The sequence below is a fragment of the Nostoc sp. DSM 114159 genome (assembly GCF_053470285.1).
Genome location: NZ_JBPFEH010000001.1, coordinates 6,172,435 through 6,230,105, shown reverse-complemented (window position 1 = coordinate 6,230,105; position 57,671 = coordinate 6,172,435). Strand labels below are relative to the sequence as shown.

Below are 57,671 nucleotides of genomic sequence, written 5' to 3'. Positions count from 1 at the left end.
CGAGTCCGCCAGCATGTTAATCCACTTGGTAAAAAGTATCAAACACCAGCAAGTCACCAAGACTGGGAAAAAATTTATGCCAAGCCAAATCAACAATTACATTTAGATATTGGCTGCGCTAAGGGACTGTTTTTGTTGAATATGGCCAAGATAGAACCTAACTGGAATTTTCTCGGCTTGGAAATTCGAGAACCGCTGGTGGTGGAGGCAAATAAGTTACGTTCTGAGTTAGGTTTAACAAACCTACACTATTTATTTTGCAATGTGAATAACTCACTGCGATCGCTTTTATCTTCCTTCCCTCCAGGAAGTTTACAATGCGTTACAATTCAATTCCCCGATCCTTGGTTTAAAACCCGCCATGCTAAACGTCGTGTAGTCCAACCAGAACTAGTGGCAGACTTAGCTAAGTATCTTGCGATTGGGGGGTTGGTATTTTTACAATCAGATATGGAATTTGTGGCTGTGGAAATGCGCGATCGCTTTGCAGCTAATTCAGCTTTTCAGAAAGTTGGTACAGAAGAATGGTTGGCTGAAAACCCCTTACCAGTCTCCACAGAAAGGGAAATAGGCACGCAAAAAAAAGGTGAACCTATTTATCGGGCTTTGTTTGAAAGAGTGAAAACTACAGAATAGAGATATTTGTAATATCAACTCTGTTCCCAAATTTTGAATTTGAAGTTTTATTGAGCAGACTTATAAATATTTGTTAATATTACTTAAGTCTTGCTTATTATCTTTTCATTAAATATTGCCCAAGCTTGGAAAATTGTTTGGGACATAAATGTTTTATTAAAGGTCAAAAGTTTAATTAAATATTCTTTGATAATTAGTAACAAGCTCTGCTGCTGAAGTGATTAAGAGAGATATAAATTTTCTTAATAAATAGTTATTCACAAAAAACTTCAAATTATTATTTAGTGACATAAAAGGTTTATTTATGTCTAATTATAATTTTCAAAATATAGTTAAATATATTATTACCATGCTTAAAATATATACAATACAGGCTATGGTAATTACAGTACTTAATTATTAAGCCTATATCTAGTTATATCTTCAGAGGAAAAGCACAATGGAAAGGAATAAAAAAAATTCAGATTTTCAATTAGACATTAGTAATCTGATTGATAATGCTGTTAACAATGCAATAGCACGACGGAACCCCAATCAGGATTTAGAAGATGCTTTGCTAACTCTGTCTGATGAAGAAATGGCAAACGTTGCAGGTGGTTTTGTAACGGTTGCAAAATTCGATCCAATTATTGCAGGTGGTATTACAGGTGGTACTGGTGCGATCAAACCAATTAATGATACTCCAGTGATAAAACCAATTATTTGTGGACTAATTGCAGAGCAGAACTTGAGTTGAAAGTACAAGTCTTTGAAGTTACCAGTCAGTATTAAACTCTTGGACATTTAATTTGCTTATTTAGGTTGATGGAGAGCAGTCCAATTCAAAACTATCTGTCAATCTCCATCAGCTTAAAAATACAATTCATTATAGGTTCAATTTATGGAAGACATCGCTACTGAAAAGACTACACTTTGCCCTAGTGCAAGACCAGAATGGCAAGACAGTGTTGTTTTCGGCGTCGTTGGTGGTACAGTCACAGAACCCCGCGTAGCTTATCTTAAGCACCCCCAACCTGTCACAGATGAACTGATAGCAAAAGCTAGTCCAGTAACACCCACTGAAATTTTTCGGACGGCTGCACCCTGTGCAACTAAGGGTTGTCAACATTTTGATGGTAAAGATTGTCGTCTAGCAATGCGAGTTGTAGAAAACTTGCCAAAGGTAGTAGAGGAACTACCACCTTGTTCTATACGCCGAGATTGCCGATGGTGGCAGCAGGAAGGTAAGGCCGCTTGTATGCGTTGTCCACAAGTTATAACAGATAACTACAATCGCTCTGAATTACTACTTAAAGTGGCGACACCAACTGTTAGTTAAGCAAAGCTATGTCTGTAGTTAAATAATTTCAGGAAAAAATTATGTACCTAGAAAATGTTTAAGCCTGCGAATAAGCCTAAATCCAGTCAGAAAATTTAGAGGAACTTGAGGTGGCGACACCAATTCTTGGTTAAGCAAAGCTAGGTCTGTAGTTAAATAATTTTAGGAGAAAATTATGTTTGTAGAAAATGTTCAAGCCTTTTATGCAAGGCTAGCAAATGATGAAGCTTTTCGCACTCAAATTTAAGGAGTGACAAGTAAAGATGAATGTAGCCAAGCTGTTAAAAGTGCTGGCTACAATTTTACCAAGAATGAGTATGAAGAATATACAGATCAATTGTTGGAGTCAACTGATGGCGAGGATGAACTCAAGGATTTAAATTAAAAAGAACTGGAAGCCGTTTTTGGTAGAGCTTCATCAATAATTGCAAAGCCTATTATACAGCCACTATATCAATATATTTTTTGATAACTTAGGATTAAAAAACAAAATTTTGGATATTTTTTTTTATGACAAAACTAGATTATTTATGTCCTTTATTCAACAATAAAAACCTTGAAATAATCGAAGAAATAAATTATTATATTAGTGAGAATAGATTATAAAAATCCTATTCCAATCACAATTATTTTACTTAGGAAGATCCACAATGTCTAAAATTACAATCTCTGATATTGCTATTGACCGAGATGATGAAAGCTTAGTTGAGCAACTAACTGAGCAAGAAGTTAATGGTATTTTTGGTGGTCAAGTAGAAATCACAGTGTCAGTTACAATTAAGTTCTAATTTAGTTCCAATAATACACTCTGTATTTTTCAGGTATTAGCAATGTTAAGATCAGCATAGGCTTTACAGATAAATAGCAGCCCGTGCTGATTTTTTGTGAGTTTGCTAAAGGGAACTAGACCAATCGTGGTCATAGAATTTCTTCCCTTAGTTACTATAAATGAAGCTTTAGGGAAAAGTGAGTGCGAAGGCAGATAACCGACAAAATAGGAAGTCTATGAGCAAATTTTGGGCATTTTTTACTATATCGTGTTTGAATACTACACTGATAAATCGCAAATTATTCAGTTAGAGGTGATCGCTACAGGTATACAAGGGATTCAGATATAGAATTCATATTTGATTTTTGAAATACACGCAGAGTGGTTATTAGCCACTATATTAGGATTTTGGTGGCTACTAACCACCCTACACTACTTAAGATTTTTCACAAATGATTTAGGAATCCTATATTAGTGACATAAAAGGTTTATTTATGTCTTATAAAAATTCATAATAAATGGTTAAATAATTTTCTTATTAATTAAAATAATAAAGATATTAAGCAATCGCTATATTCTGCGAATAAGCCTAAATACAGTCAGCAAATTGAGAGGAAAATCAAGATGAAAGCCAACAATATAAAGTATAACAGTCACGTTGAAATTAACGACCTGATTGATGATGCTGTGAATAGTGCTATGTCCCGCCGAAAACAGGCATTAGATTCAGAAGAAGCTTTGTTAGATTTATCTAATGAGGAAGCAAAAAGCGTTGCAGGTGGTATTACAAGATTTGTAATAACAACAGGAATCATTGCAACAGATATTTTATGAATTTAAAATGGATGGTTTCTTGACGCTATACGGTACTAGTTTTAAGAATTCTTACAGAAGCGGCCTGTGGTAGTAACTCAATTACCACAGGCTGTTTCTGTACATCAAAATTGGTTGATACATTTAAAAATTATGATATTTCTCTTGAACTCTCATAATGTTGTCGATTATTTAGTTGAACAAAGGCTATATAGCCAGTCTGAAAAACTACTCATTACAGTATAACCAGTTGCAGCTAAAAACTTTAATCTATTACTAACTTTACCAAGCGATCGCAAACTTCTAGTTAACCCTCTTCTGTAACTTTCCGTACAGTCAATTTCTGAAAGCTTTATCAGTCAATACAGGCTTTCCTATTAGTAGAAAAAAAATAGGTCTTTCTAATTTGTAGAAATCAAGTAAGCAATGAAAAAGAAAAAAGGTCATAAAGATTTTATATATGCCATCAAATATAAGGTTATTTATTCAAATAAATATAAAAACTTTGTTTTCTAAAAAATCGCTTAGTTAATTTGATGATTAATCAACATATAACTACATTACTTTTGTCCTGTTTTTACTAAAAAACACATTGAAATAATAGATGAAGTAACAGATTATGGTAATAGGAGAAGGCAATTAAAAGTCTAATTCCAACTGAGAAAACTTTACTTATGAGAATATTCCAAATGTCTACAATCACGATTCAAGATATAAAAGATCAGAGCTTAATGACCAAAGTTGACGCTAATGAACTGAATGAAATTCATGGTGGTGGTATAATCAGAGATGCTCTCCATTTTTTAGTTGATGTTATATGCAACTACTTTGAATTGTAAAGTTAAATAAAGCTATAATCCCTGAGCGACTATTAGCTAAGTAACCGTTTAAATCAAGCAGAAATATAGATATGTATAAAGATAATTATTCATACCTATACCCGATTTTTAAATGCACTTCATTCAAGTATGACAGTGTAACTGTTTACTGGAGTTTAGACTAACTGCGATTAATCTAAACTCTATAATTTAATCTATAGGTCAAAATCTAGGTTTTTTTGATGCCTTAATCCTAGTTTAGGATAACTTCAACTTGATTATTTTTTTGCTTCAGCCATCCAGAAAACAAATCTAAGATAATTTTAGAGCGCAGCTTTTTATCTAATTCTGCTTGAATAATTTCCTCTACTAAAATTAGGTGTGCCCCTTTAGAAGTAATAATGGGTTTGAGAAGCTGCGGCGGCTTTGCTGCAAAAACAGCAGCAGAAATCTCCGGCGTCAAATCTTGACGACGCACTATCCCCTTATATCCACCTTTTCGGCGTAACTCTGTATCCTGGATATATTTGTGAGCAACATCATAGAAACTTATCTCATCTTCCCGAATGGCATAGAAGAGTTCCAGCGCCAAGTCTTCATCATCTAAGATAACCTCATACATCACTACGCTGGCATAATCCAATTGGTTTTCAAAAAAGTATGGTTCAACTTTATCCGCAAACAAATGAGCAGCTAACTTTCTAGAAATGACGGTGTTGTAGACAATTTCTTCAAACTCTTCTAGAGACAGGCCATGTTTTCCCAGCCATACCCAGGTATCATTAGCACTATTGAGTTTGTTAATTACCCGCAATTGATCTGCTATTTTCTGAAGTTCCTCAGTCTCTACTTTGATGCTAGCCTCATCTACGGCAGCTACAATAATCTTACGGGTAATAATCTCTTCAATTATTTCAGGAATTTTGCTGGATAGCTTAACTTGCTCAAGAATGTCTTCGTTGGTAATAGTGATAGTTTGTGACATAATGTTTCTCCTAAGTAGATAGACAATATTAAACGTGAAATCACCGCTCCTTCCTAACCCTTTTCTACAAGGAAAGTGCAGAGGAAAAAATTTGTTAGATTAAAGGAGCTTTTTCTCCCTCTTATCTTGTAGGTAAATCAGTAAGGGGGTTAAATTTAGAAATGCATAAGTACCGCGAATCCGTCTACAATTTCACCCCTCCTTGCTGCAACTTCTTAAACGGGTCAAGCAGAAAATCAATAATCCGACGCTGGCGCACAATTACTTCAGCTGTCGCCGTATCTCCAGGATGCAAGGTAATACATTTATTAGCTGAGGGAATACAATTTTGTTTGAGGCCAATTTCCAAATCATAAGCTGCTACCTTCCCATTAGGTGTTTCCACCTCTATCGTAGTAGGAGAAATCTCTAACAATTCTCCTTCCACTATTCCATAATCCTGAAACGGATAAGCATCAAATTTTAACTTTACTGGCAATCCTTTTCGCAAAGAACCACTCTCAGTTGTCGCCATTTGTGCCCGAATTATTAAAGGCGAACCTTGCGGTGCAATCTCCGCAATCATTGCTCCTGGCTGTACCACAGACCCAGCGCGTTGTATCGGTAATTGAAACACTCTACCATTCACAGTGGCTCTTAACTCTCGTTGTCCTAACTGAAATTTTAACGAGATAATCTGACTCTTAGTTTGAGCAATTTCTGCCTGAAGCGTAGTAATTTCTGTCTCCAAACTCTTCTGTTGTTCATCAATTTTTAGCAAAGCAAGTTTGTTGGAACGAGTTAATGTCTGATAACTCCTTTCTTGTTCTTTCAGTCGCAACTGTGCCTGCTCAATATCTGCATTTGCTTGCCGAATAGTCCGCTCATAACTACTCTGTTGTTCTACCAAACGTAGTTTAGCCTGCTGAATATCTGACTGATTTTGTTCGTATAACTGTTGCTTGTCTTTAGCTATATCTTGCTTCTGGACAACATTAATTTCTGGAACAACTCCTGACTGCCAAAGACTGCGATAGCGTTCAACTTCTCGCTCGGTACTCGCTAAACTACTGTTTACTAACTTATTAGCTGTTTGACTATGCTCAAGAGTTTGCCGTGCCTGATTGACTTGAGCCAATTTTTCATCTTTTTGTAAATCATAGGAATTTCTTAGAGCATTCATATTCTGTCGCGCTTGGTCAATTTGAGCCTGCTTTTCTAACTGTTGAGATTGATTTTGTTGCTGTTGAGTTGTCAAAGATACAACTAACTGACTTTTAGATGAATTTAATTGAGAAAGTCGATTTAATTGTCCTTCTAACCTATCCTGTGCCTGCCGCAATTCTGCTTTAACTAATTCCGATTCCAACACCAATAAAGTTTGCCCAGCTTTAACTAGATCGCCTTCCTTTACCCGAATTTCGGCAACAGTACCTGCCACAGCAGCATCCAACCTAACCGTCTTTCCCTTTGGCTCAAGTCGCCCTCTTGCTGTACCTGTTTCATCTACCTTAGACAGCATCGCCCAAGGTAAAATAATCGACACAAATACCACCAAAAAATACAGCAATCCTCTTGTCCAAACCTGGGGCAAGCTATCAAGTAAATCCTTGGTTGCGTAAGCCCAATCATCAGTCGATCTAGCTGGTGTTTGCTCCGTTAAAACTTCCTGGCGCTGTTCTACCTGATAAACTTGGGTTTGAACTCTTCCATTTAATGTGTTTGGCATAATTTTTCCTGATATCAATTTTGGATTTTGGGAAACAAGAAAAGCTTGCTCTTTGTCCTCTTGTTTCACCCTGCTACATCCATCTGCTGATGATTGAGATAAAAATAATGTCCCCGCTTCGCCATCAACTCTTGGTGAGTCCCACTCTCAATCAATACACCGCGATCTAGCACCAAAATTAAATCTGCATGACGCACAGTTGAAAGACGATGGGCGATTATTAAGGTGGTTCTGTCCTTAAGTATTGTGTTCAAATTTGTTTGAATAATCCTTTCTGATTCTGCATCTAGATGGGAAGTCGCCTCATCCAAAATCAATAGCTTGGGATTACCTAATAATGCCTTAGCGATCGCAATTCTTTGTCGCTGTCCTCCAGATAACATCCCGCCTCCTTCACCAATCTGGGTTTCATAACCCATAGGCAACTTTTTAATAAACTCATCAGCCCCCGCCAATCGCGCCGCTTCAATAATCTCTGCTAAAGTTGCCCCAGGATGTGCCAAGCTAATATTTTCCCGAATCGTTCCGCCAAACAAAAAGGTATCTTGGTCAACTACCCCAACTTGCTCGCGTAGAGAACGCAACGAAAGGCTGGCAATATCCTGTCCATCAATCAACACTTTGCCATCTGTGGGGGAATATAACCCTAAAACCAGCTTAGAAATCGTAGTTTTACCCGAACCACTCCGTCCCACTAGAGCAACCATTTGCCCGCTATGTACTTCAAAACTGAGATTTTCTAAAACATTGATATCGCTTTCAGGGTGATAGCGAAATGTCACATTGTCAAAGCGAATGTTACCTTGAATGGGTGGTAAAGATTGCCGCATCTGATGCTGCAAATCCTCTTCTGGTTCTGCATCTAATACATCATTAATGCGTTCCACCGCAATCACCACTTCTTGCAATTGATTCCACAAAACTGTTAATCGTTGGAAGGGTCTAATGATATTTCCCAACAACATATTAAATGCCACCAATTGCCCAATGGTTAGCTGGTTGTGAATCACTTGGTACGCACCAAACCACAGCAAGACGGTAGTTACCACTGCTTCAATTGTGTTGCTAAATATTTGCAGGCGATTGCTGATAATTTGCCCAGAGAAGTTAGTTTTTACTTCTTTACTTAATAACTCTTCCCAATGCCAACGCACTGTCTGTTCTACTGCTGTAGATTTAACTGTTCGCACACCAGAAAGGGCTTCAATTAGATAGCTGCTTTCATTAGCAACAGCATTAAATATTTCCCTAGAAATCCTTTGTAAAAAAGGTGTGGCAATCAATGCCAGCATCAAAAAAGGTGGTACAATCACCAACACCAGCAATGCCATTTTCCAGCTGTACCAAAACATCAATCCTAAATAGATAAAGACAGTGACTAAATCTAAGAGGATGGACAACGCCTCACCGGAGAGGAAGCGTTGAATTTTACGGTTTTCTTGTACGCGAGAGATAATGTCTCCCACATAACGCGACTCAAAGTAACTCAAAGGTAGCCGCAGGGTATGGCGAATAAATCCGACAATTAGTGCTAAATCAAGCTTATTAGCTGTGTGGTCTAACAGATATTGTCGCAACCCTGTCATCGCCACACGGAATAAACTAAAAATTAGTAACCCTAACCCCACCGCCGTTAAGGTTAGTTCAGAACGCTGTACCACTACGCGGTCTAAAATTAACTGGGTAAATAAGGGAGTAACAAGTCCAAATATCTGGATAAATAAGGAAGCGACAAACACTTCCAGCATCACTAAAGAGTGAGGCTTCATTAATTCAAAAAATTGCCAAAAGGGAGTAGAAGTTTCTTTAGTATCTTTAAGCATTGCTGTCGGTTGCAGCAGCAATGTGTAACCAGTCCAGTTGGCTTTAAATTCGGTGTGGCTGAGGGTGCGTTGACCAATAGCGGGGTCGGCGACAATGACGTGTTTGGGGGTAATTTCGTAGACAACGATGTAATGCTTGCCTTCCCAGTGGGCGATCGCAGGCAATTTTTGCTTCGCTAATTGGTCAAGACTCGCTTTCACAGGCCGCGTGCTAAACCCAATACTTTCCGCCGCCACTGATAACCCTCGCAGTGACGAGCCATTGCGGTCAACATTGGCGATATCCCGCAGGCGATTTACACTAAAGTTTTTCCCCCAATAGCGAGACACCATTACTAAACAAGCTGCACCGCAATCCGATCCACTCTGTTGGGCAAAAAACGGATAACGCCGAATCACACGCTGTAATAAATGCCCTACTCGCTGCGTGGAGTTGGGAAAATAGGCTTTGCTTATTTTTTTATCGCCTGGCTTTACTGCTGGCGTTGACAAAATACTCGTTTCATGCAGTCGTTTTGAGTCAGATGGTAGTACTGGGGAATTCACCTGTGGAGGATTACGGGATAGAGCCTTAGCCCACAAATGCTCCCGAATTTGGGGATATTTAGCCATCAATGGCCATAAAACTTCACCCGGAACAAAGCACAGTTGCAAGTTGATTGAAGCCCTAGCAGCGTAAGGTTTAAAGTCTCCCTCCTTAAACAAGGTAAATTCCCCAAATGAGTCACCTGTTTCTAAAGTGGCGATTAACTCATCGGCGCTATCTAGCAACCTGACTTTACCAGCGATCGCAATATAGATTCCTGGTTGAACATCAGTTCCTTGCCAGAATTTGCCGACTTTCGGGTTGATAAATTTAACTTGTTGAAGATAGTGTTGAAATTCCTCTGTCGAAAGAGAATGCCCCAGAATTTTGTTGAACTGTTGTAGAGTTACTAACTGAGCGGATATATCTTGCGCCATGAATGTCTACATCTTTTGCTAATTTGGCAAAGTTAATAGGTAAAAATTCGGGATTATCAGGAATAACTGCCGATTTCAGGTCATTAATCAAAATTTTGGAACCTTGAGTCTGTTCAGTGCTGTTTTGTTCAGAATTGCTGGGTTTTGGTATTGTGGATAATCCCATCTGTTTGAGCAGGCGCTTGATATGGCGATCGCTTACCTCAATCCCAAATTCTTTCGCTAGATGTTTCCCCAGCCAGTTAGCTGTCCATCGCCGAAAAGAATATCCATGATCGCGGGGACTACCTTTAATCAGTTCTTTCAAACGTTCTAAATACTCGTCATTTATTGCCTTCGGGCGACCAATAGGGCAATCTTGCCATTGGTGCGCCATCCCTGTTCGGGCTATGTGCATCCAATGCCTTGCTGTTGCTGGACAACATCCCAAAATTTGACAAATTTCAGTTTGGGTTTTTCCCTCATCTGCCAACAACATGATTTCAATACGTTGTTGGTAAGATTCGGGTAAAGTTTTTTCCAAACTTGCTAACAGTAATTTCCGTTGAAATGATGTTAAATACTTACTGTTAGTTACATTTATGTATCTTGTTTCAATTTTACTTTGGCAGTCCGACATACACGTATAATTAACTAGATTTGTGGACACACAAATGTTTTCTGAACGATGGAGAATTTTGCAATATCCTACTTATAGAGATATTGCAAAAGCTAATTTTTTTGTAACTGTAATACTTATTACGATTTGTTTTTTATTTTATGCAAGAAATAATTGAGTTAAGTAATATGTTTGACAACGGTTTTTAAATATTCCTTTTGTAAGTTTATATTAGGCTACAAATCCAATTTGTAAATTCCGAAAAGAGTCGTTAAATTTTAGTAAATTTTTTGTAAATATAAATTTCTTCTGAGCAGAGAAAAAAGTGATAACGGAGTCGCCATTACCACGGATGAAAATTCGTTTGAAAGATCGCACACGTAAGGGCACAATATATTTATTGTGCCCCAATAATGAACTGTATTCCCCATAGATGAAAATTGCTGTAACCGCTTAAACTTCTAGTAAAGGAAGGGTGACGGTAAAGGTTGTACCTACTCCAACTTGGCTATTAACTACAATTTCGCCTCCATGTGCATCGACACATTTTTTGGCGATCGCTAGTCCCAAGCCAGTACCAGGAATGTTTCCCACATTGTCCGCCCGTCGGAAAGGCTGAAACAATCGTTTTTGGTTCTCTTGAGGAATGCCAATTCCCCAATCTTGAACTCGGAAAATTACTGCTTTTTCTTGACCAATTAGTTCAAAGCGCACCATACCGCCCGGTAGTGAATACTTAATAGCATTGCTAAGTAAATTGCCCAAAATGTGCCGCAGTAAGCTTTCATCCCATAAAGCTTCATCTAATTGCCCAAAACTGGCGAACACTAAAGTCAGATGCTTATCATTTGCAATCAATCGAACTTCATCGACCATTTGGCGACAAAAAGCTTCTAAATCTAAGCAGATGACTTCAAAACCGAGTCTACCAGAATCAGCTTTGCCGATGAATGTAACTTCATCCAATAGCTGCGCCATGTTTTTAATTGCCGAGCGAATCATTTGCAAATGATTTTGTTTTTTCTCTTTAGTTAATCTTTCATCCTGATTTTGTAGCAGTCCAGCAGCCAAGAGAATAGTATTTAGCGGATTGCGGATGTCATGGGAGAGCATTGAGACAAATTCAGATTTGAACTGGTTGAGTTCATTCGCTTTTACGAGTTCCGCAGTTCGTTCTTCAACCCTAGTTTGTAACGTTTCATTGACAGTGCGTAATGATTCTAAAACCTGCTTGCGCTCGATCGCATAACGCAAAGAGCGAACCAACACATCAACATTTACCTGTCGCTTGACTAGATAATCTTGCGCCCCTTGCCGCACTGCTTCAATTGCTAGTTCTTCGTCATTAGTATTTGTTAAAACAACAATCGGTATACTTGGCGCTTGACTAATTAGAAGAGGTAAAGATGACAATCCTTGGCTATCAGGTAAAGTTAAATCTAATAAAATAACATCATAATTACATTGACTTAGTTCCTGAAGTGCTTCGCCCAATCGGGTCACATGAACCAGAGTAAACTCTTGGGACTGGGCTTGCATCAGAAACTCTTGTAGCAACCTAGCAGAAGCTAGGTTATCCTCAATTAACAAGATTTTTACTGAGTAGCTCACAACCATAATCTTCAGGTTTCACCCCCTATTGCTGCTCTATCTTGTCATTTGTCATTTGTCATTTGTCATTAGTTATTAGTTATTCTCCCCCTGCTCCCTGCCCCCTGCCCCCTACCCCCTGCCTACTCCGATGGTAGCGTCACGGTAGAGAGCCAAAAATCTTCAATACTCTTGACGATTTGAAATAATTGGTTGAGGTTGCGAGATTTAGTGATATAGCAATTCACATGTAAATCGTAGCTGTGAAAAATGTCATCCTCATTTTTTGAGGTTGTTAAAACAACAACTGGAATACGCTTTAGTAATGGGTCGGCTTTTATTTCCGCCAGCACTTCTCGACCGTCTTTTTTAGGTAAGTTCAAATCCAGCAGAATGAGGTCAGGGCGTAGTGCATCAGCATATTCACCTTCTTGGCGTAAATAAGCCATAGCATCTATACCATCCCTGACCGTTACCACTTGGTAGGGCACTGAACTATTTTTCAACGCTTCTTGGATTAAGCGAATGTCAGCTTTATTGTCCTCGACCAAAAAGATGGTTTTGTGTTTTTCTCCCGTTTCTACGCTCAAGTTCGCGTCCTCCAACTGGAATCGTAAAGTAGAAGGTTGCGCCTTCACCCAGTTCTGACTCTACCCAGATCCGCCCCCGGTGACATTCGACAATCTTCTTACAGATGGCTAAACCCATACCTGTACCAGTATATTCATCCCGCGTGTGTAAGCGCTGAAAAATTACAAAAATGCGATCGCTAAATTTCGGATCGATACCAATTCCATTATCCCGAACTGAGAATAGCCATGCATCTTCTATCCTTTCTGCTCCCACATGGATTTGTGGCGGCTGGTCACTATGAAACTTGATGGCGTTACCGATGAGGTTTTGGAATAGCTGCATTAGTTGAGTGCTGTCAGCCATAACTATGGGTAAGGGATCGTGGGTGATAGTAGCACCAGTTTCATTAATGCGTTGACGCAAATTGCCCAATCCCCGATTTAAGGCTGTCTCTACCTCGTTCATTTGAAATGCGATCGCTTGCATATCCACTTTTGAGTATGCTAGTACGTCATCAATCAACGTCTGCATCAGGCTAACTCCCTGCACAGCGTAGCTGATAAACTCCTGAGCATCTTCGTCAAGTTCTTCGCTATAGCGCATCTCTAACAGCTGGACGTAATTCACCACTTGATTGAGCGGTTCTTGCAAGTCATGGGAGGCGACGTAGGCAAACTTTTTCAGTTCGGCGTTAGAACGTTCTAAATCCTGGGCTAACTGGGCTAGTTCATCGGCTTGACGCAGCACAATATTAACAATTGCTTTCCGCAATTCTAATGCTGCTTTAACTTCTACATCTTTCCAAGGTAAAGATGTTAAGCGAACCGTTTCTTTCCACAGTTCAAATGATTTGCGCGGACACAGACGAACACTTCCTTCTGACTGATTAACTTCAAACGCCTTATTAGGATCGCCACCCCAATTTACAGTTTGAATTACTTCCGGTCGGAACCACAAAACATAATTGCGCTTGGCGATGGGAATCGCTAATAAACCACTGGCGACATTTTTAAAACTTTCGGCATCTGGATAAATCTGTGGCAAAGAATCTGTATAGAAAACTTCTTCTTCAACATTATTTTTTAGCCATTGGACTAAAAAATTCAGGTCTTCTTCTCTAGGGGTTTCACCAACTACCGTGCAATTTCCGCCAAAACACACGGCTGCACCTTGAGCGCTGGCCAAATCTAAAAGATGTTGAGGGTTTTTAACTAAACCATCAATGAAGTTTTCTTCTTGAGACATGTATTCAATCAAGATTGATTGAAGGTGTGTCAGATTTATCCGGTGATAGTAGTCTTCTGTCTCTTCTCTAGCCGAGATTTCTGCAAATATGACTCGTCCCAAAAATTCGCAGGCTTTACGCAATTCGTAGGAAACATATTTCGGGGATTGATGGTGACAAGCAATTAGTCCCCAGAGTTTTTGGTCTTTAATTAAAGAGATAGTCAGCGAAGCACCTACACCCATATTATGCAAGTACTCTGTATGACAGGAAGCAGCACTTCTGAGAATAGAGTTGGTTAAATTAATCGGGCGATCGCTAATTGGATTATTGACAGGAAAAAGCTTGACTGGCTGGGAATAAGCATCGGGGATGATTCTGATCGAATTAGCAGCAAATAACTTTCTCGCTGGTTTGGGAATATCTGACTCTGGATAATGCAGCCCTAAATATGGTTCTAAGCTTTCTAGCTTTTCTTCAGCGACAACGGAACCATGCCCATCATCATCAAATTTATATAACATTACCCTGTCAAATTCCGTTATTTTCCGAACTTCTTGAACGATAACTTGACAAAAGTCCCGGAGATTTGCTGTTTTTTCTAGTTGGTTGATAGATGCTCTAGCTAGATGATAAAAGCTTAAAAATGGGATATTTTCTTGAGTAAGAGCAGGTTCTAACTCCAAGATTAAAAATCCTTCTGTATTGCGGTGAAATACTGCATCAAATACTACGTATTCATCACCTTTTTTTCGCACCCAAACTTTCGTGGGATTAATAAAATCAAGATTTTCTCCGGATAGCCCTGTTTTAATTCTCTCTATTTGAAAGGGATCGAGTAAATCTTCTAGTTTTTTATGTAACATATTTTCGGGAGCAATTCCGAAAATCTTCAATGTATTAGTGCTAACTTGTAATATTTTTAGCTCAGGCTCCTCCAAGACTAACAGGACACCATGAGGCTGAATTTGGCTAGAAATATGAATCGGTGCCTCTTTCAAGCTAATTAAATTAATACCTGGCAATTGTAAGTTCATTTCCATGACGATCCTCCTGTGTTGTCCGGGAGCATCAAAACTAGAGTATCTATAATAATGCAGAATGATGAATGTAAAAATTTTATAATTTTCCATTCATCATTTTTACTTAGTATCTAATTTCCCATGCCCTGGTGTTGCGTTTTGCAGCCTTAGTTTTATCTGCTTGTGCTTTGAAAAGTCTAACAGTGACTAAAGTTACATAGCGATAAGAAATGTGAAAACCATGTGATTGAACAATTCTATATATGTGTAGCTATGTTAAGTTGAGAAATAAGTTAGGAGTTAGGAGTTATTATTTCAATACCCCATGCCCCATGCCCTTCAATCAAATCCAAGAGTTGAACCACATTCGCAGCTTGTAACCGTTAGGAGAAAGGGGTAAACCCAAATAAATGGGCATCCAGAAAATAAAAGCAGCCAGAATGATAAAAGTAATGGTGACACCTAGCGCCCGGAGTTGTTGATAATAACTGCAAAGACACCGATCGACAAACCAGGCGATCGCTAAAAATACAAACACCACTGCACACATATAATGGTAGATAAAAACACACCTTGTCACTTTCACCCAAGGTAATAAGTTTGCAGCATAATTTATAACTAAATACAAAGCAATCCAAGTATCAACACTCAGGGTTGCAGGCATAGAAAAACGCTTTTCTTTCACCCAAGGAATTACCGCTTGTGATACCAGCATTCCTACTAAAAACAACATGGCAGCAACACCAAACCACCACAAAAATGGATTGCCCATTGCATGGACATCATAAATAACTTGTCCAGCGCCGGCAGGTAAAGGCGGGCCCATCACAGGTAACGGTTCGGTGATACTTTCAGCTGTTTGATAATAATATGCCATTGGTCGAGTCATCAAAGGCCATTTATACCAAGCAGCACAGTAAGGATGTACGTTAGGACTATTACCACCTAGATGTAAATGAAACTTCAAAATTTGCTGATGTACTGCAATAAATCCATACGTTTTATCTAGTTGAAGGTGAGGAATCCAGATGATGCTATAGATAAAAGCTGGGATAATTCCTAGATAAAACAGCATTTGAAAAATATTTAGCTGAGTTAAATTTTGTAGTGGTGTCGGAGATGAGGGGTATGAGGGGAATGAGGGAGAATAAGTACTAACTCCTGCCTCCTGCCTCCTGACTTCTGCCGACGCTCGCGGACTCGCTAACGCTGCGCTATCGTGACTTCTGCCTCCTGCCTCCTGCTCTAATGAGGGGGATTTAAAAAAGAGTTTGGAGTTAGGAAAAGAATGTATCAAATGAATTACCCAAGCTACTATCCAGATGAGATAAGCACCTGATAAGAACCATAAACCATTCCACTTAGTACCGACTGAGGCACCAAAACCAATGCCAGCAAAAACTAACCAAAAAGAACGTCGGCGATTTTGGTTATCTAATGCCAATAATAAAAACCAGTGCCCTAATAAACCAAAGATGACGATATAAATATTACTTAAAGCATACCGAGACTCAACTAAAAAAATACCATCACAAGCTGTGAATAATCCTGCAAGTATTGCAAAGGTACGACGATAACTTAACTGAGAAGCGATCGCAGCTACAACTACAGGGATAAATGAGCCTGTAAGGGCATTTAACCACCGATAAGTCCAAGGCGATCGCAATGAACCTGTCAGCCCATTCACCGTATCGTGCCAAAAAGGAATGTGACTGCCAATCCAAATGCCGATGCCAATCATATATTGACTTAGCGGCGGATGAGCATTAAAAAATGGCGTATGCGTGAGATAATTATTACCAAATTTGGCAAAGTAAACTTCATCAAATACCAGAGTGTTGAATCGCTCCAGCCCCCAAAACCTTAAGGCAAGTGAAAGAAGAAATACACTCACCATCCCAATTCGGAACCACTTTTTTGTCATTTGTCACTTGTACTGAGCGTTCGCGTAGCGTCTCGAAGAGAAGCCGAAGTATTTGTCATTTGTCATTGGGCATTGGGCACTTGTACTGAGCGTAGTCGAAGTATTGGGCACTTGTACTGAGCGTAGTCGAAGTATTGGGCATGGGGAATAGGGAATGAGTCTTTGATACTCGCTGATGAGTCTTTAATACTCGTGAATGAGTCTTTGATACTCGCCGATGAGTCTTTGATACTCGCCGATGAGTCTTTGATACTCGCCGATGAGTCTTTGATACTCGCCGACGAGTCTTTGATACTCGCTGATGAGTCTTTGATACTCGCTGACGAGTCTTTGATACTCGCTGACGAGTCTTTAATACTCGTGAATGAGTCTTTGAACTCCACTTCTTTGCCCCCCTACCCTCTGCTCAAGAACTGCTCCCCTGTTCTCTCTCCACTCTTCAGGTGCATCTAGTTGAAACAGGAGTAGTTCAATGCCGTAATACTTGTTTGTCCGCCCTATTGGTTTCATACCCAATCGTTCTGTTACACGGATTGAAGCATGATTTTCTGGCTTCACTACGGCATAAATCACTGGCAAGTTCAAAACACTAAATCCGTAGTTGAGCATAGCTCGTCCTGCTTCTGTTGCATACCCTTTACCCCAAGAAGCTCGCCTCAAGTGCCAGCCTACCTCATAATCTTGAGTAGGTAAACCATCTTTGTCGGGCAATTGTTTGAGAAGGATAGTTCCCACAATTGTTGTATTTTCCTTTTCAACAATTGCCCAAGATCCAGTACCATTGTTGCGTTGGTGCATTCGCTCGATACCTTCAATCAAACGCTGACGCTGTGACTCAACACTTGCGGGACGAGAAGCTTTACCAAGAAAGCGCGTAACTTCAGGGTCATTATAAATTGCAAACGCTTGTTCGGCATCGCTTTCGGGTATCCAACTGCGAACGATCGAGCGTTCGGTTTCCAAAAGATTTGTCATCTTGCTTTTGGCTAAACTAAATTGCCATTCTGCAAAATACTAAGATACTTATGGTTGAGTAGTCAAAAGTTTTGTAGACAATTACACAAACAAAATATGGCGATCGCTATGCTATAGGCAATTATCCAGAAGTTTAATTACCGTTGGCTATGCGATGCCTGCGGCGGTAAACTACGCAAATTCTGAATCTTTCCGCAGTTCTTCAGACCGAAATCCCAATACAATCCGATCCTTCGGCACCCAGCTTTAACTAGTTCTGTTGCTACCCCTTCTTCAGTGCCATCACGTTGAATCCAAATTTTGCCATCAATAATATCTATGTGAATCATACAGCCGTGAACGCGACGAGTCACAGTAGGAGACAAGTCATAGGCTGGTTCTCTTCCCAAAATCATCAAGAGGTAGCGGTCTTGTTCGCCGTCGAAAACTGTTTCAAATTGAATATCGCCAGTGCTGAAGGGGATTTTTGTATGTTCAATCAGAATATTCCGAATCAACTGCCTGTATTGCTCCAAGGTATCCATTTAAAAATAACCTCTTGCTCTAGCTGAAATAGAACAATATTAACTTTGTAATCTTCTACCAAAAGTTTAGCAATTGGTTCATCAAAGATATCGGCATATACTTCGTCCCGAACGGCGAGATAGAGGACGCGATCGGGATTGGTTATACTCATCACAGATCGGTATGCAAGATACTGTCCCAGTGCGTGTTCAAGATCAGCCATATCCGATACGCTGCGAAACGTTTTAATCTCAACGGCTATCTGCTGTCCTTCCTTTTCAGCAGCAATCAATTTCTCTGCACCCAGGTCAACATACATATCCCTTTTTCCCCACTTCAAATGAAATGGATCGTCGGTAATCGTCCAGCCATCTTTGATTAGGGCATTTTTGACGTTCTAGTGGTAACGGCCTCTAACTGGCATAAATTACGAATTACTACCCTCGACTTTTGCCACTTCCAGCATTGTCTTTAAAACCGAATCTGGATTTAGACTAATCGAGTCAATTCCCTGTTCAACCAAAAACTGGGCAAATTCTGGATAGTCGCTGGGTGCTTGTCCACAAATGCCGATTTTGCGATCGCATTTTTTCGCTGTTTCTATGACCATTTTTACCATTCGCTTGACAGCTGGACTGCGTTCATCAAACAATCGCGCTACTAACGCCGAATCTCTATCTATCCCTAGTGTCAATTGAGTTAAATCATTAGAACCAATTGAGAACCCATCAAATACCTCAGCAAATTCCTCAGCCAGAATCACATTACTGGGCAACTCACACATTACATAAACCTGCAAGCCGTTAACACCTTGCTTTAAACCATTTTTTGCCATTTCTGCTAAAACCAAACGCCCCTCGTCAGGAGTGCGGCAAAAGGGAATCATCGGGATGACATTTGTTAAACCCATTTCTTCCCGTACCCGTTTGAGGGCATGACATTCTAAGGCAAAAGCTTCTCTGTAGCCTTCATCGTAGTAACGCGCCGCCCCTCGCCAACCTAACATTGGGTTTTCTTCATGGGGTTCAAACTGTCGTCCACCTAATAAATTGGCATATTCATTACTTTTGAAATCTGAGGTTCGGACTATCACTGATTTGGGATAAAATGCTGCGGCAATTCTCCCAATGCCTTGAGCTAATTTATCTACAAAATATTGGGGTTTATCGTTATAAAGTACGGTAATATCAGCAATTTTAGCTTTGACAAATTCATCTTTTAACGAGTCATAGTGAATCAAGGCCATTGGATGAATTTGAATTTGGTTCGCAATGATAAATTCTGTCCGCGCTAAACCTACGCCATCGTTGGGAATTGCCGATAAACTCAATGCTTCTTGAGGATTACCCACATTCATTAAAATTTTAGTGCGGGTGCGTGGTAAGTTCTCTAAAGGGACTTCTTTAACTTCAAAAGGTAATAAGCCTGGATAAACTTTTCCTTCTTCCCCTTCAGCACAAGAAATTGTTACCTCTTGGCCAGGTTTTAAGATGTCCGTAGCATTGCCGCATCCCACAATCGCAGGTACACCCAATTCTCGCGCAATGATTGCTGCATGACACGTGCGGCCTCCAGAATTGGTGACAATTGCACTAGCACGTTTCATAATTGGTTCCCAATCGGGATCGGTTCTCTCTGTCACCAAAACTTCCCCGACTTGGAACTGTTCTAGTTTCTGAACATCTAAAATTAGCCGTGCTTTTCCCTGACTAATTGCTTCCCCAATCGCACGTCCCGTAACCAGAGGAATTGGGGATTGAGAATCAGAAAGTGAAGAGTGGGAATTTTCCCCATTCCCGATTCCCCACTCCCGATTCCCCAATACCAATCGATAACTCCGCAACACATTTCCCGTCTTCTGCGACTGGACAGTTTCGGGGCGCGCTTGCACAATAAAAAGTTGGTTCGTAATCCCATCTTTTGCCCACTCGATATCCATTGGAGTAAAAATGCCGTGGACTTGGGAATAATGGTCTTCAATTAAACACGCCCAACTTGCTAGTTGTAAAATCTCTTCATCACTCAGAGCGAATTTACCTCTTTCGCTGGGTGAAACCGAAACATTTTTCGTAAATTTAGAGCCATCATCATAAATCATTTTCAATTCTTTACTACCCAATTTTTTATCGATAATTGGGCGAAAACCAGCTTTTAAAGTTGGTTTAAAAACATAATATTCATCGGGATTGACAGACCCTTGGACAACATTTTCACCTAAACCGTAGGCGGCTGTAATTAGTGCCGCATCCTTAAAACCTGTTTCTGTATCAATGGAGAACATCACCCCAGAGGTTGCCAAGTCAGAGCGCACCATTTTTTGCACACCCACAGCCAGAGCAATGCTAAAGTGGTCAAATCCCTTGGCGTGGCGATAAGAAATAGCGCGATCGGTAAATAGAGAAGCAAAGCATTTATGACAAGCTGCTAAAACTCCTTCAACACCGACAACGTTGAGGTAAGTTTCCTGCTGTCCAGCAAAACTAGCATCGGGAAGGTCTTCAGCAGTAGCGCTGGAACGGACTGCTACATCTGTGTCTGCATGGTATCGTTCGCAGAGACTATGGTATGCTGTGGCGATCGCCTCGCGCAATTCTACAGGAAATGGTGTGTGGATTAATAGCGATCGCGCTTTTTTGCCGCGTTCTCGTAAATTTTTGACATCTTCAACATTCAAGTCAGCAAAAAGCTTGCGTAGCTTTGCTTCTAACCCAGCTGATTGAATGAAATGACGATAAGCGTAAGCAGTAGTGGCGAATCCTGTGGGAACGTTAATGCCTTTGGGCGTTAGCTGTTGAATCATTTCACCCAGCGAGGCATTTTTACCACCAACTACTGGGATATCAGCAATCCCAATTTCATCAAACCACAAGATGAGCGATCGCTCTTGGGCAGATATAGACAAAGTGCTTTTAGATACTGTAGTCATAAATATTACCTTTTCAGTTTATACTCAATTTGTAAATGCATAACTGCTACTATATTTATTTTTCCCATATTCAACTTGAGATTTTTAGTTCTGTCGAGAAGTTTGATATTTGGCGATGAAATCCAAAACTATAAGTAATAAAAATTCACAATTATTCAGTTTAATAACTCGATTAAAATACCGGATGTAATACATGATGGTGCAGCTAGAACGACTCCTGAAAATGGCAGAAGATGAACTAACTGAATACAGTACTGATGCCCGTAAAATAGAAAAACTACGCCGTAAAATAGGTTTAACAGTATCCGCAACAGAACAGCAGCAAGTGAAAGAGGCATTACTCGCTAAGATGAAATCTAATATAATTACCCAAGTCGTGGAAGAACAAAGACAAGCAGTAGCCTTACCATTTTGGGGAATTGCTGGATTGGGTTTGCTATTAGGAATTTCTTTAAATCAACCCATAGGCTTGTTAGCGTCCATAGTTGGAACTGTCTTAGCTTATAGAATTCAGAAATGGGGTTGGAAATTACAGGCAAATCGTTTATTATTACAAACCTTAGAAAATATTGAAACGCGTATTTCCCAACCCACTAAGTAACAAGAAAGATGTATTTTACAGACAAATTATCTACACTTTTTGTATTATATAATACTTAACGAGTAGTTAATCACTTAATTTACATCTCGTAAGCACTTAACAATTCCTTTGGGATCACCATAGCAAAAAAATTAGATATTGGATTTAAGATTAGGTATTTATTAAGAAAGACAGCAAGCAGAAGGCAGTCTTATAGGAAAATTCCATACTTTTGTCCCTTTCCCCCACTTTCAATACGGTTCGGTTAAAGGTTAAAGGTTAAAGGTTAAAGGTTAAAGGTGAAAGGTTTTTAATACATACATCCTTTACCCTTTCCCCCTTACCCTTTCCCCAGACCACAAGGAAAGTGAAAAATGCTTATCCGAACCGTATTGCCCCCACTTCTGCAAGAAGTCTATTGAATATAGCTACGGGTTGTCTCAACTTGGAAGTCTACGTTAGAGAGTTCACTTGCAATAGCTGTCGCTTCGTATAATCTTATGTGGTGTTCCCCCACCATGCGGAAGCTGGCAATTTGGCAAGTCAAAGTTATTGGCTCTCGACCTCTTGAGTAAATCGTCTAGTTGTAGTATCTTGTGCAAGTAGAATAGCAAATTTGCCGAAAATTTTTTTGAATACTTTCCCTAAAAAGAGAAAAAGCTAGTTCTTCAACAGATAAGTAAGTCGGTGCAATAAAACCAAACTGTGTGAAGAAAAGTAAATAATGCTCAAACTCTTTCTCCCCCTGCTCCCTGCCCCCTGCCCCCTGCCTTATCCCAACATTGATTATTTACGCCGACCTACTTATTTCTTTTAAAGCAGCAGTCAATACGCTTGGCTTTGTGAAAAATTGTAGGTTGGATGAAGCAAAGCGCAACCCAACAAACCTATGAAAATGTTGGGTTACTCTTCTCTTCTCTACGAGAGGCTGCGCCAACGAGACGCTACGCGAACGGAATCTTGCTACGTTCCTCAAACGCCACTTGCTTCTCCCAAAAGAACAAGTCGGGAAACTGCAAGGGCGTAATATTGGTTTTCTTTTTTCTCATCAACTAACGAGATCGGCGATCGCTTCTGAAGCAGGGACTACAGCTTCAGGTTGATAGCGGATGCCAGCTTGCTTGAAGCGATGTAAAGCTTCACCCAAGCGATCGCAGTCTGCAATCAAACTGATCCTGACATAACCCTCACCTGCAACCCCAAAGGCATTACCGGGAGTAACCACAACGCCTGTTTGTTGCAACACGTTTAGAGCAAAATCTGTGGAACCAACACCAACGGGACACTTCACCCAAAGATACATCGTCGCCTTGGTTTTGGGGATATCCCAACCCAACTCTCCTAATCCTTGAATCAGGAAATCGCGGCGGGTACGGTAACGTTGTTGTACCTCGTGTAAATACACATCTGGCAGTTGCAAGGCTGTTTCGGCTGCTGTTTGTAATGCTGCAAAAATGCCATAATCCAAGTTAGTTTTCAGCGTCCGCAAACCTTGAATTACATGGCGGTTGCCCACGACAAAGCCGACGCGCCAACCAGCCATATTGTAGGTTTTAGATAAGGTGTGAAATTCCACACCAATATCTTTCGCACCGGGAATTTCTAATAAGCTAGTGGGTTGATAACCATCAAAAGCTAACTCGGCATAACACAAATCATGCACCAGCAAAATTTCATATTTGCGGGCGAAGGCGACGATTTCTTCAAAAAATTCGCGGGGGGCGGTGGCGGCGGTGGGATTGCTGGGATAGTTGAAATAGAGTATCTTTGCTTGTCTTGCAACTTCGTTAGGAATGGCAGCTAAATCAATTAACCAGTCATTTTCGGGTTTCAGAATCAAACTATGGATTTTCCCACCAGCGATCGCCGGGCCGCGAAAATGTGCTGGATAAGCTGGGGAAGGAACAAGAACTAGATCGCCAGGGTTAATGTAGGCGATCGCTAAATGGGTTAATCCTTCTTTAGAACCCAGCAGTGGCAAAGCTTCACTATCAGGATCGAGAATCACATCATAACGGCGACGATACCAGTTGGTAATAGCACGGCGGAAACTAGCCGTCCCCTCAAAGGGCGGATAACCGTGATTGGCAGAATCTTTTAAAGCTGCGATCGCCGCTTCAACAACTGGTGCTGGCGTTGCACCATCGGGGTTTCCCATACCCAAGTCAATTAAATCTAACCCTTGTTCCCGTGCTTTAGCTTTCAGTTCATCTAAACGGGCAAATACATAAGGTGGTAGTTTTTGTATGCGTTCTGCTGGGACAATCCAATTTAAACTCATAAAACCTCGTCACTCATTCCCTTGGGCGAAACTCGATTTGTAGTATCTCTACTATCTATAGGTGCAGTGGTAGAAACCATTGCCGCCATCAACTGTTCTGGCGCGACTTTAAACGGTAGTCGATGGATGTCAGAATTAGGAACTAGAGCCATTTCGGCGGCTGTTTGCAATTCACCTAATGTAATATTGCCCAATCCTAAATCACTTAATTTCTGGGGTAGTCCAATTTCTGTGTAGAACTTTAACAACTGTTGCCGTGCTGATGCTGCTAGTTGATTGCCTTGTAGCATTTCTTCTAAACGTAGTTGCACCAAAATCCCAAAAGCAACTTTTTCGCCATGAATACTGCCATGTCCAGAAATATGAGTTAAACCGTTATGCACGGCATGGGCGGCAACTGTGCGACACTGCGCTCCTCCAAGTCCGCCAACTACCCCAGCTAGTAACACAGTGGCATCTACCACTTCTCGCCAAACCTCACTACCTGATTCTTCGAGGGCGGCGGCTGACTTTTGCAACAAGATATCTCGCAAAACTCGTGCTTGTTGCACCGCAGCAATAATTAAAGTGTCTTGCAAGTGTCCACTGCTAACCGAGGCTTCGTACCATTTAGCGATCGCATCACCAATCCCAGCTATTAAGGTACGTTGCGGTGCAGTTTTAATCAAGTCATAATCGAGTATCAATAAATCGGGACAACGAGATAGCCCCACGTCGTAGAGAAAAGCCCCATCTTCCGAATAAACATTTGACAAGGCACTCCAAGCTGCACAAGTAGCCCCGGAAGTCGGAATTGTCACCACTGGTAAATGTAACTGCTGTGCGACTAATTTCGCTGTATCTAGGGCTTTGCCGCCACCAACACCGATAATTACATCAGCTTTATGTTCTTTTGCCTTTTTCTGTAAAGATTTTAGGCTAGCTTCGCAGCAATCTGCACCATAAGAAGCTTGGACAGTATGTAACTGCTGCGCTTCTAAAACTGGTTGTAAATTTTGTTGGCTGATAGCGAGAGTAGACTTACCTGCCACAATTAAGGGACGACTTCCCAAACAGGCAATTTCTGCTGCGGCTGTTTGCAACACCCCAGAACCACGGATTACTTTTGCGGGGGAAACTGTGAGCGTAAAGAATGGGCTAGAGGTTTGAGTAGACAAAGAAGGTTGAGTAGAAAAATTATTAAGCATATAATCTCGTTTACCAAAACCTTGATACTTCTTAATGTAAATAGACTAGCGATCGAGGATGCTTGTTGCCAAACTGGTTTTTGGATGGCTCCAACCTGACACGCGGCCGATTTGGATTTGAGCCAAGCAATTAAATAGACAAGTCTTGTTGCCGACTGATTGAGTAGTTTGACGACATTGCTTGAATCTATAAATACCCATTCGCCTGAAATTCCGAACTATCAAAGTTTTGAATAACCGTATGATTAATTAACATTACCATTGTCAGATTCTCAAGAAAAGAAATCGAGAATTGATAATGTGTAGGCATTTGTGCTATTTTATGCAATTTTTAGCTACAGATATATATGTAAAGGTATGCAAATATATGTCCCTATAACCCCTTGATTTGCTGCAAAGAATTTTGAAAATGCCAAATGGGGCAATTAGAACAACAACTGACAAATTACAACTGTCAGTACCCATTACCCCACGCTGATTAACTTTTTTCCACAGTATAACCACTAAAGTGTGAATATCTTAATCTAAAAATAACGATTAATGTATCAGTAAATACAAAATAATTTTTGTCATCCTGATAACAGGTAATTTACTTTTGTTCTCTGGGCATATTCTCTGGGCATGGGCCAAACAGGGCATGGAGAAGAGACAAGGTAGACAAGGAAGAAGGGGAGACTTGGGAGAGATTTGTTCAATAATTCCTCTTTGTCCCCCTTATCCCCTGCTCCTCGTTCACTGAGCGTTGGTCATTGAATTTCGACTACGCTCAATTACCGCGTAGCCGAAATGAGCCGTTCGCGGAGCGTCTCGCAGAGAAGTGCTGCTCCCTTGCTCCCTGTTTCTTAAGCAGTAGGTTTTGGCAATTTTGCGAAATTATCTGTGTAAATTTTGACTGTTACCGGGGAATTTTGATGAGAAACGAGCGATCGCTTCACCTCACCCAAATAAATTGGGACAGAAATCCCTGTTTCCGGGTGGATAATGGTACGGGCGCGAACTGTCAACTTGTCGTCTTCTCGCGTACCTGAGCGACCATAAGAAAAGAGATTATTAGCTGCTTGACGTAAAGTTGCTTCTAATTGTGTGGGTGTAATTTGGGGTGATGTAGCAATTACTGCTTGTGTCGATCCATTGTCATAAACTAGAGTGTACCGGACTGCTCCGGGAATCACAGTCCGACTCAAGGGGACTATTGAGAGTGCAAATAAACCAGCAGTCAGCACCAGCATAAAGCCAGTCGTACCCACCAACCGAAAGCGGATGCCCCATTTGAGAATAAAAGCCAAAAATGTCAAGGCAGCAAATACCAAGGTAGCTATACCTGACCATTGGGTGTACTGAAGAAAGTTAGCTGTTGTGAGCATAAGGTTGCTTATGGAGGCGTCTTTTTTTCGTTACCGACACACCCATTTTACCGAGAGCTTACACCGATTACCTGTGAGGTTGCATAGATAGAAAACTTGCTCAGAGCAAGTTGTATCACCAAGCCTGATTTTGTGCAGTTTTACAAAGAATTGGTACTACATCATAAAGGTTATCAGTCATAAGAAAGTTTCAACTTGTGTTTAGCCTAAGTTTAGCGGTGAATGTATCTCCCGGTTTACTTAGTTAGCTTAGATGAGCGAACAGATAACATCGTGGTAATAGCAGGTGAAGAGACGGTTTTAGTAATTAATCCAGAAGGAGAGGTTGATTATGAATAAGCCTAACTTTAGAGAAATGACACGCAAGCAATTGCGAGATTATATCTGACAAAATAGTGGCGATACAGAAGCAATTCACGCTCTAGCATTACATGTTCAGTTTCATGGCAAACGTCTTAATTTTGTAGATGAGCTACAACAAATCATCCAAGAAAAACGTAGCCAAGGCTTAGAGCCATAGCTAAAAAATACATCATCACTCCGTTAGTGAGTAATAGGATTTTATTAAGTTGTAGCTAACAAATATGACCAAGAAATTTATTGACAAAATTTACCAGCTTCCCTATTGTTCTTAGAACAGTATTGGTTCACCAGAGACTATATGAAAATTTTTAGATGTCTGCAACCTAGTTTGAATACTATCAATTATTCCTAGCCAATCAGCATCTCTGTTCCATTCAGAGTGAATCCTGGTTTTAGTTGCTGCATCGTAGAGGTTACAAAAAACTACATTTTCTTCTCCAGCAGTTGCAGCGATAATCAAAGGTTTAGAAAAATCCTGGATTAGTGATGCAGCTAAAAGAAAACTTTTAGCAAAGTTCGTTTCTCTCCCAGTCCTAATAATATAAACTTCATCTGCTCTAACAACGATGTCTAACTTATTGTTGTCTTTTTCTTTAAATTCTTTTGTCGTTAATTTAAGTTCATATATATAGCCAGTCAGCCCTGTTTGTTGTACAGGAATAGTTTTATCATTATTGTAGTTATACCACAAGTATGATTCTCCGCTTACTTCTCCTTTTTTCACATATAAATAAATAGGTTCTGGTGGATTACAAAGACCTAGTTTAATTTCAGAAATCATATTTTATGTTCCTTTATCAAAGATAAAAATTTTCAGATGTTGCGTCAAATTTAATCTTTTTAAAATAGTGTTTAACTGAATAAAAATAATAAATATACAAAAGGGCATCTACAAGAGATGCCCGTCATGCAGGAAAACCCCAAAGGGATGTCCCTACACCTTCCCAACAATCAGCAACAGTGACTAATTAGGTATTAGTCACACTCACAGACGTGAATATAACAATCTTATTAACTTAAAACTCTCAATGTCCCCAGTGCATACACTGAAAAAACTAATAGCTAATTTTGACGAGATGCAAGCTTGTCTTTTTCGTGATAACGATGTACCACTCCAACAATAGCAGCCAAAATTAGCCATGAAAGCGCATTCAAACGAAAATCAAAGAGAGTTACATCTACTGTATTTAATAAAATCCACCCAACAAAGGACAGAAGATAACTGAAAAATATCAATTTGTCTCCTGCATCTATATATTTTGAATTTTGCAGTAATTGAACACTTGTAATCACAATCCAAGCTAGTAAGCCACAAAATAAACAAGTACTGGGAAAACCAGTTTCAGCAGATAACATCAAAAACAAGTTATGGGGATGACCCAAGGGAATCTGCATCTTTGCTCTGTAAAGTGTACTAAAACTGCGTAACCCCCAGCCAGTCCAAGGATGTTGTTGAGCTAAAGACCAGGCAAACTCCCACTGAGTTTTTCGCATTAAAGCGACTGGTCTATCTGGATACATATCATCATTTAACCTTGCCCAAAAGAAGGCAGGAACTACGAAGCGAAAAATTTGAGCGACTGATGAGGGAGCAAAAGCCGCCAAAAGAATACTAGAGACGATCGCAGCAACGCTACCTACAAGAATGCGCCAACCTTGGTAGAGTGCATAAGCTAAACAGGCAAAAATAGCGATCGCCCACCCATTACGTGAGTTGGTGAAAATTAAAGCAATGAAATTTGTAATCACCGCCACGGTTAGGAAGAGAAAGGGTACTAGAGACTGAGGCGCAGTAAGTCTTTCCCCTCTGCCCCTCTGCCCCTCTACCCCTCTGCCTCTTATGCTCAATTTCCAATACCTCATCCCTAATCGCCATTGTTCGATCCACAACCCTAGACTAAGGATGAAAACTATTACTAGATAAGCTGCGAAGGTATTAGCGTGCAAGAAAAGGGAAGCGATACGACCTGGTGGGTTTCCGCCTGGTCTAATTGTCCAACTAAATACAACCCAGACAAACTGGAACTTGAAACTCCAGCCTAAAAATAATTGTCCCAAGCCCATAATCGCTACTGGTATGGAACCGATCGCTAAAACCCAAGCCATTTGCCGCAATTGGGCAAATGTTTGAATCAGAGCGCTATGGGCAGCGAAAAGTAAAAAGAATGGTAATAAATTAAATAAACCGAGGAAAGCTGCTGTTTTGTCTTGGGCAAACCCAGCACTCACGATCAGTAATACACTCAACAGGGCAAATCCCCAATTGAGGGGGCGGCGATTAATTTTGCGGGATTGTTTCAGCCAAGTTATTAATGAGACAAAACCTACAGTTACAGCCCCCACAAAAGGACTCAATGGGAAGATTAACAGTGCCCATAGAGAGTAGTTCCAAGAAGATTGCCAACGAGACTTGAAATATTCAAAAACCTTGTTCAAGCTGGCTCCCAACATTCCTCACGAGTGAGGCGAATTTGAGCTAAGGCGAAGATGGTGGGGATGATTCGACCATAGTTAGTAGCGATCGCTCTCCAGCCCAAATCTGCAATAAACCAAGTCCACATCACTGGCCCAATCACGGCAAACATCGTGCGGGCTGCCCCATAACGAGCTGCACTCACTGTCATACCCCGTTGCGCCATTTGCATTGCTACATAGCTTTGAAATTGGGTTGCAGCTGCTTCTGTACCTGTAATCGCCGCTTGTTTGGCTACTTCATAAGTAGCAAAGTGGATAGCGAATTGACGGGCAATTTGCTTAAGTACAAGTGGCTGGAGAACAGAAGTAACCGCGATCGCACTACCGCCTTTGAAAAGCAACCCCAAGGGATCGGGCTGCAATAAAAGTGGTAGCGGTTCTTTTAGTTCTGATTTGATCAGGTGACGCTGCACTCGGAGAGTCAATTTTTGTTTTTCCTGTTCCGGCAACTTTTTCCACACCTGTCCTAACAGATGTAAAAATACTTCTGCTTCTAAATCAATGGTTGCCAGCTGATTAGAATAGGGAATTTTGAGGTACTTACATACTTGAACTAACGCTTGTCGGTAAGTTACCTGTCCTGTGCGTCCTCGTAATACTGTCATCCCATCTGCCGCCAAAAAACGAAAGCGGCCCTCTAGTGCATCTAACCAAGCTTTGCGGTCTTGGCTTTGCACTTCGATGGGTTCGGGTGTGTGTACATAGTCTAAGGGATTGAACTTACGACTAAATAGAATTGCCGTTAAGTCTTGCAATTCTTCTTCGGTCGCTAATTCTAGCGCCGCCCTCATTTCATCCAATTTCCCTTCCTCCCTTCCGTGCAGCTTTCTGTACCTTATTCTACTATTAGCTTTCAGCAGTCATTAGTAGTAATTTTGTCCTTTGATAATAACTAATGACCAATAACTAACTAAAGACTATTGACTCATGACTGATATTGCAGTGATTGGTGCCGGAATTGCCGGTTTAGTCTGTGCCCAGCAGTTAAGTCAAGCTGGATATTCGGTGGTAGTGGTGGAAAAGTCCCGTGGTTTGGGAGGAAGACTAGCTACACGCCGCTTGCATGGAACTTTGGCAGATCATGGGGCTTGTTACCTGAAACCAAAGGGTGAATTATTGGAACGTTTTGTGGAGATATTGCGATCGCGCCATATCCTCGAAGTTTGGACAGATGAGGTTTACGAACTTACAACAGGCGCTCCTTTATCTGAACCGAAAAACCGCAGCCCGCGTTATGTTGCGCCTGGGGGGATGAGTGCGATCGCTAAATCCCTCGCCCCAGGTTTAGAAATATTACTGAATCAGCGTGTCATAGCTATTACCCCAACTGCCGAAGATAGCTGGCGTTTGACTCTGGAATCTAGTAATGAAGAATTAACCGCAAAAGCTATAGTTGTCGCTATTCCTGCACCCCAAGCTGTGATGTTATTGGAATCTTTGGGTGAGAGTGTATTGGATGCAGCCTTTTTTGATAACTTGCGTTCTGTAGAATTTTATCCTTCAATTAGTGCGATCGCGGGATATCCTTCTACATCCCAACCCCTCCCTCAGTGGAAAGCTTTAACTTTTGTGGATAATGCTGATTTAGCATGGATTGGTTTGGATAGTAGCAAGCGTCCTAACCCTCAACAACCACATTTTGTGGTGCAAAGTAGCGCTGATTTTGCCCAACGTCATCTAGAATCACAGGATTTACTACCTGCGGGACAATATATGTTGCAACGAGCAGCTGAATCTCTGTCCCTTCCTTGGCTGAATACTCCCGAATGGATGCAAGTACATCGTTGGCGTTATGCCTTTCCTAGCCATCCTTGGCACGAAGCTTTTTTATCTGCCGAAACTCCCTTACCTTTAGTTTGCTGTGGTGATTGGTGTGGCGGCAATCTTGTCGAAGGTGCGATGCTTTCTGGATTAGCTGCGGCTGATGAAATTAATCATCAGTTACGTCATCTATCTTTTGATAATGTGAACTTTTTAAACGTTTTTGCCCAATCATTTCATCTGTCGCTAGACTGATCCTGCACTATTGTGAGTCGCTATTTTTCTGACTGACTAAATCAAAGTGCAACAAATAAGTTTTTTAGATGAAATAGCAAATTTTGCTGCGAACCTAAAAAGTGATGCCAATTACCCAAAAAGCTTAACTTCAGGAAAAACTTGTTCCTAATTCAAGTGGTTTTGTTGGTGTTAATCTTGATCCCCTCGCCTTTATGCTGCGTTTTATGTAGATTTCTGCCAAAAAGGCAGAAATTTGAAATAATTAGGATTATAAATATAAAATGTCGGTAACTTACCAGCTTATTGGACGCTGTTTTAATAAGTCATGCTGTGAAACAGTATAAACTTTAACTAAAATAAGCAAAGCCAAATGTCTGAGATTGTACCAAGATAAAAGGCTAGTTTCGGGGTTGATTGCATCTATAAGTTAAATTACTTTTAACTGATTGTCATCACGAAGTTGCCATCTAAAAAAGTCATTCTCTCCACCAAGCATTGACTTGATTAAAAAAGGAGTTTAAAAACCATGAAAACGGTAGTCAATTTAACACAACAATCAATAGTGAGAGAAATTGAAAGTATTTTGAATACATATCCATCCCATCCATATCAACAAGCCTTTGCGATTCCTGATTTACGCCAAGAGCTAATTACTTTCGTCCTCAACCGCATTCCCTCCTTTTACAGCGTCGTGTCTGATGAACAGATTCCAGCGGAGGCTGAACAAGGAAGCTTGGCTTATTACAAATTGCCTCGTAAACCTTTAGAGCAGCAACTACATTTACAGAATTTGATTCACCAAGGCATTTGTCTAATCGTTCAAGAAAAGTCAGATTGGATTAGCCATCGTGTTTGTGAAACAGTTCAACCAGCTTGTGAACCCTCTCACTGGTTTGGTTAATAGTTCTAACAAGATTTGGCTCGTTGCTGAGATATCATAACGTCCGTAGTGAATTTTGAATTTTTGAGCTAATCCCACGGCTAAAGTCTGTGGGATTAGCTCAAAATTTTTTTAAGTATATTCCTCTTGAGGTGTAAACTTTGACAATTACTAAGTTCAAAGGATATCCCAGGATATGAGAAAAATAACTGCTCTAATGCTAAGTATTTCCGTGAGTATCGGGATGGAAGCATTAACACCCAAAGTCACTAATGCCCAATTGTTTTATCCACCAGCAAGCGATCGCCATTCATTAATGGTAATTGGTCAAGGGGTAGTGAGAGTGCCAGCAGATACAGCGGATATTGAATTGGTATTCAGTAGCGGAGGTAGCAATGATGAGTTACAAACGCAACCATCATCTCTACCCGAAACCCGCCCCATATCCTCACAAATTCTACTTTTAAATTACAAAACAGCAGTAGAATCTTTACCAAGCAAAAAATCCCTAACTAAAGCAACTCTTCAGCCTGTAGTTAATAGCCTAGTTGCTAAAGGCATTAGTGTTGATAAAATTCAAGTGCAGATTAATCCTAATTCCAACGAAAATAACGCCAAGATATTGGTAAAACTAGAAAAACCAACGCGCGATCGCGTTCAGGAAATTGTGGCTACAGCGAACAAAACAACGAGTGAACTCGAAAACCTTTCTGTCAAGAGTGTGGGTGTTGAGTACGCGGTAAATGACTGTCAGGCTTTGCAAAGTTCAGTTTATCAATCAGCGATGAAAGATGCTCAAAGCCGCGCTCAGGCTTTAGCAACTGCAATGGAAGTTAAGCTTAGTACTCCTTCTGTCGCGGAGCCATTTTACACATTATTTTATCCCTCATGTAGTTCTAAAACTGGAGTTCCTTTGCCATCGTTTGCTAGTTTTTTATTATCACCAGCTTACGATCCAGAAGCACCGGCAGAAGTTGAAATGAAAAAGGATATTTTTGTAACATATACAACGAAATAAACATTTATATTTAGGGCGATCGCACTTTGATTTAGTCAAAATTGAAAGTGCGATCGCTTAACTTTTTTCTTCTGAGTCGAATCAAGAAGGATAGGTGCGATCGCACTTATTGTTGACTTCATATTTATGACTAATTTATATTTATTTTACTGCACAGCTATAATATGCGTGTTCATAATCAAAATCAAATATTCACTTGAATCTAGATTAGATTGCTGATATCAAACTTCAATAGTGAAAAAACTCCAGAAATGTTTATGACAAATCTGGAGCCAGGAAAGATACGCATTTACCTATACCAAATTTTCACCTTGAGAAAAACCTACGTCATCAGGGTATACACTCAAATACAGATAAAAGTGTTTGAGGATTCTCGTTACACTCCTTCTTTATCGGAAGTAACGCAAAACAGCCCCAGATAAACTGAGGCTGTTTTGCGAGAGTTGTTTGGTAGGAGGGGTACATCAATAAGTGATGCCCATGTTAAATATAGATAATTCAGTATGCATCCTTATTCAGCTATCTTTTGCCATATCAGGATGATTGGGAAAATTTTTATAGCTTTTTTCAAAAAAAAACTCCAGATGCACTTAAGGCATTCTGGAGCAGTAACAGGTTTCTAACATCAATCAATTTTTACATCTGCGATCGCCCGATGTCGTTAGGGTATATACTCAAATGTGTTTTATGTCTACTCATCCGCAAATCGACCAACAAGTTACCTTCTTTTCTACCCATAACCTCAATGTATCTACAGAATTCTACGAACAAAAGCTAGGTTTGGAGTTATGGCTTGACCAAGGAACCTGCCGAATTTATACTGTTAGTGGTTCTGGATACTTAGGATTGTGTCAAGCAAGCGAAACGTTGGCTCCTGCAAGCGATAAGCAATCAAGTGTTATTTTTACCCTAGTAACACAGCAGGTGGATGAATGGTTTGAATATCTCAAAAAACGTGGCGTCGAATTTGAAAAGCCACCGACACTAAATGAAAAGTACAACATTTACCATTGTTTTTTCCGCGATCCTGATGGTTATTTGATTGAAATTCAACGTTTCGAGACTAAGGACAACAAAAAAGACATAACCCAATAAGTTATGTCTAGATGTTTAATGTACAGGGCAGGATTTTGACAGGCTAGAACTTTTTGATTTACTAAGGTACATAATACCGACTAATGCTGTATAAACATTATCGATAGGAATATACCTTTTCTTTCATAGATTTATCGGGATAAAATGTGGAGCTTATGCAGCCACAGAAAAATTTTTACATTTGTTTACAATTGCTGCTTATGTATCGCTTTTGACCTTTATATAATGTCCATCTAATTGACGATCAAAAAACTCTCTATGGAAATCCTGATTTAACCAGAGTTAATATTGTATCCCAAAAGCTAGAATACATTGTTGCCAGTCTATTATGTTCTTAGCAAAAATATCTTTTTAAATATTTATTAATTATGTTAATTTGATAATCATGATTTTTAAGTAATAAATATTAAGTGTATCGGGTCAATAAATATTTTGTTAGGGTGACTACATGATAACCGGAAAAATCAAATGGTTACGCACAGCACTACAGCCTAAAGGTTCAGTGACGAAAGCAATTTTCAAACATATTTTATGGTGTGGAGCTTTCGGATTTTTAATTTCTTTGCTTCACCATTTTGACAAGCCTGTATCTCAACCTATTTTAGGAAGTGTTATTCCTAGTATTGTTTTAGGTTTGTTACTTGTCTTTCGGACAAATACTGCTTATGAACGATTTTGGGAAGGGAGAAAATGCTGGGGATCTATAGTAAATAACGTCCGAAATCTAGCGCGGCAAATTTGGGTATCAGTTGATGAAATTTCACCAGAAGATAAAGATAAGAAAATTACAGCATTAAACTTATTGGCAGCTTTTGCGGTAACAACTAAATTACATTTGCGAGGAGAAGCTGTCAATAGCGAGTTAGAAGACTTAATGCCATCTACTAAGTATATAAAACTGAAGATTATGAATAATCCCCCTATAGAAGTTGCCTTTTGGATTGGAGATTATTTACAGGAACAGTATAATCGTAATTGCCTTAATAGCTACCAACTAACATCTATGCAAGAATTATTGAATAATCTTGTGGATAATTTAGGTGCTTGCGAACGGATTTTAAAAACGCCTATGCCGCTTGCTTATGCTATTCATTTGAAGCAATTGCTGATACTATATTGCTTTCTGCTACCATTTCAAATAGTAGATAGTCTCGGTTGGTGGACAGGTTTAATTTCTGCTTTGGTTGGGTTCACTGTGTTTGGCATTGAAGCCATTGGCTTAGAGATAGAAAACCCCTTTGGTTATGACGCTAATGATTTACCATTAGATGCAATTTGCGAGACAATGAAGCGTAATATTGACGATTTAATTACTTTGACTCCTAATGCGCGAGCGCACACAGAAAATATATGATAAAAGTAGACATTATAAATTATTGTAATATTGAAAATACTTCTTTAACAAAATGGTCATATATTCTTGAGTCTTCGCTCAGTACTTCTGTCAAGTTGAAATATATGGATATTATTGGATCATTCTGAATACGGGTGCGTACTTCAGCCGTGATACAACTGGCGATTAAAATAGATTTAACCTTTGGGTTCCTCCGAAAAACTTCTTCAAAGGATTTTTTAGCAGCACCGTAACGTTCTAGTGCTCCTGCAGGATCAGTTCCTCCTTTTATCTCAATTATACCGACTGTTGTACCTTGATTGTTTAAAAGTGAAATATCTGGTTCACTAGAAAAAAGTATAGAGGTTTGATTAGCCAACATTACGCCCCGATAATCCTCAATATTTCCTAGTTGTTCTTCAAGTCTGCTAGGATTATATACTTCAACTCTTGTACCCTGACGGGAAATAAAAGCAGCAAGAAGATTGCGTTCTTTAACCTCTTTGATAAGAAGTCGCTGTACAACTTTTTCTGCTTCTTCCCCAATAGCATTACGCCAAGAACCGTCTATTTGTGTTCCTGTTGAAGCTAGTAGTATTCCATATAGTTCTTCCTCAGTCAAACTTTCTATAGAACTATCAATTATCAGCGATATATGTTCATTAAAAAGTCGGGAAAGCGCTAAGGCTCTATCTTCTCCTAGAGGATATTTATTTTCTTGATCGAGTTCAATTTTCTTTACATCAATTGCTGCTAAATACTTAACAGCTTTCTGAGAAAGTGCTGCAATATTACGATAGTAAGCTAACAATGAAGAGTGTTCTCGAATTAACCTGGGATGGCAAAATACCTGAATTAGTTGCAACTTTGGATGTTCATTAATATAGGTAAATGCTTCTTCTCCAATACCCCATTCTACCCAATTTTCCCACTTATATAAATTATTAACAGGTAATAATGCATTAATTTTGGTTCGCAAAGATAGCGTTTTGTATTCCTTAAGCTTGCGATAAAAGAAGGTTGAACGCAACCGATAATTTATACGATGCGCCTCAGTTAAGAGATTTGTTTCATCTAATGGCACAGTACTTACTTTTCCCAAATATAAACGCATTTACGTAGTTCTGTGCGCCCATGATTTCCCATTTGCTGGCTACTATTTCCTTTGCCTCTTCCTAATGTCCAAATATATCGCGTTTTCAGTCCAAAAGACTCTGCTATATCTGATAAAATTAGGTCTACAGGAACTTCTTCTCCAGCATATCTAACGTTATCATTTACCATTGCGACTATACCACCTGGTTTGAGAATACGAGCTAATTCATAAATTACAAAGCACATTTCGTAAAAATAATTATCTACCATTCTGACAATGTTATCATTATTTAATTTACCTTGTTTTTTATAATTTTCTAATATTATTAATAATTCTTGTAAAGCAGTCTGATTTTTAAAGGTAAAATCTATTTTTAAGAAATCCTGATATCGTTTTTTAGCAGTATAATATTTTTCTAAGTAATTACGCTTGTCACGGTTTTCTACAGTGCATGATAGCATTTGCTGACGTAAATACTTTACTTTTTCTTCACTACATCCCAAAAATGCAAGTTCAAGAGCATACGTGCGAGTGTAATCATATCTATTAACATAGGGTGGAGACGTAATCACAAAATCAATACTATTCTTTTGAATAGTTGGGAGAATTTCTAAACAAGAACCTTCATAAAGCTTAGGTTCTACGTTTTCGATAATACTAGATTTAGTGGTTGCCAATTCTAATAGTAAATTATCGCTAAATAAATTTAGTTGGACAGGACTGATATTTAAATCTGATATAATTTGCTTTAGTTTTCGATTTATTGCATATTCAAAAGATAAAATTTCTCCTTTATTAAATTTACTATTTACCTTTGAGCGACCTGAACGACTATCCCACCGAAGATATTGTCCATCTTTTCTAGTATAGCTAATATCCTCCAAAATACAAAATGCAGCATATATAAATAAAGTATTGATATCTTTATTTGGAATAACATTCTTACAATAAGATATGTAACCAGCTAGTTGTTCTTCATTTATGGAAGAAAATGCTCCACGGGTTATTGCTAAATGATTAAATGTAAATAATTGATCGTAATAGTCATGAAAATTGATTTGTTTTAACTTTGTAATTTCTAAATTTAATGAATCTACATCTATTTTCTGAGCGATGATTCGAGCTTGTGTCGCAAAAAGCCCAACAGGTAACAGTTCAATTCCCGTAGTTTGCCACCCTAACGCACTTGCAGCAAACAAAGATGAGCCAACTCCTGAAAATGGATCTATCAGTACGCCTGGTTCTGGTTTAAATTCTTGAAGAAGATAGGTAACTAGACGTTCCGAAAATCCTTCTCTATATTTGAACCAGGAAGAAAATGGAGTTTGTTTATTACCCTGATAACTAACTAAGGTTCTATCTAAACAAGAATTATGAAGAATCTTTAATTTAAATTTTTCGTAAAGCTTGTTTCTTTGATTTGAAAATGATTGAAGTTGCATTCAACTACTGAATAAAATCTACATAATTGATAATTATATTAATATTTATTACTTATTTATTATTGTTTTCACTAATCATTCTTAACTACTAACTTTTTATAGACTCCGAATCGCAATTTCCAACCCTTCACATACACGAGTCAGAAAATCTAAATCCAAAGTAGCGATCGCATCACTAGCTTTGTGATAATGTGGATTTCGCAAGAATGCCGTATCTGTCACCATCATTGCCGGATAACCCAAATCCCAAAATGGTGCATGATCGCTAAGTCTGGTTTGGGGAACTATTAAACCTCGATTCGGCACGGGTAGCCATTGACTAGATACGCCAGCTTTGCGAATCTTACGGCTCATCCCAATTAAGTCAGGCAATGTCCGCAAGTTACCAATTAAAGCGATAAAATCACCTGTATCTGGGTAGAAGCGTTCCAGAGGAGGGGGATAACTTTGGGAACCAGGTGTAGAATCCTTATAGCCCAGCATTTCTAAGGAGATCATTAAGCGTAGCTGTTGTTTTTGTTGATGCAACAGAACTGCATAGTCAGCACTACCCAGTAAGCCGTATTCTTCCATATCGAAAGCAACCATTCTTAAGGGATATCTCGCAGGTTCGGCAGCGAATTTTCTCGCTAATTCCAGCAACACCGCTACACCTGTAGCATTATCATCAGCCGCAACTGTTCCCGGAACCCCATCATAATGAGCGCCAATTAAAATAGGTGGCAAATCCTTTTTTTGCCCTTTAGCTTGGGATGCTAAATTTAATATCAAGTTATTACAAGTTTTACCTCTGACTTCAAAGGTGTGGATTTCCACACTCCCCCATTGGGAAAATTGCTGGCGGATATATTCTTGGACAAAAAAATGCCCAGCCGTTGCCATGTAAGGATCGCGTTCTCGCGCGATCTCACTCAGGAAAGTCTGTAATCGCTCTGTTAAATTCAAATCTTTTAAGTAGTAGCAATAATATGAGAATTTTCAGGCACTCAAAAAAGCAGAGCAAGCGTTCTTAAGGTTAACTTACCAATTTGCAGATAACTTAAACAGAAATAGGCGGATATCAAGAATTGAGGCTGCTTGGGCACACCAACCGTCTCAATGCTATCCTAGTCTTGCAACTATCTCCTCTAGCTGCACTTCTTAGCTTACTGCCTTAATGATGAGTATTTGAGTATTATACATTGAGGTGTTTTTATCTTGTAGCACAAAGCTAGAGGTAGTTCCGCCCAATCATAATAAATATATAAGACACTTTAGGAGAAGAGTAACGCATGGGCAAGGTAGTCGGCATCGACTTGGGTACAACCAACTCAGTAGTCGCCGTTATGGAGGGTGGCAAGCCGGTGGTGATTGCCAATGCAGAAGGAATGCGAACAACCCCCTCCGTAGTTGGCTTCAGCAAAGAAGGTGAAAGGGTGGTTGGGCAAATGGCACGGCGACAAACCGTCCTCAATCCTCAAAATACCTTTTTTGCAGTTAAACGTTTCATTGGGCGGAAGTATGGCGAACTGAATGCAGATTCCAAGCGTGTACCCTACACCATCCGCAAAGACGAAGTAGGTAATATTAAAATTGCCTGTCCTCGTCTGAATAAAGATTTTGCGCCAGAAGAAATTTCGGCAATGGTGCTGAAGAAATTGGCAGACGATGCTAGTCGCTATTTGGGTGAACCAGTCACAGGGGCAGTGATTACAGTACCCGCCTATTTTAACGATTCTCAGCGGCAGGCAACCCGCGATGCTGGCAGAATTGCCGGTTTAGAAGTACTGCGGATTCTCAATGAACCGACTGCGGCATCTTTGGCTTATGGATTGGATCGGGGTGACACGGAAACTATTTTAGTATTTGACTTGGGTGGTGGCACCTTTGACGTGTCGATATTAGAAGTAGGTGATGGGATCTTTGAAGTCAAAGCTACCAGTGGTGATACGCAACTTGGTGGGAATGACTTTGACAAAATAATCGTAGATTGGTTAGCAGAGCAATTTTTGGAAACAGAAGAGGTAGACTTAAGACGCGATCGCCAAGCTTTACAACGTCTGATGGAAGCGGCGGAAAAAGCCAAAATTGAGCTTTCTGCTGTCAGTGTAACCGAGATTAATTTACCCTTCATCACTGCCACGGCAGATGGCCCTAAACATCTCGAAACTCGTTTAACTCGTTCCCAGTTTGAAGGTTTGTGTGGTGATTTGGTGGGAAGATTGCGGACACCAGTAAAACGCGCCCTCAAAGATGCCGGACTTTCACCTAGAGATATTGAAGAAGTTGTGTTAGTTGGCGGTTCTACACGAATACCAATGGTGAAGCAGCTTGTACGCGACTTGATTGGCATAGAACCCAATGAAAACGTCAACCCTGATGAAGTCGTGGGAGTGGGTGCGGCAATTCAAGCAGGTATTCTTGCAGGCGAACTCAAAGATGTGCTGCTTTTGGATGTCACACCCCTCTCTTTGGGATTGGAAACCATCGGCGGCGTGATGAAAAAACTTATTCCCCGCAACACCACTATCCCAGTACGTCGTTCTGATATTTTTTCCACGTCTGAAAATAACCAAAATACTGTGGAAATTCACGTAGTCCAGGGCGAACGGGAAATGGCAGCAAGCAACAAGTCTTTAGGACGGTTCAAGCTTTACGGCATCCCACCCGCACCACGAGGAATTCCCCAAGTTCAGGTGTCATTTGATATTGATGCTAATGGTATTTTACAGGTAACAGCCCTAGATAGAACCACTGGACGAGAACAGAGTATCACCATTCAAGGCGCTTCCACCTTGAACGAGTCGGAAGTGAATCGGATGATTCAAGACGCTCAAAAATACGCCGATGTCGATCGCGAACGTAAAGAAAGAATAGAAAAGCGGACTCGTTCTGAGGCGTTGATTTTCCAAGCAGAACGACAACTAAGGGAAGTTGCGCTGGAATTTGGTATGCAGTTTGCCCGCAGCCGCCGCCAGAGAATTGATAATATTTGCCGACAACTGAAGGAGAGTCTTCAAGAAAATAGCGATCGCGGTATCGATCAAGCCTACGCCGACTTACAAGATGCTCTCTACGAGCTAAATCGGGAAGTCCGCCAGACTTATGCTGAAGATGAAGACGATGACTTGTTTGGGACTATCCGTGATATCTTTACTGGCGGTGATAAGGAACGAGAACGCGAATTTCCCAGAGATACATATCGAGAACGCGACTCATACAGTAAAGATTATGGCAGAGACTATGGCAGAGATTATAACCGCGATAATCGTTCTTCCTCTTATGAAAGCCGTCCTCCACGCAAATCCCGCCCCAGCTACCAAGATAACTGGGATGATGAAGAAGACAATGATTGGTTATAAGAAAAGTTAGGAGTAGAGACGCGATTAATCGCGTCTGTACAGGAGTTAAAAATAAATCTTTCAACTCATAACTCATAACTCCTAACTCATAACTCATAACTCCTCACTTTTAATTCATCTAAAATCTAAAATTTAAATAATTGAACTATGCAAAATTTGCCGAACTTTCGCGATTACTATGAAATTTTAGGAGTATCTAAAGATGCCTCTGCTGAGGAAATTAAAAAGGTTTATCGGCGGTTAGCAAGGCAATATCACCCCGATCTGAATCCGGGTAACAAAGAATCTGAAGAAAAATTTAAGGATATCGGCGAGGCTTATGAAGTTCTTTCCGACCCAGCCAAGCGATCGCAGTACGATCAGTTTAGCCGCTACTGGAAGCAAAAAGGCTTTGCAGGCAACCCGAAGACGCCAAAGGCTAAAACTTGGCAGAGTGGCGCTAGCGATCGCAACGGGAATCAAGATGTAGATCCTAGCCAATTCTCCGACTTTGAAAGCTTTATTAATCAAGTTATTGGTGTTAAAAATAAAAGTGCGGCAAATAACTCCAGTAATGGCAATAATAGCGATCCGTTCCGTTCTCCCAGAACAAAAGTTGCCTACACAGTTAATCCCCCGCCTCGCAACACCCGCCGAGATATAGAAGCCAGATTAACGCTTCCACTAGAAAAAGCTTATCAAGGCGGTAATGAACGCATTCGTTTGGAAGATGGGCGATCGCTAGAAGTTAATATGCCTCCAGGTATGGTAACAGGTCAAACCATCCGTTTGCGGAACCAAGGCGTTGGTGGTGGCGATCTATACTTAAAAATTACCGTTGAACCTCATCGATTATTTAAGCTAGAAGGTTTAAATATCGTCTGCCAAGTACCTGTTACTCCTAGCGAGGCAGTTTTAGGAGGACAGGTAGAAGCACCTACTCTTGATGGCCCTGTGAAAATGACCACCCCTCCTGGAGTTAGGTCTGGTCAAAAATTTCGACTAGGCAATAAAGGTTATCCTAACGATGCCGGTAAACGTGGCGATCAACTAGTAGAAATTCAAATAGTTACACCGAAAAATATTAGTCAAGAAGAACGGGAACTTTACGAAAAGTTACGGCAAATTGAAACCTTTAAACCCCGTGCTGATTTAATACGTTAGAGACTCGTCGTTATATTCAGTATACTGTCCACTGTCGAGTTGCTTAATACCAACGTCAATCTGACTGCGTAATGCTTCTAACTTGAGTTTTTGCAGTTCTTCTTCAAGGCGCTGGAGTTCATCTATCATCTGTTGAAACGCTTGCGCTTCATGCACTACAACCTCAGCTTTCCCATTCACCGTTAGTACAAGCGGAGATTTTGTTGCCTTGATCTTCTCTACGTAATCTTTGGCATTGCGCTTAAAATCGGTAAGAGTTTGAATATTTTCGAGATTAATCTTGATCTGCATCGCATCTAATTAAATGCTTTATAAGATATTTTATCAGATGCTAGACCTGCTGTGTCTTCTGAAATTCACAAAGGATTTAAAATATAAAAAATATCTTTGAGCAAAGTGACTCAAACAGATGTGAATCAAAACGGGGCAATGCCACAAAGCAGCGAACCAACTTATTACTCCCTGCTAGGACTGCATCCCTGGGCATCGGTAATTGACATTCGTCGCGCTTATCGGCAACTGAGCAAACGCTATCATCCTGATACTACAGACTTGCCGACTGCGATCGCCACTCTCAAATTTCAGCAAATCAACGAAGCTTACGCGACCCTTAGCCATCCAGAACGCCGATTAAGCTACGATTTGAAAATTGGCTATTCCCGCTTTGGAGTGATTCAACCACCCCCTGATTTGAATCATCCCGTCTCGCATTCTCATGACTGGTCAAAATCAGCTTACCTCGATGCGAGCGATCGCCCCTTATCATCTGGCGAAATATTTGCTTTATTTATGCTGGTGTTAACATTTGTAGGTTGTCTGTTATTAGCAGTTGCCATTGGCTTAACTCGTGGCGAGGCTGCAATCCATTCCCATTTGCTGCAACCAAATACATCTGTACAACAGCAAATTAGCTATATGTCGCAACTAATTGCCCATCCGATAATTAAAAATTAAACAATTCCCTAATCCAAAATCAAAAATTCCTATGGCTCTTCTTCCCTCTGATACTCCTTTATATAATCATCCCCTGCCACAAATTGAGCAGTGGCTAAAAGACCAAGGCTGTCAACAAGATGAAACACAAAGGCATTGCTGGCGTGTACAGCGACCTAATTGGCAAGCTGAATTATGGCTTGATGTTGAGCAAATCGTAGTGCGATATCTTCAATCTGGGGAAAATGGACAAGATATCCAACGCTCATTCAAGTATTCTCTTAGTCGGAATGATGTAGAAGAAGCTGTGTTTTCTGGGCCATAAGGAAGTGCTTATGTATTATGGGATTTTCGCAAAAATCCCCAAAAAGCTTAATTGTATCAAACCGCCCGATCTGTAATCTGCTTGCACCAACGCATAGCGTTTCGTAGAGAAGAATCGTAGAGTGTGCGTAAGTCCTATATTAACGTGAGTTCGACAAGACCTTTTTTGACCTCTCCCCCAACCCCTCTCCGACACGGAGAGGGGAGCCAAAACCGTAATTTCTCGTTGCTCCTCCCTTTCCGTTTCGGAGAGGGAGGCTGGGAGGGAGAGGTTCATCGAACTCAGCTATATTAGATTAAACCTAAAAGTAGGGATTCTAACTAGTAGAGCTTCTAATAACTCAGTTACAGGGTTGCTGCTCTATAACAAAAATTATGTATCAGCTTTTGTTACCAATGCTCTAGTAGTAAGTTGGCTACAAATTTCCAGTAATCTATTAACTGCACGCGCTGCTGAAAACTTTTCTGCAACGTATTGGCTGGACTGAAAACCCCGATTAATTGCTTCATCTGGATTATCTAGGCAATATCGCATACATTTGGCCAATTCTTCTGCATCTTCATTTTCAAAAAATAGGCTGTGCGGCCCTGCTACTTCTGACAATCCTCCCATTTTTGAGACAATCGAGCAGGTTTGAACGCTAGAAGCTTCTTGCACTACGTAAGGTGCTGGATCTTGCCAACGAGATGGAGCAATTAAAGCTAAAGCATCTTGAACTTTTAGAAGTACTTCTTTTTGAGGAACTTTACCTAAAAAATTAACTTTGTTGGCAATTCCTAAATCAGACGTTAGCTGTTTTAATTGCTGAGATTGTTCGCCATCGCCAATAATAGTAATTTTAAATTCTTGCTTTTCATCTTGTAAAATCCGCGCTGCTTTTAATAAAATATCTACACCTTTGTCTGTTGCTAATCTCCCGACAAAAATAAAATTATATGGTTGAGATAAATTTTCTAAAGTTTTAAGCTGGTTTTCCGACTTGATTTCAATCGGATTATATAACGTATCAACTGGCCAAGGAAAAGCAGAAGATTCTCCTAAAAAGTTACTACAAGCTGTATGATAATCGGCTAAGAAGGCAGTAGAAAGCCGGGTGGTTAGCCGTGCCCATTTGATCGAAGTGTGTAATTTCCACTTTAATGGATAATTAGCTTTTGGCAATGTGTGTTTCAATTCAGCTTTTAAACGTTGCGTCAAGTTCATCTGCTCATAACTAGTATGAGTAGATTGATAAAGAGAATAATGATATTTAATAATTATCTTTTTTTGCAAGAGTTTACATAACAAAGTAAACAATAAGTCATTAGAATTCATGTGTACTATATCTGCCCAAGCAATATAACTAAACCATTTTGCGATATTATCTTGTCTGGTCGAAATAGTTTTAACTTCAATTAATCTAGTTTCCAATTCAGGAATAATAGAATAAATATAAGTTAAAACTCCACTAATTTCATTATCATAATGACGGTGTTGAATTAATATTTTCATACATCAAGTATAGGTAATTTTGTATTTATGGGAATTGTGGTTGAGCATAACTATGAAACAAGTATTTCACTTTGCTCAGAATCAACTTGGTGTCTAAGTTAGGTAAGCACAAATAAATCTAACTATCCAACGAGATATAAAAAGCTTGAAACCCTTGCGATCGCTTCTCTACGAGACGCTACGCAAACACTTCGTTGAGTCCCAACGAGACACGCTTTGCAATCGCAATCCTCGCTACAGCCATAGTTATAAATTTTCTCACCCATCTACTTATATGCAGTTATATGCAGAAAGTTGGAAACAGGATTTTTCCCGATAGTTATAGTTATATAATTCCCGTAGATGCTGCTAAAGTACCATTCTCTTCGCTACAGGCTAAAAGTTTAGTCTGACAGTAGTTGGGTAAAATTATCATCAATTTGAAATACCTGCCGATCGACCTGAGATGTCACCCAAACAGGAACCAAAAGCCATTATTCCCAGTTTGACTTGGTAACATCTACTCATGAGAGAGAAGTAACAAGCCGCACTATCGCTTCGACTATCTTAGCTTCTTAGAAAAACTTCTTTTGAGACACAAGCGCTGATATACGTCTTTACATACCCAATGACCAACGATCAATGACCAATGACTAATAATTAATTTCTTTCCACCCATGTATGGATGCTACGCCTTTTGTAACCCATTCGATCGCAATTGGGGGAGCTTCTGATATCAAAATACTAGGATAAACTGCTGCACCCCAATCGGGATGAACTAACACACGGCATTGATTTTTAATTACCGGATAGTTTAGCAAAGCTTTGACAACTGCTGTGTCGTCGTGAGGAATTGCTCCGGGATGGGAGAGTAAAGGATAGCCTGTACGAGGGTCAATCAGATCGGTTAAATAGCCGCGATATCGCGCAGATTAAATGCTAAATCACAGCCAAATCTCATAAACTTTTCTCGTAAGCGTTCTTTCTCTGACTCTACTTCTAGTGTCTTTTCGACTAATTGATAACGCGATTGTTGTAAGACAATCACTACTCGTAAAAATGGCTGCCGTTTCCAATCTGGTAATATCCGTTCGCAGTTGGCACAGATATATTGACTGGGAGCATGAATTGAAATTTGAACCGCTTGTCCTGTTTCGCCAACTAAATTAATGGGACAGGCTTGCTCCGAAGTGTAAACTTTGGGATAGTTCACTAAATTGATTCGGCTTATACAAATTTTTTAATTTAATCTCCGGTATAGATGATACCTCTTAAAAGTTAAGAAAAATCATCATTTTTCTATAATATGTTACTTTTTTGGGAAGCAGTTAATAATAATTTGAGAAATTTAATCCGAATTTTATCCTTTATTAACCTGTTCTCATAGAATTTGCTGCGATCGCTGTAGGTATTGGCAGAAATGCAGCGTGTGTTAGACAAGCGATGCCGATGGCGGGCTACGCCTACGTGGATGAAATATGTTAGATCGAAATCCCAAAAAAGCAAAGCAGGTTGAAGTAAGCAGAAAATAACAAAAGTAATTATGTCTGCCAGGAAATACTTCAGCTATGCAGCCTAATTTCTATAACACCCAATTAATTGAGTTTTAAAGAATTCACCGGCACTTCATCCCAAGAATCGACTGTCCGCAATCGTGCCACCCAACCTGCTGCTTTTTGCCTCTCAGTCAAATTATTCTGAAATGAATCATGGCAATCTTTGGCTTGAGATTCATTACGAGTGGCAATACAGGCATGAATCATCCCAGACGGATCGATTTGCTCATTTACCCAAATAGTCATGGAATATTTCCTCAATAACTGTAGCGAACAAAGCTATTCGTCATTTTAGAATACTATTAGAGTCAAAAGTTTTAGAGCAAAATTCAGTAACAAATAGTGAACTAATCCCAATTACTGATTGCTAATTTACAATTACCCAGTTTTGCTTCATTTATTTGGCGGATATGATTTATCTCCTCTTTCGTAGCGACGACGGTAGAGTAATTCTAACTGTCCGCCATATTCTTGAATCCAAGCAATCTGGCGCTGGTAGAGTCCGCGGAAGGTATTGGCAAATAATAGTGTAAAGATTGCCACTACCAAGCCTGATGCTGTGGATACTAAAGCTTCACTAATTCCAGCTGTCACACCTGTTGTTTTACTACCTCCCACATCTCCGATATTCAGAGAAGCAAAAGAGTTAATTAATCCTAATACAGTGCCGAGAAGTCCTAACAAAGGCGCAAGACCAATAATTGTCTCAAAAATATTTTGCGAGCGCTTGAGTAAAGGGATTTCGGCTTGTGCTTCACTTTCTAATGCCAAACGAAATTCGTCTGGTGTCGCCTCTTGCAATTCTAAAGCTGCTAAAAAAATTCGAGCTAGGGGTAAATCAGCATTTTTGTGCAATTTATCTAAAGCACTAACTACATTATCAAGGCGATAAAGGTGTAGCACCTCTTGCACCACCTTGTTTTGCCGATTATTTATCTTTACCCAAAAGATGATCCGTTCGATAATCAGCGCCACTCCTAACAAAGAAAATGCCAGCAGAGGCCACATGACCACGCCACCTGCTGCAAACAGATTACTAATTTCCATTTATTATTTTTCAACTCTTCAACAACGCTAGATTAACAGATCGTTGTTTGAGCGAAGTTGATATCATTTCTCAAAAGGAATTGCTCTGAAACTTTTAAAGCGTTAGCAGCAAGTATGGCTTGCCCAAGCTGCATAGATGTTTGAATACCCAGGTTGACGAGTTTCGACTTCGCTCAACTCTCGATCCCTTAGTTGGTTGAGCGAAGTCGAAACCAACGGCGGCGGTAGATTTATTAACGGAAATTGCCTTAAGGAGTTTAGATTATTCCTACACCAGAACAAAAAACACAGTGTTACATATTGTGCTGTTGGTTTACTAAGCTTTACTTGCCTATTTATATTGTTCGTATGGATGAACGGACAAAAAATCTATTTTTCTTGGCAGGTGAGGAAAATATTATAGAAATATACCCTAACGGTAAATCGAGATACATAGGATGAGCAAGCCTAATTTTCATACAATGAGCCAGAAAGAGTTACATGATTACGTTCTTGCTCATCGGGAAGATCGGGAAGCCTTCTATGCTTATGTGGATAAGCTGCATATCGAAGGTAATTGGATTGAAATGCCACCGTTAGAGTCAGAACAAGATTTAGAAAATTATCCTCAGTTCATAGAGCGTATTCGCAGCAGTTCTGAACCACGAGATGGAGCAGTTTAAGGCTTACAGCAGTTTTTCTGCTATCCTCAGTTTGGCCGATCGCGATCGCGGATTTTTCTCAATTTCCTCTTCTTGAGCAATAATCGGCTTTTTTGTCAAGACCTTTAATAACGGTGAATTTCTTAAACCATGCTTTACTGGGCGGTCTTCCAAACTGTGGAAACTGATAATCGCAATTCTACCGCTAGGGACAAGGGCATTTGGGGCTTTATCCAAAAAGGTTTCTAGGGATTTTAACTCATCGTTGACGACAATTCGCAGAGCTTGAAAAACACGAGTAGCAGGGTGAATTCTGCCATAACGGTATTTTGGAGGAACTGAAGAAGCGATCGCTTCAGCCAATTCTGTAGTCGTGTGCAACGGTCGCCGTTCTATAATGCGTCTAGCAATGCGCCGCGATAATCTCTCTTCACCGTACTTAAAGAAAATATCAGCTAATTCTGCCTCATCCCAATTATTAATCACATCAGCAGCAGTTAGCGATCGCCCCCGATCCATTCGCATATCCAAATTTGCAGCTTGGCGAAAGCTAAAACCCCTTTCTGCTCGATCTAAATGGTGAGAACTTACCCCCAAATCGGCTAAAATACCATCGAAAGTGTTGGGGGGAAATTCGTAGTCCGCAAAATTGCGATGAATAAATTGTACGCGATCGCCAAACTCAGCTAATTCTTTCCTCGCTGCTGCTAAAGCCTCCTCATCTTGGTCAATCGCCGTTACCCGCACATTTGGCGCAGCTGCTAAAATCAAACGGCTGTGACCTCCACCGCCTACCGTTGCATCAAGATAATGACCTCCTGGAGATACCGCTAAACCTGCGATCGTTTCCTGCGGTAACACTGGTAGATGAGAAAATATCGGTTCTTCAATAGCTAGCTGACGATTCATGAGACTTAGGGCAAAAAACCACAGATGAACTTTAATTATGTATTCTTTTGTTTGTGTGTTTGTGGTTTCTAGCTAAAAAATAGTTTTTAAACCACTAAGCCACAAAAGAAAATATCATAAATTCCACACCTAAAGCTGATGCTAGGTGTGGAACTTTAAGCATCTATAGTAATTCTATTTGATTTGTGAAAACTCGCGTTGTCCAGATCCCCGACTTCTTTAAGAAGTCGGGGATCTAATTTATCATGTTATTTTTTACCTTTCTTTTGGTAAATCATCGAATTTGGTATCACTTTTAATTTTTTCTCCATATTTAAATGTCTATTTAAAATAAAAATGAATACATTATCGGGCAATTCATTTTCCTTTAATAAGCCCTGAACAATTTTAGAGTTATCGTTTTCATAAATACGACTACCTTCCCAAAAACTAAATCCACGCTTCACAGCTATAACATAAAGTGGTTTTTCAGGAAAATATTGCAGATTCTTTTTAACTAAATAAGCAGTTATTATCTGCGGGTAATGAGATAACTGCTGACGAAGCTTATTTACCTCTATCTCAGAGATATCATGATAGTCAAATTTATCATTTTTTTTCAAACTAGAGCGCTCTTTCTGTGCTTTTAAAATTAATTTATGATGATTTTCTGCACGTTCTTGATAAAACTTCGCTTCCTTGTTTTTACCTTGGTTTTTCAGAAAATCGCAAATTATCTGACAACCTACTATAACTATATTTGAGTCTTGCTCTATTGCCTTCTCAATGTATTGTATTCCAGTCGCATCTTGTTTTTTTAATAATATTTCACCTAGTAAATAATTAGCTGATGCATGATAAGCATCACGATGAAGAATTTCTTGTAATAGAGGTATAACAGCTTCTTCGCCCTCAATTTTCAATGTCAAAAATGCTTGCTGAATAGCTTCTTTTAAAGTTAGCTGTTGTTTGTGCGATTTGTAATTTAAATCTTTTAATGTAGCTATCAATTTTTGAAACTCAGCATATTTTTGTCGCCAAGGTGTTGCTATATTTTCTCGCCAATTTAGACTAAAATAATCAATAAAAATTTCTACTGTCTCGCCTAAAAATTCTTGGGCCGCACTAATTTCAATTGGTGCAAAGATAGCTAATTCCTGCTGAGTATCGGCGATATATCCCAAGGCTTTTAATCTATCTGTCAGGCAAGGGTGAGTATCAGCATTGTTGGTTTTTTCCGTTAAAGCTTCACTTAAATAAGCACTTGTAATTTCCTGATTAAGTCTCTGACTTAAAGCCTGCCTCATTTCCATATAAGTCATTATTGGTGGTTCAATCTCTGTTTGTGATTGTTTATAAATACTAGACCAAAAATATCTTTCTAGAAATCTAGCTTTGACCTCCACATTTATCAAAGCTTCAGCAGCATTTTGTTCCCCCGTTAGCTCAACAGCACATCTATCTGCTTCATATTCATTCATTCGTGCTAATACAAAAGAATAGGCATTAAAAAATGGAATGTACCATATCAAGAACAGTTGAAAAATTAACAATGATAGATCGTGTCCACTTTGTTGGAGTCCCTTAAGAATGCGATACCAAGTTTCGCGTTGGCGATAAATCCAACCTCTAAAGCGGCTGTGATTTCCTGATAAATGTCCTAGTTCATGGGCTAAAACGGCACGAAATTGTTCGGGTGGCAGTGCTAACATCAGTGGTAAACCGACAATTAAGTAATTTTGCTGCCATCCCAGCAAACCTAAGCGTGGTCTTTGGACAACTGCTGCATTAAAATCGTTGGTCAGCAGGATGTGGTGAAACCGTGGAGCTTTTAGCTTCGATGAGATTTCGTTAATTAAAGAATAGAGATTGGGTACATCTTTGGATTGTAATGGTAAACCTGTTGGTGGAGGGAAAGAAACCCAAAGCGATCGCACTAATACGAATGCTAACGTCAGGCAAAACAGAAGACCTGTCAAAGATAAGTTAGAAATTGACTGAGTATTAAGTATCCCAAAAATAATACCTACCAGCAGAGTTAATGTTACAGCTAGAACCAAAAATATATATGCGTATCCCAAAGTAGCCAAAAAAGCAACGTGCAATTTATAAAGACGTGGTTGTTTGTGAGCAAAAACTTCTAACTTTTGAATTAGCCGATCGAAACGCTCTTGATTGAAAGTCATAAATATGTATCAGCGTCATAAAACTGTAATATAGCTGACACAATATCTCTTTAGCTTACGTAGAAACTCAGAAGTCAATAGTTATCATTGAGAAAACGCATCTTCTTTCACCTCGTCCTCTCAGCACCATGAGATAAAAAAATTCGATGCCTTAATTAAGTGCATATCGAGCTTCCATATAATAGTTGAAGAAGTGCAACAAAATTAAACATCAAATCAAATCTCTCTTCCCACAACCCTTACTTTGGCTTGACAAACAAGATAAATTGGGTCTAGTTGGCATCTGCGCGGTTGAATTCAATATTTTCACGAACGGAGAACACGAAATCTATGACCAGACTAGAAACCCGCACTGAACCAATGGTGCTAAACATGGGGCCACACCACCCCTCAATGCACGGGGTTCTGCGGCTAATCATGACTCTGGATGGCGAGGATGTCGTTGACTGTGAACCAGTTATCGGCTATTTGCACCGAGGAATGGAAAAAATTGCTGAGAACCGCACTAATGTAATGTACGTTCCTTATGTTAGTCGCTGGGACTACGCGGCGGGAATGTTCAACGAAGCGGTTACTGTTAACGCCCCAGAAAAACTTGCAGGTGTCGCTGTTCCCAAACGTGCTAGCTACATCCGCGTCATCATGCTGGAGTTGAACCGCATTGCTAACCACTTGCTATGGTTTGGCCCCTTCCTAGCTGACGTAGGCGCACAAACTCCCTTTTTCTACCAGTTCCGGGAACGGGAGATGATTTATGATTTGTGGGAAGCAGCCACAGGTTATCGAATGGTAAATAACAACTACTTCCGCGTTGGTGGAGTAGCAGCTGATTTACCTTACGGTTGGGTAGATAAGTGTCTGGAATTTTGCGACTACTTTATACCCAAAGTTGATGAGTACGAACGTTTAGTAACTGATAACCCCATCTTCCGGCGGCGTATTGAGGGTATTGGTACTATCACGCGAGAAGAAGCAATTAACTGGGGACTTTCTGGCCCAATGTTACGCGCTTCTGGCGTGCAATGGGATTTGCGGAAAGTTGACCATTACGAATGTTACGACGATTTCGACTGGGATGTGCAATGGGAAACCGCCGGTGATTGCTTTGCCCGTTATGTAGTGCGGATGCGGGAAATGCGCGAATCTGTAAAAATTATTCGCCAAGCAATTAAAGGACTTCCTGGCGGCCCTTACGAAAATCTGGAAGCCAAGCGTTTAGCCGCAGGTAAAAAATCTGAGTGGGACGCATTTGATTACCAATTCATCGGCAAAAAAGTTTCCCCCACTTTCAAGATGCCCAAGGGTGAAATCTACGCCCGTGTAGAAAGTGGCAAAGGTGAATTGGGAATTTATTTGGTTGGCGATGATAACGTCTTCCCTGCACGTTGGAAGATTCGCGCCGCAGATTTCAACAATCTCCAAATTGTTCCACATTTACTGCGCGGGATGAAGGTTGCAGATATTGTGGTGATTCTCGGTAGTGTTGACGTAATTATGGGGTCTGTGGATAGGTAGAGTAAATATCTATCTCAGTAATTTTTAGAGCAGTTGTATTACAGTGCAACTGCTCTATTTTTTTGATTTTTTAGGATTTGACTATAGCAATTCCTAGTTACGTGAGGTACAGAAATAATGTTTTTAAACGCAGAGGAGCGCAGAGTCAAACGCAAAGGTACGCAGAGGCTTACCTAATTTTATTAGTGATTTACTCAGTACCTCAGCAGGTCGGGAAACGCTATATACCAAACTAATAAATAAAATACCAATTTCATCAGAGCATCTAACTCTAAAATTTTCAAAGCTTTTAAATCCATACCCAGAACGTTTAATCAGTTTAAGAATGAAATCATCAGTGTGCATTAAAGTAAAAAATATTGACCCTTTACTAACGACCTTTTTCTATGACACCTTCCACAAACCAGGTTTATCCCGTTATTTGGCACAACGACTCAGTGTCACTAATTGACCAAACTCGCTTACCCAACGAATATACATTTGTAGAAATTCACCGCAGTGAAGATATGGCGCGGGCAATTAAAACAATGATTGTGCGAGGTGCGCCTGCAATTGGTGTGGCTGCGGCATACGGAATGTATCTTGGTGCAAGGGAAATTGAGACAAGCGATCGCACCGAATTTTTGCAACACTTAGATAAAGTAGCCCAGTTGTTGCGTTCTACTCGTCCGACGGCGGTAAATTTATTTTGGGCAATTAGCCGGATGCTGAAAGCTGCCTACGAAACGCTGGGAACAGTAGAAGACATCAAGCAAACCCTTTTCCAAACAGCCCAAGCAATCAACGTTGAAGATTTGCAAACCTGTCAAGCGATCGGCGACAATGGTTTGGCAGTCTTGCCCAATACTCCAGAAAAGCTCAGGTTACTTACTCACTGCAACGCTGGGGCATTAGCTACAGCCGGATATGGCACAGCCTTGGGTGTTGTGCGTTCTGCTTGGAGAGAAGGACGTTTAGAACGTTTATTTGCCGACGAAACTCGTCCTCGTTTGCAAGGTGCAAAACTCACCACTTGGGAATGTGTGCAAGAAGGTATTCCTGTTACATTAATTACTGATAATATGGCAGCCCATTGCATGAAACAGGGTTTGATTCATGCTGTAGTTGTGGGTGCCGATCGCATTGCTGCTAATGGTGACACTGCCAATAAAATTGGTACATACAGTGTAGCGATCGCAGCTAAAGCACATAATATACCTTTCTTTGTCGCTGCACCCCTTTCCACCGTTGATTTTGAATTAGCTGATGGCAGCCAAATTCCTATTGAAGAACGCGAACCAACAGAAATCTATCAAGTTGGCGATACCATTCTCACACCTGCGGGTGTAGATTTTTACAACCCAGCTTTTGATGTCACCCCGGCTGAGTTGATTACAGCCATCATTACAGAGAATGGAGCGATCGCACCTGATAAATTAGCAAAATCACAGGTAAAGCAAGTACCGATTGGGTGAAATCCGAATTAATGGAGAAACAGCTATTTTCAGGTAAATAGACCACGCGGTAGGGGCACAGCAATGCTCATTGGTGTCAACTTAATGCCAAACCCCTTGTCCGCCGGGAATTAAAATTCCCGTCTCATAGCGAAAGTCATCTTTATATGACTAAATATCGCCAAAAATCTCCAGTCTACTTCAGTAGACTTAAGCTAAAAGCCGGAAAATTTATTTTCGGGCGGGGATGTCAGCCAACAGATAAACTATTTCCAGCTGAAGTTGACACCTATGAGCAATACTGTGTCCTTACAACAGGTGTGGTTCAAATACATGAAAACTACTTTCAAATCTAACGGCTCAAAATTTATCAGTAATTTTTTCAATAATTTTATCTAAATTTTATATTATGACTAAATTCAATAAGCAAAATCCGCAATTACTTTCTCAAAAGAAGCTTTGACTTTCTCAAACTCCGGTTTGCTTACTCATTTTGGTGTTTTCCGCAAGCAAAAGAAGCTTTGACTTACTCAAAAGAAGCTTTTGCTTACTCATTTTGGTGTTTTCCGCAAGCAAAAGAAGCTTTGACTTACTCATTTTGGTGTTTTCCGCAAGTAAAAGAAGCTTTGACTTACTCAGAAGAAGCTTTTGCTTACTCATTTTGGTGTTTTCCGCAAGTAAAAGAAGCTTTGACTTACTCAAACCCCAGTTTGCTTTTTGATTCTGGTATTTTACGCAAATCAAATGCCATTTTGCTTTTTGAAAATGGTTGATTTATCAGAGGATGTCTGAAGAGTATTAAATATTTGTTCATCCCCCCCTAACCCCCTTAAAAAGCGTGTATACACAAGTCAAATTACCCCCCTTAATCCCCCCTTGTAAAGGGGGGAAATAAGAAATAAATCCAGTTCCCTCACGCCACATGCTTCAAGTCGGCGAAGCCGCCCAACGCAGTGGCTCCCCTTTATAAGGGCAGGGTTAGGGTGGGGTAATTTGACTTAACCCTAATAGAATTAACCAAAATGTTGAATAATTGCCTCAGCAAATTCAGAACATTTTAAGGGTTCAACAGGCGGTTCCAGCAACCGGGCTAAATCGTAAGTCACCTGACTACTGGCGATCGCATCGCTTAAACCTTTCTTAATTAGGTCTGCGGCTTCTTGCCAACCCAAAAATTCCAGCATCATCACACCAGACAAAATCACTGAACCAGGATTAATCCGATCTAAGCCGGCGTGTTTGGGTGCTGTACCGTGGGTAGCTTCAAATATGGCACTAGAATCGCCAATATTTGCCCCTGGCCCCATTCCCAAACCCCCAACAATAGCAGCAGCAGCATCAGACAAGTAATCGCCGTTTAAGTTCATCGTCGCCAAAATCGAATACTCATCCGGTCTGGTTTGGATTTGTTGGAAAATACTGTCAGCAATCCGGTCATTCACCAAAACTTTCTCTTTCCATTTGCCATCGCCGTGGGTTGACCAAATTGAGTTAAGAACAGTTTCAACTTCCTTGACAATTTGCGCTTTTTTCTCATCCGTGAGACTATCAAACCCAGGATCGATCTCGCGGGCGTTTTCTTCCAAGGAAATATTCGGATTTTTTTCCTTGTTACTCAAAATCCAAGATTCTCGTTCGGTGACAGTTTCTTGGCGAAATTCGCTGGTTGCTAGTTCATAACCCCAATCGCGGAAAGCGCCTTCGGTGTACTTCATGATGTTGCCTTTATGCACCAAAGTCACTTGTTGCTTGTGTTTGGGCAATAGCAAGGCGTGTTTGATGGCACGTCTGACTAGACGCTGGGAACCAGTTTTGCTGATGGGTTTGATGCCAATCCCAGAATCAAGAGGAATGCGTTTTTTTCCGTGTTCTGGGGTAGCGGGGATTAGTTCTTCATTGAGAATTTTAATTAAGCGATCGCCGATTTCGCTACCTTGTCGCCACTCAATGCCTAAATAAATATCTTCCGTATTCTCCCGATAAACAATTACATCCAGCTTTTCGGGGTTTTTGTGGGGAGAGGGCGTACCCGCATAGTAACGGCAGGGACGCACGCAGGCATACAAGTCAAAAATTTGCCGCAGCGCTACATTTAAAGAACGAATTCCCCCGCCAACAGGAGTAGTCAAAGGCCCTTTAATAGCTACACCATACTCTTCAATTGCCGTCAAAGTGTCTTGAGGTAAATACTGATAAGTTCCGTATAAATCGCAAGCTTCGTCTCCAGCGTAAACCTTGAACCAGCTAATTTGACGCTGACCCTTATATGCTTTGGCTACCGCCGCATCTAGCACCTTTTGGGTAGCAGGCCAGATGTCTATACCTGTACCATCGCCACGAATAAAGGGGATAATTGGATTGTCTGGTACGATTGGTTCACCATTTTTGAAGGTGATTTTTGCTCCGGTTGCGGGGGGGGTAATCTTTTCGTACATCGTTCACACACTCCTAATCGATACGCTGCTATTCAAAAAACCTTATGTGGCAGGCTTGTATATTTTGCTATGTCTTCTGTTCACCAAGCCATAAGGCAAAGATTTTCCCCCTATTCCCCTTGTACATTATTTGGGGATTAACTGTGGGATTCAGTGAAGCGATCGCAATTTTGTACGATCAAAAATAGTAAACTACTTTTCGCTATCAATGCTTCACTTTAGAGAATGCCCGATAGCTTACCGCTCTTTCACTGACCGTTAACACAAGAATGGCATGACAGACCCAATGATTTTATCAGGCCCTGCAAATGACATCGACTCCCTCCGACAACCATTAATGGCTGGGTCTGAAAAAGTCCAACAGCAGATAATCCCACAGTTAGCCGAGTTAGGTAATGAGGGATTAGACGTGTTGATGGAATTTTTACTGAAACGACGTGAGAACCCAGCTACTTGGATTGATGGCAAAGCTTACC

General features: G+C 40.2%; 52 protein-coding genes and 2 pseudogenes (2 of these 54 only partly in view). 24 read left to right on the top strand and 30 right to left on the bottom strand.

Annotated elements, in window-relative coordinates:
• The 6 genes from trmB to ACR5KR_RS26275 form a co-directional block, all read left to right on the top strand.
• Positions 1-636 carry the 3' portion of a tRNA (guanosine(46)-N7)-methyltransferase TrmB gene (gene trmB, locus ACR5KR_RS26300; protein WP_448268550.1) on the top strand. Its footprint begins 12 nt before the window's first position, so the window shows 636 of its 648 coding nt (coding positions 13-648); its start codon lies off the left edge, out of view; the stop codon is at positions 634-636.
• Between the two features lie 439 nt (positions 637-1,075).
• Positions 1,076-1,372: a hypothetical protein gene (locus ACR5KR_RS26295; protein ID WP_448268548.1), complete on the top strand. Its 297-nt coding sequence runs from the start codon at positions 1,076-1,078 to the stop codon at positions 1,370-1,372.
• A 144-nt stretch (positions 1,373-1,516) separates the two neighbouring features.
• Positions 1,517-1,954, top strand: coding sequence for a nitrogen fixation protein (locus ACR5KR_RS26290; RefSeq protein ID WP_448268547.1), 438 nt, complete (start codon positions 1,517-1,519; stop codon positions 1,952-1,954).
• A gap of 250 nt (positions 1,955-2,204) precedes the next feature.
• Positions 2,205-2,339: a hypothetical protein gene (locus ACR5KR_RS26285; RefSeq protein ID WP_448268546.1), complete on the top strand. Its 135-nt coding sequence runs from the start codon at positions 2,205-2,207 to the stop codon at positions 2,337-2,339.
• Between the two features lie 265 nt (positions 2,340-2,604).
• Positions 2,605-2,742, top strand: a complete 138-nt coding sequence (locus ACR5KR_RS26280; RefSeq protein WP_448268545.1) for a hypothetical protein — start codon at positions 2,605-2,607, stop codon at positions 2,740-2,742.
• A 605-nt stretch (positions 2,743-3,347) separates the two neighbouring features.
• Positions 3,348-3,557: a hypothetical protein gene (locus tag ACR5KR_RS26275; RefSeq protein WP_448268543.1), complete on the top strand. Its 210-nt coding sequence runs from the start codon at positions 3,348-3,350 to the stop codon at positions 3,555-3,557.
• A 1,050-nt stretch (positions 3,558-4,607) separates the two neighbouring features.
• Here the strand turns inward: ACR5KR_RS26275 and ACR5KR_RS26270 are convergent.
• The 12 genes and pseudogenes from ACR5KR_RS26270 to ppsA all read right to left on the bottom strand — a co-directional run bounded on the left by ACR5KR_RS26270 (position 4,608) and on the right by ppsA (position 21,170).
• Entirely contained in the window at positions 4,608-5,339 is a 732-nt protein-coding gene (locus tag ACR5KR_RS26270) for a peptidylprolyl isomerase (RefSeq protein ID WP_448268542.1), read from the bottom strand.
• Between the two features lie 184 nt (positions 5,340-5,523).
• Positions 5,524-7,047 (bottom strand): HlyD family efflux transporter periplasmic adaptor subunit, encoded by a 1,524-nt coding sequence (locus ACR5KR_RS26265; protein ID WP_448268541.1) that lies wholly within the window; start codon positions 7,045-7,047, stop codon positions 5,524-5,526.
• A gap of 65 nt (positions 7,048-7,112) precedes the next feature.
• Positions 7,113-9,833, bottom strand: coding sequence for a peptidase domain-containing ABC transporter (locus ACR5KR_RS26260; protein ID WP_448268540.1), 2,721 nt, complete (start codon positions 9,831-9,833; stop codon positions 7,113-7,115).
• Positions 9,727-10,356 (bottom strand): helix-turn-helix domain-containing protein, encoded by a 630-nt coding sequence (locus tag ACR5KR_RS26255; RefSeq protein WP_448268538.1) that lies wholly within the window; start codon positions 10,354-10,356, stop codon positions 9,727-9,729. The genes ACR5KR_RS26260 and ACR5KR_RS26255 overlap by 107 nt, the downstream gene beginning before the upstream one ends.
• A 528-nt stretch (positions 10,357-10,884) precedes the next feature.
• A complete protein-coding gene (locus tag ACR5KR_RS26250; RefSeq protein WP_445629832.1) occupies positions 10,885-12,048 on the bottom strand; it encodes an ATP-binding protein in 1,164 nt (387 codons plus the stop codon).
• Positions 12,049-12,164: 116 nt separating this feature from the next.
• Positions 12,165-12,611, bottom strand: a complete 447-nt coding sequence (locus ACR5KR_RS26245; RefSeq protein ID WP_114080291.1) for a response regulator — start codon at positions 12,609-12,611, stop codon at positions 12,165-12,167.
• Complete coding sequence (locus ACR5KR_RS26240) at positions 12,556-14,862, bottom strand: ATP-binding protein (RefSeq protein ID WP_448268537.1); 2,307 nt, start codon at positions 14,860-14,862, stop codon at positions 12,556-12,558. Before ACR5KR_RS26240 ends, ACR5KR_RS26245 begins: the two co-directional genes overlap by 56 nt.
• A gap of 322 nt (positions 14,863-15,184) precedes the next feature.
• Positions 15,185-16,765, bottom strand: a complete 1,581-nt coding sequence (locus ACR5KR_RS26235; RefSeq protein WP_448268535.1) for a dolichyl-phosphate-mannose--protein mannosyltransferase — start codon at positions 16,763-16,765, stop codon at positions 15,185-15,187.
• Positions 16,766-17,116: 351 nt separating this feature from the next.
• Complete coding sequence (locus tag ACR5KR_RS26230) at positions 17,117-17,740, bottom strand: GNAT family N-acetyltransferase (RefSeq protein WP_445629835.1); 624 nt, start codon at positions 17,738-17,740, stop codon at positions 17,117-17,119.
• Between the two features lie 137 nt (positions 17,741-17,877).
• Positions 17,878-18,264 carry a XisI protein gene (locus tag ACR5KR_RS26225; RefSeq protein WP_445629836.1) on the bottom strand — a complete coding sequence of 129 codons (387 nt, stop codon included), beginning with the start codon at positions 18,262-18,264 and terminating at the stop codon, positions 17,878-17,880.
• Positions 18,234-18,626: pseudogene (locus ACR5KR_RS26220) on the bottom strand (element excision factor XisH family protein); the annotation flags it as partial. The gene ACR5KR_RS26225 and the pseudogene ACR5KR_RS26220, both read right to left, overlap by 31 nt.
• A gap of 45 nt (positions 18,627-18,671) precedes the next feature.
• On the bottom strand, positions 18,672-21,170 hold the full coding sequence (gene ppsA / locus ACR5KR_RS26215) for a phosphoenolpyruvate synthase (protein ID WP_448268534.1): 2,499 nt from the start codon (positions 21,168-21,170) through the stop codon (positions 18,672-18,674).
• Positions 21,171-21,366: 196 nt separating this feature from the next.
• On the opposite strand from ppsA, the gene ACR5KR_RS26210 reads away from it, so the two are divergent.
• On the top strand, positions 21,367-21,771 hold the full coding sequence (locus ACR5KR_RS26210; RefSeq protein ID WP_445632017.1) for a hypothetical protein: 405 nt from the start codon (positions 21,367-21,369) through the stop codon (positions 21,769-21,771).
• Positions 21,772-22,798: 1,027 nt separating this feature from the next.
• Here the strand turns inward: ACR5KR_RS26210 and ACR5KR_RS26205 are convergent.
• From ACR5KR_RS26205 to ACR5KR_RS26190, 4 genes are all read right to left on the bottom strand, one after another.
• Positions 22,799-24,031 carry an aspartate aminotransferase gene (locus ACR5KR_RS26205; protein WP_445629837.1) on the bottom strand — a complete coding sequence of 411 codons (1,233 nt, stop codon included), beginning with the start codon at positions 24,029-24,031 and terminating at the stop codon, positions 22,799-22,801.
• Positions 24,028-25,218, bottom strand: coding sequence for an iron-containing alcohol dehydrogenase (locus tag ACR5KR_RS26200; RefSeq protein ID WP_448268533.1), 1,191 nt, complete (start codon positions 25,216-25,218; stop codon positions 24,028-24,030). The genes ACR5KR_RS26205 and ACR5KR_RS26200 overlap by 4 nt, the downstream gene beginning before the upstream one ends.
• A gap of 45 nt (positions 25,219-25,263) precedes the next feature.
• Positions 25,264-25,419, bottom strand: coding sequence for a hypothetical protein (locus ACR5KR_RS26195; RefSeq protein ID WP_448268532.1), 156 nt, complete (start codon positions 25,417-25,419; stop codon positions 25,264-25,266).
• A gap of 641 nt (positions 25,420-26,060) precedes the next feature.
• Positions 26,061-26,582: a DUF2518 family protein gene (locus tag ACR5KR_RS26190; protein ID WP_448268531.1), complete on the bottom strand. Its 522-nt coding sequence runs from the start codon at positions 26,580-26,582 to the stop codon at positions 26,061-26,063.
• Positions 26,583-26,804: 222 nt separating this feature from the next.
• Between ACR5KR_RS26190 and ACR5KR_RS26185 the strand changes: the two genes are divergently transcribed.
• Both ACR5KR_RS26185 and ACR5KR_RS26180 read left to right on the top strand, forming a co-directional pair.
• Complete coding sequence (locus ACR5KR_RS26185; RefSeq protein WP_448268530.1) at positions 26,805-26,921, top strand: DUF6888 family protein; 117 nt, start codon at positions 26,805-26,807, stop codon at positions 26,919-26,921.
• The gene (locus tag ACR5KR_RS26180; protein WP_448270342.1) at positions 26,914-26,970 is read left to right on the top strand and encodes a DUF6887 family protein; all 57 of its coding nucleotides are present in this window, start codon (positions 26,914-26,916) and stop codon (positions 26,968-26,970) included. Before ACR5KR_RS26185 ends, ACR5KR_RS26180 begins: the two co-directional genes overlap by 8 nt.
• A 243-nt stretch (positions 26,971-27,213) precedes the next feature.
• Here the strand turns inward: ACR5KR_RS26180 and ACR5KR_RS26175 are convergent, their stop codons facing one another.
• The 3 genes from ACR5KR_RS26175 to ACR5KR_RS26165 all read right to left on the bottom strand — a co-directional run bounded on the left by ACR5KR_RS26175 (position 27,214) and on the right by ACR5KR_RS26165 (position 30,220).
• On the bottom strand, positions 27,214-27,726 hold the full coding sequence (locus tag ACR5KR_RS26175; protein WP_448268529.1) for a hypothetical protein: 513 nt from the start codon (positions 27,724-27,726) through the stop codon (positions 27,214-27,216).
• 281 nt (positions 27,727-28,007) lie between these two features.
• Positions 28,008-29,396, bottom strand: coding sequence for an O-antigen ligase family protein (locus ACR5KR_RS26170; protein ID WP_448268527.1), 1,389 nt, complete (start codon positions 29,394-29,396; stop codon positions 28,008-28,010).
• Entirely contained in the window at positions 29,378-30,220 is an 843-nt protein-coding gene (locus ACR5KR_RS26165) for a hypothetical protein (protein WP_448268525.1), read from the bottom strand. The genes ACR5KR_RS26170 and ACR5KR_RS26165 overlap by 19 nt, the downstream gene beginning before the upstream one ends.
• A 127-nt stretch (positions 30,221-30,347) precedes the next feature.
• Here ACR5KR_RS26165 and ACR5KR_RS26160 point away from each other — a divergent pair, with 127 nt between their 5' ends.
• The 5 genes from ACR5KR_RS26160 to ACR5KR_RS26140 all read left to right on the top strand — a co-directional run bounded on the left by ACR5KR_RS26160 (position 30,348) and on the right by ACR5KR_RS26140 (position 35,765).
• Entirely contained in the window at positions 30,348-31,436 is a 1,089-nt protein-coding gene (locus ACR5KR_RS26160; protein ID WP_448268524.1) for an NAD(P)/FAD-dependent oxidoreductase, read from the top strand.
• Positions 31,437-31,944: 508 nt separating this feature from the next.
• Complete coding sequence (locus tag ACR5KR_RS26155; RefSeq protein ID WP_445629844.1) at positions 31,945-32,319, top strand: hypothetical protein; 375 nt, start codon at positions 31,945-31,947, stop codon at positions 32,317-32,319.
• Between the two features lie 175 nt (positions 32,320-32,494).
• On the top strand, positions 32,495-33,316 hold the full coding sequence (locus ACR5KR_RS26150; RefSeq protein ID WP_448268523.1) for an SIMPL domain-containing protein: 822 nt from the start codon (positions 32,495-32,497) through the stop codon (positions 33,314-33,316).
• A 687-nt stretch (positions 33,317-34,003) separates the two neighbouring features.
• Positions 34,004-34,411, top strand: a complete 408-nt coding sequence (locus ACR5KR_RS26145) for a VOC family protein (protein WP_445629846.1) — start codon at positions 34,004-34,006, stop codon at positions 34,409-34,411.
• 448 nt (positions 34,412-34,859) lie between these two features.
• Positions 34,860-35,765 (top strand): bestrophin family protein, encoded by a 906-nt coding sequence (locus tag ACR5KR_RS26140; RefSeq protein ID WP_445629847.1) that lies wholly within the window; start codon positions 34,860-34,862, stop codon positions 35,763-35,765.
• Positions 35,766-35,784: 19 nt separating this feature from the next.
• On the opposite strand, the gene ACR5KR_RS26135 is transcribed toward ACR5KR_RS26140, so the two are convergent.
• The 3 genes from ACR5KR_RS26135 to ACR5KR_RS26125 all read right to left on the bottom strand — a co-directional run bounded on the left by ACR5KR_RS26135 (position 35,785) and on the right by ACR5KR_RS26125 (position 39,227).
• Positions 35,785-36,828, bottom strand: coding sequence for an XcyI family restriction endonuclease (locus tag ACR5KR_RS26135; RefSeq protein WP_445629848.1), 1,044 nt, complete (start codon positions 36,826-36,828; stop codon positions 35,785-35,787).
• 5 nt (positions 36,829-36,833) lie between these two features.
• Positions 36,834-38,282: a site-specific DNA-methyltransferase gene (locus tag ACR5KR_RS26130; RefSeq protein ID WP_445629849.1), complete on the bottom strand. Its 1,449-nt coding sequence runs from the start codon at positions 38,280-38,282 to the stop codon at positions 36,834-36,836.
• Between the two features lie 96 nt (positions 38,283-38,378).
• Positions 38,379-39,227, bottom strand: coding sequence for a M28 family peptidase (locus ACR5KR_RS26125; RefSeq protein ID WP_448268522.1), 849 nt, complete (start codon positions 39,225-39,227; stop codon positions 38,379-38,381).
• Between the two features lie 326 nt (positions 39,228-39,553).
• On the opposite strand from ACR5KR_RS26125, the gene dnaK reads away from it, so the two are divergent.
• Both dnaK and ACR5KR_RS26115 read left to right on the top strand, forming a co-directional pair.
• Entirely contained in the window at positions 39,554-41,623 is a 2,070-nt protein-coding gene (gene dnaK, locus ACR5KR_RS26120) for a molecular chaperone DnaK (RefSeq protein ID WP_448268521.1), read from the top strand.
• A gap of 147 nt (positions 41,624-41,770) precedes the next feature.
• Positions 41,771-42,766, top strand: a complete 996-nt coding sequence (locus ACR5KR_RS26115; RefSeq protein ID WP_448268520.1) for a DnaJ C-terminal domain-containing protein — start codon at positions 41,771-41,773, stop codon at positions 42,764-42,766.
• Here the strand turns inward: ACR5KR_RS26115 and ACR5KR_RS26110 are convergent.
• Positions 42,755-43,057, bottom strand: a complete 303-nt coding sequence (locus tag ACR5KR_RS26110; protein ID WP_448268519.1) for a type II toxin-antitoxin system prevent-host-death family antitoxin — start codon at positions 43,055-43,057, stop codon at positions 42,755-42,757. The genes ACR5KR_RS26115 and ACR5KR_RS26110 overlap by 12 nt on opposite strands.
• 138 nt (positions 43,058-43,195) lie before the next feature.
• Here ACR5KR_RS26110 and ACR5KR_RS26105 point away from each other — a divergent pair, with 138 nt between their 5' ends.
• Complete coding sequence (locus ACR5KR_RS26105) at positions 43,196-43,720, top strand: J domain-containing protein (protein ID WP_448270340.1); 525 nt, start codon at positions 43,196-43,198, stop codon at positions 43,718-43,720.
• Positions 43,721-43,751: 31 nt separating this feature from the next.
• Positions 43,752-44,024: a DUF3143 domain-containing protein gene (locus ACR5KR_RS26100; RefSeq protein WP_448268518.1), complete on the top strand. Its 273-nt coding sequence runs from the start codon at positions 43,752-43,754 to the stop codon at positions 44,022-44,024.
• Positions 44,025-44,396: 372 nt separating this feature from the next.
• Here the strand turns inward: ACR5KR_RS26100 and ACR5KR_RS26095 are convergent, their stop codons facing one another.
• The 4 genes and pseudogenes from ACR5KR_RS26095 to ACR5KR_RS26080 all read right to left on the bottom strand — a co-directional run bounded on the left by ACR5KR_RS26095 (position 44,397) and on the right by ACR5KR_RS26080 (position 48,097).
• On the bottom strand, positions 44,397-45,515 hold the full coding sequence (locus ACR5KR_RS26095; RefSeq protein WP_448268517.1) for a glycosyltransferase family 4 protein: 1,119 nt from the start codon (positions 45,513-45,515) through the stop codon (positions 44,397-44,399).
• A gap of 632 nt (positions 45,516-46,147) precedes the next feature.
• Positions 46,148-46,707: pseudogene (locus ACR5KR_RS26090) on the bottom strand (methylmalonic aciduria and homocystinuria type D protein).
• Between the two features lie 382 nt (positions 46,708-47,089).
• Positions 47,090-47,296, bottom strand: a complete 207-nt coding sequence (locus tag ACR5KR_RS26085; protein ID WP_194046500.1) for a glycogen debranching protein — start codon at positions 47,294-47,296, stop codon at positions 47,090-47,092.
• A 147-nt stretch (positions 47,297-47,443) separates the two neighbouring features.
• Positions 47,444-48,097 (bottom strand): MotA/TolQ/ExbB proton channel family protein, encoded by a 654-nt coding sequence (locus ACR5KR_RS26080; protein WP_445629855.1) that lies wholly within the window; start codon positions 48,095-48,097, stop codon positions 47,444-47,446.
• A 261-nt stretch (positions 48,098-48,358) separates the two neighbouring features.
• Here ACR5KR_RS26080 and ACR5KR_RS26075 point away from each other — a divergent pair, with 261 nt between their 5' ends.
• Positions 48,359-48,538: a DUF6888 family protein gene (locus tag ACR5KR_RS26075; RefSeq protein WP_448270338.1), complete on the top strand. Its 180-nt coding sequence runs from the start codon at positions 48,359-48,361 to the stop codon at positions 48,536-48,538.
• Positions 48,535-48,759, top strand: coding sequence for a DUF6887 family protein (locus ACR5KR_RS26070; RefSeq protein ID WP_322639032.1), 225 nt, complete (start codon positions 48,535-48,537; stop codon positions 48,757-48,759). Before ACR5KR_RS26075 ends, ACR5KR_RS26070 begins: the two co-directional genes overlap by 4 nt.
• 3 nt (positions 48,760-48,762) lie before the next feature.
• On the opposite strand, the gene rsmH is transcribed toward ACR5KR_RS26070, so the two are convergent.
• Positions 48,763-49,647, bottom strand: coding sequence for a 16S rRNA (cytosine(1402)-N(4))-methyltransferase RsmH (gene rsmH, locus ACR5KR_RS26065; RefSeq protein ID WP_448268516.1), 885 nt, complete (start codon positions 49,645-49,647; stop codon positions 48,763-48,765).
• A gap of 248 nt (positions 49,648-49,895) precedes the next feature.
• A complete protein-coding gene (locus tag ACR5KR_RS26060) occupies positions 49,896-51,686 on the bottom strand; it encodes a M48 family metallopeptidase (RefSeq protein WP_448268515.1) in 1,791 nt (596 codons plus the stop codon).
• 456 nt (positions 51,687-52,142) lie between these two features.
• Here ACR5KR_RS26060 and ACR5KR_RS26055 point away from each other — a divergent pair, with 456 nt between their 5' ends.
• The 3 genes from ACR5KR_RS26055 to ACR5KR_RS26045 all read left to right on the top strand — a co-directional run bounded on the left by ACR5KR_RS26055 (position 52,143) and on the right by ACR5KR_RS26045 (position 55,533).
• Positions 52,143-53,327, top strand: coding sequence for an NAD(P)H-quinone oxidoreductase subunit H (locus ACR5KR_RS26055; RefSeq protein ID WP_448268514.1), 1,185 nt, complete (start codon positions 52,143-52,145; stop codon positions 53,325-53,327).
• 386 nt (positions 53,328-53,713) lie between these two features.
• Complete coding sequence (gene mtnA, locus ACR5KR_RS26050) at positions 53,714-54,781, top strand: S-methyl-5-thioribose-1-phosphate isomerase (protein WP_448268513.1); 1,068 nt, start codon at positions 53,714-53,716, stop codon at positions 54,779-54,781.
• Between the two features lie 500 nt (positions 54,782-55,281).
• Positions 55,282-55,533, top strand: a complete 252-nt coding sequence (locus ACR5KR_RS26045; RefSeq protein WP_448268512.1) for a hypothetical protein — start codon at positions 55,282-55,284, stop codon at positions 55,531-55,533.
• 240 nt (positions 55,534-55,773) lie between these two features.
• Here ACR5KR_RS26045 and ACR5KR_RS26040 read toward each other — a convergent pair whose 3' ends face one another.
• A complete protein-coding gene (locus ACR5KR_RS26040; protein ID WP_445629861.1) occupies positions 55,774-57,195 on the bottom strand; it encodes an NADP-dependent isocitrate dehydrogenase in 1,422 nt (473 codons plus the stop codon).
• Positions 57,196-57,469: 274 nt separating this feature from the next.
• On the opposite strand from ACR5KR_RS26040, the gene ACR5KR_RS26035 reads away from it, so the two are divergent.
• Positions 57,470-57,671, top strand: the 5' end (the start) of a protein-coding gene (locus ACR5KR_RS26035; RefSeq protein ID WP_445629862.1) for a GUN4 N-terminal ARM-like repeat domain-containing protein. It continues 527 nt past the right edge of the window; 202 of the gene's 729 nt are visible here — the first part of the coding sequence; the start codon lies at positions 57,470-57,472; the stop codon falls past the right edge of the window.

Excerpts from the sequence above, each read along its gene's own strand:
- ACR5KR_RS26295 (WP_448268548.1), top strand. The coding sequence starts at position 1,076 with ATGGAAAGGAATAAAAAAAATTCAGATTTTCAATTAGACATTAGTAAT.
- ACR5KR_RS26290 (WP_448268547.1), top strand. The coding sequence starts at position 1,517 with ATGGAAGACATCGCTACTGAAAAGACTACACTTTGCCCTAGTGCAAGA.
- ACR5KR_RS26280 (WP_448268545.1), top strand. The coding sequence starts at position 2,605 with ATGTCTAAAATTACAATCTCTGATATTGCTATTGACCGAGATGATGAA.
- ACR5KR_RS26275 (WP_448268543.1), top strand. The coding sequence starts at position 3,348 with ATGAAAGCCAACAATATAAAGTATAACAGTCACGTTGAAATTAACGAC.
- ACR5KR_RS26270 (WP_448268542.1), bottom strand. The coding sequence starts at position 5,339 with ATGTCACAAACTATCACTATTACCAACGAAGACATTCTTGAGCAAGTT.
- ACR5KR_RS26265 (WP_448268541.1), bottom strand. The coding sequence starts at position 7,047 with ATGCCAAACACATTAAATGGAAGAGTTCAAACCCAAGTTTATCAGGTA.
- ACR5KR_RS26260 (WP_448268540.1), bottom strand. The coding sequence starts at position 9,833 with ATGGCGCAAGATATATCCGCTCAGTTAGTAACTCTACAACAGTTCAAC.
- ACR5KR_RS26250 (WP_445629832.1), bottom strand. The coding sequence starts at position 12,048 with ATGGTTGTGAGCTACTCAGTAAAAATCTTGTTAATTGAGGATAACCTA.
- ACR5KR_RS26240 (WP_448268537.1), bottom strand. The coding sequence starts at position 14,862 with ATGGAAATGAACTTACAATTGCCAGGTATTAATTTAATTAGCTTGAAA.
- ACR5KR_RS26235 (WP_448268535.1), bottom strand. The coding sequence starts at position 16,765 with ATGACAAAAAAGTGGTTCCGAATTGGGATGGTGAGTGTATTTCTTCTT.
- ACR5KR_RS26230 (WP_445629835.1), bottom strand. The coding sequence starts at position 17,740 with ATGACAAATCTTTTGGAAACCGAACGCTCGATCGTTCGCAGTTGGATA.
- ACR5KR_RS26225 (WP_445629836.1), bottom strand. The coding sequence starts at position 18,264 with ATGGATACCTTGGAGCAATACAGGCAGTTGATTCGGAATATTCTGATT.
- ppsA (WP_448268534.1), bottom strand. The coding sequence starts at position 21,170 with ATGACTACAGTATCTAAAAGCACTTTGTCTATATCTGCCCAAGAGCGA.
- ACR5KR_RS26210 (WP_445632017.1), top strand. The coding sequence starts at position 21,367 with ATGGTGCAGCTAGAACGACTCCTGAAAATGGCAGAAGATGAACTAACT.
- ACR5KR_RS26205 (WP_445629837.1), bottom strand. The coding sequence starts at position 24,031 with ATGAGTTTAAATTGGATTGTCCCAGCAGAACGCATACAAAAACTACCA.
- ACR5KR_RS26200 (WP_448268533.1), bottom strand. The coding sequence starts at position 25,218 with ATGCTTAATAATTTTTCTACTCAACCTTCTTTGTCTACTCAAACCTCT.
- ACR5KR_RS26195 (WP_448268532.1), bottom strand. The coding sequence starts at position 25,419 with ATGGGTATTTATAGATTCAAGCAATGTCGTCAAACTACTCAATCAGTC.
- ACR5KR_RS26190 (WP_448268531.1), bottom strand. The coding sequence starts at position 26,582 with ATGCTCACAACAGCTAACTTTCTTCAGTACACCCAATGGTCAGGTATA.
- ACR5KR_RS26185 (WP_448268530.1), top strand. The coding sequence starts at position 26,805 with ATGTATCTCCCGGTTTACTTAGTTAGCTTAGATGAGCGAACAGATAAC.
- ACR5KR_RS26175 (WP_448268529.1), bottom strand. The coding sequence starts at position 27,726 with ATGATTTCTGAAATTAAACTAGGTCTTTGTAATCCACCAGAACCTATT.
- ACR5KR_RS26170 (WP_448268527.1), bottom strand. The coding sequence starts at position 29,396 with ATGTTGGGAGCCAGCTTGAACAAGGTTTTTGAATATTTCAAGTCTCGT.
- ACR5KR_RS26160 (WP_448268524.1), top strand. The coding sequence starts at position 30,348 with ATGACTGATATTGCAGTGATTGGTGCCGGAATTGCCGGTTTAGTCTGT.
- ACR5KR_RS26155 (WP_445629844.1), top strand. The coding sequence starts at position 31,945 with ATGAAAACGGTAGTCAATTTAACACAACAATCAATAGTGAGAGAAATT.
- ACR5KR_RS26150 (WP_448268523.1), top strand. The coding sequence starts at position 32,495 with ATGAGAAAAATAACTGCTCTAATGCTAAGTATTTCCGTGAGTATCGGG.
- ACR5KR_RS26145 (WP_445629846.1), top strand. The coding sequence starts at position 34,004 with ATGTCTACTCATCCGCAAATCGACCAACAAGTTACCTTCTTTTCTACC.
- ACR5KR_RS26140 (WP_445629847.1), top strand. The coding sequence starts at position 34,860 with ATGATAACCGGAAAAATCAAATGGTTACGCACAGCACTACAGCCTAAA.
- ACR5KR_RS26130 (WP_445629849.1), bottom strand. The coding sequence starts at position 38,282 with ATGCAACTTCAATCATTTTCAAATCAAAGAAACAAGCTTTACGAAAAA.
- dnaK (WP_448268521.1), top strand. The coding sequence starts at position 39,554 with ATGGGCAAGGTAGTCGGCATCGACTTGGGTACAACCAACTCAGTAGTC.
- ACR5KR_RS26115 (WP_448268520.1), top strand. The coding sequence starts at position 41,771 with ATGCAAAATTTGCCGAACTTTCGCGATTACTATGAAATTTTAGGAGTA.
- ACR5KR_RS26110 (WP_448268519.1), bottom strand. The coding sequence starts at position 43,057 with ATGCAGATCAAGATTAATCTCGAAAATATTCAAACTCTTACCGATTTT.
- ACR5KR_RS26105 (WP_448270340.1), top strand. The coding sequence starts at position 43,196 with ATGCCACAAAGCAGCGAACCAACTTATTACTCCCTGCTAGGACTGCAT.
- ACR5KR_RS26100 (WP_448268518.1), top strand. The coding sequence starts at position 43,752 with ATGGCTCTTCTTCCCTCTGATACTCCTTTATATAATCATCCCCTGCCA.
- ACR5KR_RS26095 (WP_448268517.1), bottom strand. The coding sequence starts at position 45,515 with ATGAAAATATTAATTCAACACCGTCATTATGATAATGAAATTAGTGGA.
- ACR5KR_RS26085 (WP_194046500.1), bottom strand. The coding sequence starts at position 47,296 with ATGACTATTTGGGTAAATGAGCAAATCGATCCGTCTGGGATGATTCAT.
- ACR5KR_RS26080 (WP_445629855.1), bottom strand. The coding sequence starts at position 48,097 with ATGGAAATTAGTAATCTGTTTGCAGCAGGTGGCGTGGTCATGTGGCCT.
- ACR5KR_RS26070 (WP_322639032.1), top strand. The coding sequence starts at position 48,535 with ATGAGCAAGCCTAATTTTCATACAATGAGCCAGAAAGAGTTACATGAT.
- rsmH (WP_448268516.1), bottom strand. The coding sequence starts at position 49,647 with ATGAATCGTCAGCTAGCTATTGAAGAACCGATATTTTCTCATCTACCA.
- ACR5KR_RS26055 (WP_448268514.1), top strand. The coding sequence starts at position 52,143 with ATGACCAGACTAGAAACCCGCACTGAACCAATGGTGCTAAACATGGGG.
- mtnA (WP_448268513.1), top strand. The coding sequence starts at position 53,714 with ATGACACCTTCCACAAACCAGGTTTATCCCGTTATTTGGCACAACGAC.
- ACR5KR_RS26040 (WP_445629861.1), bottom strand. The coding sequence starts at position 57,195 with ATGTACGAAAAGATTACCCCCCCCGCAACCGGAGCAAAAATCACCTTC.